This window comes from Pseudomonas sp. FA117, assembly GCF_057370475.1.
In genome coordinates this window covers 4,524,811-4,580,405 of sequence record NZ_CM170675.1, presented here as the reverse complement: position 1 = coordinate 4,580,405, position 55,595 = coordinate 4,524,811, and the positions used below count along the sequence as shown (strand labels likewise).

Annotated in this window: 54 protein-coding genes (2 of these 54 only partly in view); 29 read left to right on the top strand and 25 right to left on the bottom strand. The window is 65.5% G+C overall.

What is annotated here, in order from left to right; all coding sequences use genetic code 11:
• The 7 genes from ppc to AC1TXO_RS21145 form a co-directional block, all read left to right on the top strand.
• Positions 1–1,675, top strand: the 3' portion of a protein-coding gene (ppc, locus tag AC1TXO_RS21175; RefSeq protein ID WP_486403545.1) for a phosphoenolpyruvate carboxylase. The gene continues 953 nt to the left of window position 1, outside the view; only the last 1,675 of its 2,628 coding nucleotides appear in the window; the start codon falls outside the window, past its left edge; its stop codon occupies positions 1,673–1,675.
• Positions 1,676–1,934: 259 nt separating this feature from the next.
• Positions 1,935–2,585 (top strand): adenylate kinase, encoded by a 651-nt coding sequence (gene adk, locus AC1TXO_RS21170; RefSeq protein WP_486403544.1) that lies wholly within the window; start codon positions 1,935–1,937, stop codon positions 2,583–2,585.
• 88 nt (positions 2,586–2,673) lie between these two features.
• Entirely contained in the window at positions 2,674–3,342 is a 669-nt protein-coding gene (gene tsaB / locus AC1TXO_RS21165; protein WP_486403543.1) for a tRNA (adenosine(37)-N6)-threonylcarbamoyltransferase complex dimerization subunit type 1 TsaB, read from the top strand.
• A 130-nt stretch (positions 3,343–3,472) separates the two neighbouring features.
• Positions 3,473–3,769, top strand: a complete 297-nt coding sequence (locus tag AC1TXO_RS21160) for a hypothetical protein (RefSeq protein WP_486403542.1) — start codon at positions 3,473–3,475, stop codon at positions 3,767–3,769.
• A 3-nt stretch (positions 3,770–3,772) separates the two neighbouring features.
• On the top strand, positions 3,773–4,642 hold the full coding sequence (locus AC1TXO_RS21155; protein WP_486403541.1) for a DUF72 domain-containing protein: 870 nt from the start codon (positions 3,773–3,775) through the stop codon (positions 4,640–4,642).
• 30 nt (positions 4,643–4,672) lie between these two features.
• Entirely contained in the window at positions 4,673–5,503 is an 831-nt protein-coding gene (locus tag AC1TXO_RS21150; protein ID WP_486403540.1) for an isocitrate lyase/PEP mutase family protein, read from the top strand.
• 6 nt (positions 5,504–5,509) lie between these two features.
• Complete coding sequence (locus AC1TXO_RS21145) at positions 5,510–6,199, top strand: extensin-like domain-containing protein (protein ID WP_486403539.1); 690 nt, start codon at positions 5,510–5,512, stop codon at positions 6,197–6,199.
• 1 nt (position 6,200) lies between these two features.
• Here the strand turns inward: AC1TXO_RS21145 and AC1TXO_RS21140 are convergent, their stop codons facing one another.
• On the bottom strand, positions 6,201–6,824 hold the full coding sequence (locus AC1TXO_RS21140; RefSeq protein ID WP_486403538.1) for an energy transducer TonB: 624 nt from the start codon (positions 6,822–6,824) through the stop codon (positions 6,201–6,203).
• A 94-nt stretch (positions 6,825–6,918) separates the two neighbouring features.
• Here AC1TXO_RS21140 and AC1TXO_RS21135 point away from each other — a divergent pair, with 94 nt between their 5' ends.
• Complete coding sequence (locus AC1TXO_RS21135) at positions 6,919–7,701, top strand: class I SAM-dependent methyltransferase (RefSeq protein WP_486403537.1); 783 nt, start codon at positions 6,919–6,921, stop codon at positions 7,699–7,701.
• Between the two features lie 6 nt (positions 7,702–7,707).
• Here the strand turns inward: AC1TXO_RS21135 and AC1TXO_RS21130 are convergent, their stop codons facing one another.
• Positions 7,708–8,343 (bottom strand): TetR/AcrR family transcriptional regulator, encoded by a 636-nt coding sequence (locus AC1TXO_RS21130; RefSeq protein ID WP_486403536.1) that lies wholly within the window; start codon positions 8,341–8,343, stop codon positions 7,708–7,710.
• Between the two features lie 183 nt (positions 8,344–8,526).
• Between AC1TXO_RS21130 and AC1TXO_RS21125 the strand changes: the two genes are divergently transcribed.
• Complete coding sequence (locus AC1TXO_RS21125) at positions 8,527–9,627, top strand: efflux RND transporter periplasmic adaptor subunit (RefSeq protein WP_486403535.1); 1,101 nt, start codon at positions 8,527–8,529, stop codon at positions 9,625–9,627.
• Positions 9,628–9,633: 6 nt separating this feature from the next.
• Complete coding sequence (locus AC1TXO_RS21120) at positions 9,634–12,702, top strand: efflux RND transporter permease subunit (RefSeq protein ID WP_486403534.1); 3,069 nt, start codon at positions 9,634–9,636, stop codon at positions 12,700–12,702.
• Positions 12,703–12,711: 9 nt separating this feature from the next.
• Here AC1TXO_RS21120 and AC1TXO_RS21115 read toward each other — a convergent pair whose 3' ends face one another.
• Both AC1TXO_RS21115 and AC1TXO_RS21110 read right to left on the bottom strand, forming a co-directional pair.
• Complete coding sequence (locus tag AC1TXO_RS21115; RefSeq protein WP_486403533.1) at positions 12,712–13,404, bottom strand: pseudouridine synthase; 693 nt, start codon at positions 13,402–13,404, stop codon at positions 12,712–12,714.
• A gap of 10 nt (positions 13,405–13,414) precedes the next feature.
• Complete coding sequence (locus AC1TXO_RS21110; RefSeq protein ID WP_486403532.1) at positions 13,415–13,636, bottom strand: cysteine-rich CWC family protein; 222 nt, start codon at positions 13,634–13,636, stop codon at positions 13,415–13,417.
• Between the two features lie 225 nt (positions 13,637–13,861).
• On the opposite strand from AC1TXO_RS21110, the gene AC1TXO_RS21105 reads away from it, so the two are divergent.
• Positions 13,862–14,275, top strand: a complete 414-nt coding sequence (locus AC1TXO_RS21105) for a hypothetical protein (RefSeq protein ID WP_486403531.1) — start codon at positions 13,862–13,864, stop codon at positions 14,273–14,275.
• A gap of 80 nt (positions 14,276–14,355) precedes the next feature.
• Here the strand turns inward: AC1TXO_RS21105 and AC1TXO_RS21100 are convergent, their stop codons facing one another.
• Entirely contained in the window at positions 14,356–15,462 is a 1,107-nt protein-coding gene (locus AC1TXO_RS21100) for an enoyl-CoA hydratase/isomerase family protein (protein WP_486403530.1), read from the bottom strand.
• 129 nt (positions 15,463–15,591) lie between these two features.
• On the opposite strand from AC1TXO_RS21100, the gene ung reads away from it, so the two are divergent.
• Positions 15,592–16,284: a uracil-DNA glycosylase gene (gene ung / locus AC1TXO_RS21095; protein WP_486403529.1), complete on the top strand. Its 693-nt coding sequence runs from the start codon at positions 15,592–15,594 to the stop codon at positions 16,282–16,284.
• Between the two features lie 99 nt (positions 16,285–16,383).
• Here the strand turns inward: ung and AC1TXO_RS21090 are convergent, their stop codons facing one another.
• The 5 genes from AC1TXO_RS21090 to AC1TXO_RS21070 all read right to left on the bottom strand — a co-directional run bounded on the left by AC1TXO_RS21090 (position 16,384) and on the right by AC1TXO_RS21070 (position 21,809).
• On the bottom strand, positions 16,384–17,415 hold the full coding sequence (locus AC1TXO_RS21090; protein ID WP_486403528.1) for an AbrB family transcriptional regulator: 1,032 nt from the start codon (positions 17,413–17,415) through the stop codon (positions 16,384–16,386).
• On the bottom strand, positions 17,408–18,922 hold the full coding sequence (locus tag AC1TXO_RS21085; protein WP_486403527.1) for a tripartite tricarboxylate transporter permease: 1,515 nt from the start codon (positions 18,920–18,922) through the stop codon (positions 17,408–17,410). Before AC1TXO_RS21085 ends, AC1TXO_RS21090 begins: the two co-directional genes overlap by 8 nt.
• A 3-nt stretch (positions 18,923–18,925) precedes the next feature.
• Complete coding sequence (locus AC1TXO_RS21080) at positions 18,926–19,384, bottom strand: tripartite tricarboxylate transporter TctB family protein (RefSeq protein WP_486403526.1); 459 nt, start codon at positions 19,382–19,384, stop codon at positions 18,926–18,928.
• Between the two features lie 138 nt (positions 19,385–19,522).
• Positions 19,523–20,503 carry a Bug family tripartite tricarboxylate transporter substrate binding protein gene (locus AC1TXO_RS21075; protein ID WP_486403525.1) on the bottom strand — a complete coding sequence of 327 codons (981 nt, stop codon included), beginning with the start codon at positions 20,501–20,503 and terminating at the stop codon, positions 19,523–19,525.
• A 31-nt stretch (positions 20,504–20,534) separates the two neighbouring features.
• Positions 20,535–21,809, bottom strand: coding sequence for an OprD family porin (locus tag AC1TXO_RS21070; RefSeq protein ID WP_486403524.1), 1,275 nt, complete (start codon positions 21,807–21,809; stop codon positions 20,535–20,537).
• Positions 21,810–22,011: 202 nt separating this feature from the next.
• Here AC1TXO_RS21070 and AC1TXO_RS21065 point away from each other — a divergent pair, with 202 nt between their 5' ends.
• Together AC1TXO_RS21065 and AC1TXO_RS21060 are read left to right on the top strand one after the other, a co-directional pair.
• Entirely contained in the window at positions 22,012–22,683 is a 672-nt protein-coding gene (locus tag AC1TXO_RS21065) for a response regulator (RefSeq protein WP_486403523.1), read from the top strand.
• Positions 22,676–24,055 (top strand): sensor histidine kinase, encoded by a 1,380-nt coding sequence (locus AC1TXO_RS21060; RefSeq protein ID WP_486403522.1) that lies wholly within the window; start codon positions 22,676–22,678, stop codon positions 24,053–24,055. The genes AC1TXO_RS21065 and AC1TXO_RS21060 overlap by 8 nt, the downstream gene beginning before the upstream one ends.
• An 18-nt stretch (positions 24,056–24,073) precedes the next feature.
• Here the strand turns inward: AC1TXO_RS21060 and AC1TXO_RS21055 are convergent, their stop codons facing one another.
• Both AC1TXO_RS21055 and ygfZ read right to left on the bottom strand, forming a co-directional pair.
• Positions 24,074–24,880: an HDOD domain-containing protein gene (locus AC1TXO_RS21055; protein ID WP_486403521.1), complete on the bottom strand. Its 807-nt coding sequence runs from the start codon at positions 24,878–24,880 to the stop codon at positions 24,074–24,076.
• A gap of 57 nt (positions 24,881–24,937) precedes the next feature.
• Positions 24,938–25,879, bottom strand: a complete 942-nt coding sequence (ygfZ, locus tag AC1TXO_RS21050) for a CAF17-like 4Fe-4S cluster assembly/insertion protein YgfZ (RefSeq protein ID WP_486403520.1) — start codon at positions 25,877–25,879, stop codon at positions 24,938–24,940.
• A gap of 135 nt (positions 25,880–26,014) precedes the next feature.
• Here ygfZ and AC1TXO_RS21045 point away from each other — a divergent pair, with 135 nt between their 5' ends.
• Both AC1TXO_RS21045 and AC1TXO_RS21040 read left to right on the top strand, forming a co-directional pair.
• Positions 26,015–26,269, top strand: coding sequence for an FAD assembly factor SdhE (locus AC1TXO_RS21045; protein WP_414536045.1), 255 nt, complete (start codon positions 26,015–26,017; stop codon positions 26,267–26,269).
• Positions 26,253–26,708, top strand: a complete 456-nt coding sequence (locus AC1TXO_RS21040) for a protein YgfX (RefSeq protein WP_486403519.1) — start codon at positions 26,253–26,255, stop codon at positions 26,706–26,708. Before AC1TXO_RS21045 ends, AC1TXO_RS21040 begins: the two co-directional genes overlap by 17 nt.
• Positions 26,709–26,744: 36 nt before the next feature.
• On the opposite strand, the gene nadB is transcribed toward AC1TXO_RS21040, so the two are convergent.
• On the bottom strand, positions 26,745–28,349 hold the full coding sequence (nadB, locus tag AC1TXO_RS21035) for an L-aspartate oxidase (protein WP_486403518.1): 1,605 nt from the start codon (positions 28,347–28,349) through the stop codon (positions 26,745–26,747).
• A 434-nt stretch (positions 28,350–28,783) separates the two neighbouring features.
• On the opposite strand from nadB, the gene rpoE reads away from it, so the two are divergent.
• The 10 genes from rpoE (at position 28,784) to pdxJ (ending at position 38,800) form a co-directional block, all read left to right on the top strand.
• Positions 28,784–29,365 (top strand): RNA polymerase sigma factor RpoE/AlgU, encoded by a 582-nt coding sequence (gene rpoE, locus AC1TXO_RS21030; RefSeq protein ID WP_003252049.1) that lies wholly within the window; start codon positions 28,784–28,786, stop codon positions 29,363–29,365.
• 31 nt (positions 29,366–29,396) lie between these two features.
• Positions 29,397–29,987 (top strand): sigma-E factor negative regulatory protein, encoded by a 591-nt coding sequence (locus AC1TXO_RS21025; RefSeq protein WP_486403517.1) that lies wholly within the window; start codon positions 29,397–29,399, stop codon positions 29,985–29,987.
• 12 nt (positions 29,988–29,999) lie between these two features.
• Positions 30,000–30,965 (top strand): MucB/RseB C-terminal domain-containing protein, encoded by a 966-nt coding sequence (locus AC1TXO_RS21020; RefSeq protein WP_486403516.1) that lies wholly within the window; start codon positions 30,000–30,002, stop codon positions 30,963–30,965.
• A gap of 204 nt (positions 30,966–31,169) precedes the next feature.
• Entirely contained in the window at positions 31,170–32,570 is a 1,401-nt protein-coding gene (locus AC1TXO_RS21015; RefSeq protein ID WP_486406879.1) for a DegQ family serine endoprotease, read from the top strand.
• Positions 32,571–32,785: 215 nt separating this feature from the next.
• Positions 32,786–34,585: a translation elongation factor 4 gene (gene lepA / locus AC1TXO_RS21010; protein WP_486403515.1), complete on the top strand. Its 1,800-nt coding sequence runs from the start codon at positions 32,786–32,788 to the stop codon at positions 34,583–34,585.
• A gap of 5 nt (positions 34,586–34,590) precedes the next feature.
• Positions 34,591–35,445: a signal peptidase I gene (gene lepB / locus AC1TXO_RS21005; protein WP_486403514.1), complete on the top strand. Its 855-nt coding sequence runs from the start codon at positions 34,591–34,593 to the stop codon at positions 35,443–35,445.
• Between the two features lie 157 nt (positions 35,446–35,602).
• Positions 35,603–36,292 carry a ribonuclease III gene (gene rnc / locus AC1TXO_RS21000; RefSeq protein ID WP_486403513.1) on the top strand — a complete coding sequence of 230 codons (690 nt, stop codon included), beginning with the start codon at positions 35,603–35,605 and terminating at the stop codon, positions 36,290–36,292.
• On the top strand, positions 36,285–37,187 hold the full coding sequence (gene era / locus AC1TXO_RS20995; RefSeq protein ID WP_486403512.1) for a GTPase Era: 903 nt from the start codon (positions 36,285–36,287) through the stop codon (positions 37,185–37,187). Before rnc ends, era begins: the two co-directional genes overlap by 8 nt.
• A gap of 145 nt (positions 37,188–37,332) precedes the next feature.
• Positions 37,333–38,016, top strand: coding sequence for a DNA repair protein RecO (gene recO / locus AC1TXO_RS20990; RefSeq protein WP_486403511.1), 684 nt, complete (start codon positions 37,333–37,335; stop codon positions 38,014–38,016).
• 61 nt (positions 38,017–38,077) lie between these two features.
• Positions 38,078–38,800: a pyridoxine 5'-phosphate synthase gene (gene pdxJ / locus AC1TXO_RS20985; RefSeq protein ID WP_486406878.1), complete on the top strand. Its 723-nt coding sequence runs from the start codon at positions 38,078–38,080 to the stop codon at positions 38,798–38,800.
• 122 nt (positions 38,801–38,922) lie between these two features.
• Here the strand turns inward: pdxJ and AC1TXO_RS20980 are convergent, their stop codons facing one another.
• Both AC1TXO_RS20980 and AC1TXO_RS20975 read right to left on the bottom strand, forming a co-directional pair.
• Positions 38,923–40,260 (bottom strand): heavy metal sensor histidine kinase, encoded by a 1,338-nt coding sequence (locus tag AC1TXO_RS20980; RefSeq protein WP_486406877.1) that lies wholly within the window; start codon positions 40,258–40,260, stop codon positions 38,923–38,925.
• A gap of 44 nt (positions 40,261–40,304) precedes the next feature.
• Positions 40,305–40,979, bottom strand: a complete 675-nt coding sequence (locus AC1TXO_RS20975; RefSeq protein ID WP_486403510.1) for a heavy metal response regulator transcription factor — start codon at positions 40,977–40,979, stop codon at positions 40,305–40,307.
• Between the two features lie 243 nt (positions 40,980–41,222).
• On the opposite strand from AC1TXO_RS20975, the gene AC1TXO_RS20970 reads away from it, so the two are divergent.
• Positions 41,223–41,426, top strand: a complete 204-nt coding sequence (locus tag AC1TXO_RS20970; protein WP_486403509.1) for a hypothetical protein — start codon at positions 41,223–41,225, stop codon at positions 41,424–41,426.
• Between the two features lie 69 nt (positions 41,427–41,495).
• Here AC1TXO_RS20970 and cmoB read toward each other — a convergent pair whose 3' ends face one another.
• The 7 genes from cmoB to AC1TXO_RS20935 all read right to left on the bottom strand — a co-directional run bounded on the left by cmoB (position 41,496) and on the right by AC1TXO_RS20935 (position 52,614).
• The gene (cmoB, locus tag AC1TXO_RS20965) at positions 41,496–42,452 is read right to left on the bottom strand and encodes a tRNA 5-methoxyuridine(34)/uridine 5-oxyacetic acid(34) synthase CmoB (RefSeq protein WP_486403508.1); all 957 of its coding nucleotides are present in this window, start codon (positions 42,450–42,452) and stop codon (positions 41,496–41,498) included.
• A complete protein-coding gene (gene cmoA / locus AC1TXO_RS20960; protein ID WP_486403507.1) occupies positions 42,449–43,192 on the bottom strand; it encodes a carboxy-S-adenosyl-L-methionine synthase CmoA in 744 nt (247 codons plus the stop codon). The genes cmoB and cmoA overlap by 4 nt, the downstream gene beginning before the upstream one ends.
• 91 nt (positions 43,193–43,283) lie before the next feature.
• Positions 43,284–43,676 (bottom strand): protease inhibitor I42 family protein, encoded by a 393-nt coding sequence (locus tag AC1TXO_RS20955; protein ID WP_486403506.1) that lies wholly within the window; start codon positions 43,674–43,676, stop codon positions 43,284–43,286.
• Positions 43,677–43,844: 168 nt separating this feature from the next.
• Positions 43,845–46,271 (bottom strand): endopeptidase La, encoded by a 2,427-nt coding sequence (gene lon / locus AC1TXO_RS20950; RefSeq protein WP_486403505.1) that lies wholly within the window; start codon positions 46,269–46,271, stop codon positions 43,845–43,847.
• Positions 46,272–46,437: 166 nt separating this feature from the next.
• Positions 46,438–48,849 carry a glucose/quinate/shikimate family membrane-bound PQQ-dependent dehydrogenase gene (locus AC1TXO_RS20945; RefSeq protein WP_486403504.1) on the bottom strand — a complete coding sequence of 804 codons (2,412 nt, stop codon included), beginning with the start codon at positions 48,847–48,849 and terminating at the stop codon, positions 46,438–46,440.
• A 30-nt stretch (positions 48,850–48,879) separates the two neighbouring features.
• Positions 48,880–50,226 (bottom strand): carbohydrate porin, encoded by a 1,347-nt coding sequence (locus tag AC1TXO_RS20940; RefSeq protein WP_486403503.1) that lies wholly within the window; start codon positions 50,224–50,226, stop codon positions 48,880–48,882.
• A gap of 336 nt (positions 50,227–50,562) precedes the next feature.
• Entirely contained in the window at positions 50,563–52,614 is a 2,052-nt protein-coding gene (locus tag AC1TXO_RS20935) for a TonB-dependent receptor (RefSeq protein WP_486403502.1), read from the bottom strand.
• A 194-nt stretch (positions 52,615–52,808) separates the two neighbouring features.
• Between AC1TXO_RS20935 and AC1TXO_RS20930 the strand changes: the two genes are divergently transcribed.
• Complete coding sequence (locus AC1TXO_RS20930) at positions 52,809–53,030, top strand: VF530 family protein (protein WP_486403501.1); 222 nt, start codon at positions 52,809–52,811, stop codon at positions 53,028–53,030.
• Positions 53,031–53,032: 2 nt separating this feature from the next.
• Complete coding sequence (locus tag AC1TXO_RS20925; protein ID WP_486403500.1) at positions 53,033–53,668, top strand: Pr6Pr family membrane protein; 636 nt, start codon at positions 53,033–53,035, stop codon at positions 53,666–53,668.
• 23 nt (positions 53,669–53,691) lie between these two features.
• Here the strand turns inward: AC1TXO_RS20925 and AC1TXO_RS20920 are convergent, their stop codons facing one another.
• The 3 genes from AC1TXO_RS20920 to AC1TXO_RS20910 form a co-directional block, all read right to left on the bottom strand.
• Positions 53,692–54,453, bottom strand: a complete 762-nt coding sequence (locus AC1TXO_RS20920) for a siderophore-interacting protein (protein WP_486403499.1) — start codon at positions 54,451–54,453, stop codon at positions 53,692–53,694.
• The gene (locus AC1TXO_RS20915) at positions 54,450–54,992 is read right to left on the bottom strand and encodes a PadR family transcriptional regulator (RefSeq protein WP_486403498.1); all 543 of its coding nucleotides are present in this window, start codon (positions 54,990–54,992) and stop codon (positions 54,450–54,452) included. The genes AC1TXO_RS20920 and AC1TXO_RS20915 overlap by 4 nt, the downstream gene beginning before the upstream one ends.
• A gap of 115 nt (positions 54,993–55,107) precedes the next feature.
• On the bottom strand, positions 55,108–55,595 hold the 3' end of the coding sequence (locus AC1TXO_RS20910; RefSeq protein ID WP_486403497.1) for a transglycosylase domain-containing protein. It continues 2,629 nt past the right edge of the window; the window shows 488 of its 3,117 coding nt (coding positions 2,630–3,117); its start codon lies off the right edge, out of view; it ends in the stop codon at positions 55,108–55,110.

Below are 55,595 nucleotides of genomic sequence, written 5' to 3'. Positions count from 1 at the left end.
CCGCCTGCGTGCGACCCGCGCATGGGCCCATGCCTCGCTGGCCGGCCCGCAGCCTGCCGGTGCCGAGGTGCTGGTCGACAATCGCGCGCTGATCGAGCCGCTGCAACTGTGTTACCAGTCGCTGCATGACTGCGGCATGGGCGTGATCGCCGACGGCCCGTTGCTCGATTGCCTGCGCCGGGCGGTGACCTTCGGCCTGTTCCTGGTGCGCCTTGACGTGCGCCAGGATGCGGCCCGTCATCGCGACGCGCTGTCGGAAATCACCGAGTACCTAGGCCTGGGGCGTTACGCCGAGTGGGATGAAGAACAGCGCATCACCTTCCTTCAGGCCGAACTGAAGAATCGCCGGCCGCTGCTGCCGGCGCACTTCCAGCCCCAGGCCGAGACCGCCGAAGTGCTCGCCACCTGCCGCGAGATCGCCGCAGCGCCGGCGGCTTCCCTGGGATCCTACGTCATCTCGATGGCCGGTGCGGCTTCCGATGTGCTTGCCGTGCAACTGCTGCTCAAGGAGGCCGGGCTGACCCGGCCGATGCGCGTGGTGCCGCTGTTCGAGACCCTCGCCGACCTCGACAATGCCGGCCCGGTGATGGAGCGGCTGCTGGGCCTGCCGGGCTATCGCGCGGGTCTGCACGGGCCGCAGGAAGTGATGATCGGCTACTCGGATTCGGCCAAGGACGCCGGCACCACTGCGGCGGCCTGGGCGCAGTACCGGGCGCAGGAAAACCTGGTACGCATCTGCCGCGAGCACCAGGTCGAGCTGCTGCTGTTCCATGGTCGTGGCGGCACGGTGGGGCGTGGCGGTGGTCCGGCCCATGCGGCGATCCTCTCCCAGCCACCGGGCTCGGTGGCCGGGCGCTTCCGCACCACCGAGCAGGGCGAGATGATCCGCTTCAAGTTCGGCCTGCCGGGGATCGCCGAGCAGAACCTCAACCTCTACCTCGCCGCCGTGCTGGAGGCGACCTTGCTGCCGCCACCGCCACCGGAGCCCGCCTGGCGCGCCCTGATGGACCAGATGGCTGCCGACGGGGTCAAGGCCTACCGCGCCGTGGTACGCGAGAACCCGGACTTCGTCGAGTACTTCCGCCAGTCCACTCCGGAACAGGAACTCGGCCGCCTGCCGCTGGGCAGCCGGCCGGCCAAGCGCCGAGCCGGTGGCATCGAGAGCCTGCGGGCGATCCCGTGGATCTTCGGCTGGACCCAGACGCGCCTGATGCTGCCGGCCTGGCTCGGTTGGGAGACGGCCTTGAGCAACGCCCTGGCCCGCGGTCAGGGTGAACTGCTGGGGCAGATGCGCGAGCACTGGCCATTTTTCCGCACCCGCATCGACATGCTGGAGATGGTGCTGGCCAAGGCCGATGCCGAAATCGCCAAGGCCTACGACGAACGTCTGGTGCAACCGCAACTGCTGCCCTTGGGTGCACAACTGCGCGACCTATTGTCGCAGTCGTGCCAGGTGGTGCTGGGCCTGACCGGCCAGCCGGTGCTACTGGCGCACAGCCCCGAGACCCTGGAATTCATCAGCCTGCGCAACACCTACCTGGACCCGCTGCACCGTCTGCAGGCCGAGCTGCTGGCCCGCTCGCGGGTGCGCGAAGCCGCTCTGGACAGCCCGTTGGAGCAGGCCCTGCTGGTGACCGTGGCGGGCATCGCGGCCGGGTTGCGCAACACCGGTTGAGGGCTTCGGGGCACGTCACCAGCGCAGGTGCGCCGAGTGTTCAGGACGTTGGGCAGGGGCAGGTTGCAATGGGCGCAACCTGCCCCTGAAAAGGGCGCCGGATGCGGATTCGCGCATCTTTGGAACGCTTGTCTGGCTGCCGGGCGCTGTGTATCTTGATCAGCCTTTTGACCGATTTTCCGGTCTGATCCGATTTTCCGGACTTGGCCCTGATCGCCGAATCCACTGATTTGCAATAAAAAAATATGAGGAGCACGAGATGCGCGTAATTCTGCTGGGAGCTCCCGGGGCCGGTAAAGGTACTCAGGCAAAGTTCATCACCGAAAAGTTCGGTATTCCCCAGATCTCCACTGGCGACATGCTGCGTGCCGCGGTCAAGGCCGGCACCCCGCTGGGCCTGGAGCTGAAGAAAGTCATGGATGCCGGCCAGCTGGTTTCCGATGACCTGATCATCAGCCTGGTCAAGGAGCGCATCGCTCAACCAGACTGCGCCAAGGGCTGCCTGTTCGACGGCTTCCCGCGCACCATCCCGCAGGCCGAAGCCATGGTCGCCGCAGGTGTCGACATCGACGCCGTGGTGGAGATCGCGGTAGACGACGAAGAAATCGTCGGGCGCATGGCCGGTCGTCGTGTGCACCTGGCTTCGGGTCGCACCTACCACATCCAGTACAACCCACCGAAGGTACAGGGCAAGGACGACGTCACCGGCGAAGACCTGATCCAGCGCGACGACGACAAGGAAGAAACCGTGCGTCACCGCCTGTCGGTCTACCACAGCCAGACCAAACCCCTGGTGGACTTCTACCAGAAGCTGTCGGCTGCCAACGCCGGCAAGCCGAAGTACGCCCACATCGAAGGTGTCGGTTCGGTCGAGTCGATCACCGCCAAGGTGCTGGCAGCCCTGAGCTGATCGGTATCGATGTGTCACGACGGCCCGCTTGCGGGCCGTTGTCGTTTATACTGCGGCTCTTTTTCCCTTTCGCCTGGATACACGTTCGATGACCACCCTGCTGGCCCTGGATACCGCCACCGAAGCCTGTTCCGTCGCCCTGCTGCATGACGGCAAGGTGACCAGCCACTACGAGGTGATCCCGCGCCAGCACGCGCAGAAGCTGCTGCCGATGATCAAGCAATTGCTCGCCGACTCGGGCTTAGCCCTGAGCGCGGTGGATGCCATCGCCTTCGGCCGTGGCCCCGGCGCCTTCACCGGGGTGCGCATTGCCATCGGCGTGGTGCAGGGCCTGGCCTTCGCCCTCGAGCGCCCGGTGCTGCCGGTCTCGAACCTTGCCGCCCTGGCCCAGGGGGCGCTGCGCCAGCATGGCGCGCAACAGGTTGCCGCGGCCATCGATGCGCGCATGGACGAGGTGTACTGGGGTTGCTACCAGGCGCACGACGGTGAAATGCGCCTGCTTGGCCAGGAGCGGGTGATCGCCCCCGAGCGGGTGGCCTTGCCCGAGGGCGGCCAGTGGTTCGGCGCGGGCACCGGCTGGGGCTACGCCGAGCGTCTGGGGGTGAAGGTCGACAGCAGCGATGCCCAGGCCCTGCCGCACGCCCAGGACATCCTCAGCCTGGCCGCTCATGCCTGGGCGCGCGGCGAGGCAGTGGTCGCCGAACAGGCGCAACCGGTGTACCTGCGCGATAATGTGGCTACGCCCAAGGCGCGCTGAGTGCAGTTCGTCGGCTATTGCCGTTCGAGATAAAACCTTTTGCGCGATCTGTGGTCCAGTTATCACACGCGCATTGGTGATGGAAGCCTGATGCTGCTAGATTGCCATCATTGCTCCTGAGTGCACCACCATGCGCATCGACGGTTTCTCCTCACAGTCCTACCCGGTCAAGCGTGCCCCGCGCAAGGCATCGGTGCGCGACGAGAACATCGACGACGCCCAGGTGATCGAGGACGTCGAGGACGACGAAGCCGAGCAGATCGCCCGCGCCAGCCGCCGCAGCGCCGGCCTGCCTGCGCGCCAGCAGGACATGGTCTTCCCCCGCGCCCGGGACCGTCGTACCGCCACCGCGCTGGCCAGCTACCTGAGCACCGCCGGGTTCACCGACTGGGATATGGAAGTGCTGGGGTTGGACCTGTACATTTGATGGATGAATCCATCGCCTCTGCCTTACCACCTCGGTTGTCCGTCCTGGAGTGAAAACGCCTGGCGCGACTACCTCTACCCTGCCGATTCCCGCCCCACCGAGTTTCTTGGCCTGTACAGCCAGGTGTTCAACGCGGTCGAGGGCAACACCACGTTCTACGCCCGTCCTGCGCCTGCGACGGTGGAGCGCTGGGCCCAGGTCATGCCCCGGCATTTTCGCTTTACCGCGAAATTTCCCGGTGACGTCAGCCATGCCGGCGATCTGCGCGAGCAGCTCGAGTCGGCCCTGGACTTCACCCGGCTGATGGCGCCGCTGGGCGAGCGTGTCGCGCCGTACTGGCTGCAGTTGCCGGCCCTGTTCGGGCCTTCGCGTCTGGGAGAGCTGAGCCATTTTCTCGACGAAATCGGCGTACCGGTGGCGGTCGAGGTGCGCAACGATGCGTTCTTCGCCCGGGGTGACGAAGAGCGGCTGCTCAACCGATTGCTGAATGAGCGCGGGGTGGAGCGGATTTGCCTCGACCCCCGTGCGCTGTTCAGTTGCACTTCGCGCGAGCCAGCGGTGCTGCACGCCCAGGCCAAGAAACCCAAGGTGCCGCCGCGTCCGGCGGCCTTCAGCCAGTGCCCGCAGGTGCGCTTCATCGGTCATCCCGAGCTTGACGCCAATGAGCGCTTTCTCACGCCCTGGGTCGACAAGATCGCTGGCTGGATCGAGGAGGGGCGTTGCCCGTACATCTTCCTGCACACCTCCGACAACCGTCTGGCCGCCGCCCTGGCCCAGCGCTTTCACCAGCGCCTGATGCAGCGGTTGCCGGGCCTTGCGCCGTTGCCGGAATTGCCGCGCGCGCCTGAGGTCGAACAACTGGGGCTACTCTGACGACTCCCTGACCCTGCCGGAGATGTGACCATGGATGTGCAAACCCTGCGAGCCGAAGCCTTCAAGAAGCTGCACGAGCGCGATGGCGCCTTCGTCATCCCCAACCCTTGGGATGCCGGGTCCGCGCGCCTGCTTGCCGCGCTGGGCTTCGAGGCGCTGGCCACCACCAGCGCAGGGCTGGCGTTCAGCCTGGGGCGGCCCGACGCCGAAGGCGCCCTGGATCTCGACGACACCCTGGCCAATGCCCAGGCCATCGTCGATGCCACGGCGCTGCCAGTGGCGGCAGACCTGGAGAACGGATTTGGCGAACTGCCCGAGGACTGCGCAAAGACGATCCTGCGTGCAGCAGAAGTCGGCCTGGTGGGCGGTTCGATCGAGGATGCCACCGGCCGCAGCGATGCGCCCATCCACGACTTCGGCCTGGCCGTCGAGCGTGTCCGCGCGGCGGTGGAGGCGGCGCGCAGCCTGCCGTTCCCGTTCACCCTGTGCGCCCGTGCCGAGAACCTGCTGCATGGGCGCCTGGATCTGGACGACACCATCAAGCGCCTGCAGGCGTTCGCCGAGGCTGGCGCCGATGTGCTGTACGCCCCGGGCCTGCGCAGTGTCGACGAGATTCGGGCAGTGGTGCAGGCGCTGGCGCCCAAGCCGGTCAACGTGCTGATGGGCATGGCAGGCGTGCCGCTTGGGGTGAACCAACTACAGGACCTCGGCGTGCGCCGGATCAGCGTCGGTTCGTCATTGGCCAGGGCAGCGCTGGGGGCGCTGCAGCGCGCAGCCCTGGAGATCCGTGATCAGGGCACCTTCAGTTATGGCGATCAGGCGCTGCCGTTCGCCCAGCTCAACGACCTGTTCCGTCGCTGACCGGCCATGCGCTTGCTGGCGCTGGTGCTGGCCGGGCTACTGGTCGCAGGGGGTGCGGTCTGGTATCTCGGTTGGCGCCTGCCGGCGCCCTGGAATCCCTGGGCGCCGCTGGATGTGCGTGAGCCACCCAACCTGCTGACCTCCTACAAGCTGTCGCGTCTGCGCGACGACCCGCAATTGTGCCGACAGGCGCTGGAGAGCTCCGCCCTGCGCTACCGCGCGCAGGCCGACAGCCCGGCAACGGCGCGCTGCCCGTTGCGCAATGTATGGCGTATCGAAGGGGGCGAGGCGCGACTGGGCAGCAGTTTTCTCGCCAGCTGCCCGCTGGCGGTGGCCTATGCACTGTTCGAGACACATGGCCTGCAGCCTGCGGCGCAGCGTGTGTTCGGCCAGCCGGTGGCGCAGGTGGACCACCTGGGCAGCTTTGCCTGTCGCAATGTCTATCATCGCCAGCAGGGGCGGCTCAGCCAGCACGCCACGGCCAATGCCCTGGATATCAGTGGGTTTCGCCTCAAGGACGGTCAGCGCATCGTCCTGGCGCGTGACTGGCAGGCCGGTGGTGCCAAGGCGCAGTTCCTGCGCGAGGTGCGCGATGCGGCGTGCGAGAGCTTCAGCACGGTGCTGGGGCCGGACTACAACGCTGCCCACGGCAATCATTTTCACCTGGACATGGGGTTGTGGCAGGTCTGCCGCTGACTCAGGCGTGAGCGCGGACGTTGTTCAGCACCACCGGGCGCGCCCAGTGGGTGTCGAATTCCAGGTCGTTCTGCTGCTTGGCCAGGGTCATGTCGTCGAAAGGTTCCGGCGCCGGATCGAGCAGGTATTTCTCCAGCTCGGCGATCGGCAGGTGCAGCGGACGCGGCGACGGGGCCGGACCGGGCTCGGGGGATGGTTGGCCCTGGCTCATCACCAGCGGGCGCAGCCAGCTGCCGTTGAGGTCGAGTTGGCGCTGCTGCTCGATCAGTTCGCTGGCGCTGAACGGTTCCGGTGCTGGCGCAAGCAGGCTGGCCTCCAGTTCCGCCTTGGGCAGGAACAGCGGCTCGGGCGGACGCACCTCGGTATCCTGTACCGGCAGCGCACGCTGGGCGTCGATCAGCGCCAGCGCCCTGGCGCCGCCGAGCGGTTCGCCGCTGTCCTGGTCGTACTGACGGCTCAGGGCCTGGCTGAAACTGTCCTGCTCTTCCCCGGACTGCTCGGCCATCGCGCGGGCGAAGAAGTCCTGCCACAGGTGGCTGACGCCGCCCAGTGCCTGGGTATTCTGGCGACCGTAGTTGCCGACTGGCGACAGGTAGGTCAAACCGATGGGAAGAGTATCTGACATGGCAGTCGCGCGCGTTGTGCTCTGGCAGAATAGCGGATAGAGCATTTATCGGCCGTGGCCGGGGTTTCATTAATTTTTTCGAGTGCGGGATCGGATGGCAGAGCAAGAGCAGGGCACGGGTATCAGGGTCGAGGCGTTGTCGGCGCCGTTCCAGGCACAGGCGCAGGATTGGGCGCAGCGCCTGGGCCTGCCGCTGGTGGATGATACGGCGGAGTTCGCCTTGCAGGTCGGCGCTGATGGTCTGCAGATCCAGCAACTGGGGCCGCAGGCCCCCGGTCCGGTGCGGGTGGATTTCGTCGAAGGGCAGGCGGCGCATCGACGCCTGTTCGGCGGCGGCAATGGGCAGATGATCGCCAAGGCGGTCGGTATCGCCCAGGGCGTTCGGCCTCAGGTGCTGGATGCCACCGCGGGGTTGGGCAAGGATGCCTTCGTGCTGGCGAGTCTGGGTTGCCAGATGACCCTGATCGAACGCCAGCCGCTGATTGCTGCGTTGCTCGAGGATGGCCTGGCGCGTGGGCGTTTGGATGCCGAAGTGGCGCCGATCGTCGAGCGCATGCGCTTGCTGACCGGCAACGCCATCGAACGCATGCGCGATTGGCAGGGCGAGGCGCCGCAGGTGATCTACCTTGACCCGATGTTCCCGCACCGCGACAAGAGTGCGCTGGTGAAGAAGGAAATGCGCGTGTTCCGCCCGCTGGTGGGCGACGACCTGGATGCCCCGGCCTTGCTGGAGGCGGCGCTGGCGCTGGCGACGCACCGGGTGGTGGTCAAGCGCCCGCGCAAGGCGCCGATCATCGACGGGCCAAAGCCGAGCCACAGCCTGGAAGGCAAGTCCAGCCGCTACGACATCTACCCGAAGAAGGCGTTGAAGGCCTAGGCGCGCCTACAGGGGCGTGGCATACGCCCGCATGAACAGGCCGACCACCTCGCGCACATGTTGCTCGGCCTCGTCACCGGCCAGCGGCGGTGCGCAGCCCAGCAGCAGGCGGTAATCGGCGGCGCCCTTGATCAGGCAGAAGAAGTGTTCTGCCGCCCGCAACGGGTTCTCCATGCGCAACAGCCCGCGTGCGTCGACGCAACGCAGCAGCGCCTCCATCTCGGCCAGCACCCGCTTGGGCCCCGCCTCGTAGAAGAACTGCCCAAGCCCCGGGTCCTGGTTGCCCAGGGCCATGATCAGGCGCGTCAGCTTGACCGATTCGTCGCTGCTGATCAGCGCCTGGAAGCCGCGCGCGATGTTGAGCAGCACCTCTTCGATCGGCACGCCGTCGGGCAACTCGAAGATCAGGTCGGGCAACTGCGTCTGGCATGTGGCCATGACGGCAGAGCCGAACAGGGTCTGCTTGTCGGTGAAGTGGCTGTAGACCGTGAGTTTTGAAACACCTGCCGCCGCAGCGACCGCATCCATGCTGGTGTTGGCATAGCCAAGGCTGAGGAACAGCGACTTGGCGGCTTCGAGGATGGCCTCGCGCTTGGCGAGATCCTTGGGCCGGCCAGGGCCTGTGGGTGCGTCGATGGGCATTGGAGTCCGTGTCTGTCTGAAGGAGCGCTCATCTTACCGGGTCGTGCGGCTGGAGGCTGCTGCGCGCGTCGCGGCGTGGATACATTTTTCTCTATGGCAGCGGCTTCCCGCCGCCGGTTCCCTGACTTAATATACCGGCCAGTATAATTATTCGATGCGTACTCTGCGAAAAGGTCTTCCATCATGTTGCGTCGTGCGTCGCCCCTGCTCCTGCCGCTTGCCTGCGTCATGTTGCTCACCGCCTGTGGCCAGGAGGCCACGGCACCTGCAGCGCCGCGCCCGGCGCTGGTGATCCAGCCGCAACCCACCGGCGCTTCGGCCGATAGCTATCCAGGCGAGGTGCGCGCCCGGTACGAGCCGGACCTGGCGTTCCGTATCGGTGGCAAGGTCACCCGGCGTCTGGTCGAGGAAGGGCAGCGGGTCAAGGCCGAGCAGCCACTGGCCGAGCTCGATCCCCAGGATGTGCGCCTGCAACTGGAGGCCAACCGGGCGCAGATGGCTGCCGCCGAGGCCAACCTGTCGCTGGTGCGTGCCGAGCGTGATCGCTACCAGAAACTGCTCGACCGGCAAATGGTCAGCCATTCGCAATTCGACAACGCCGAGAACCTCTACCGCGCAGGTCTGGCGCGTTTGAAACAGGCCAAGGCCGAATTCGACGTGGCCGGCAACCAGGCTGAATACGCGGTATTGCGTGCGCCGCAGAACGGGGTGATCGCCAAGCGTCAGGTCGAGGTCGGTCAGGTGGTCGCAGCGGGCCAGACGGTGTTCACCCTGGCGGCTGACGGTGAGCGGGAGGTGGCCATCGGCTTGCCCGAGCAGCAGTTCGCCCGTTTCACCGTGGGGCAGGCGGTGAGTGTCGAGCTGTGGTCGCACCCCGAGCAACGCTTCGAAGGGCGTATCCGCGAGCTGTCGCCGGCAGCCGACCCACGCTCGCGGACCTTCGCCGCCCGCATCGCCTTCACCTCGACACAAGCCCCGGCCGAACTGGGCCAGAGCGCCAGGGTGCATATCGCCCACGCCGAGCACTCGCCGTTGTCGGTGCCGCTGTCGGCGATCAACGCCGAGGAGGGCCAGGCCTATGTCTGGCGGGTCGGCAAGGATAACCGGCTGGAGCGCGCCAGCGTGCGTCTGGGGCCCTATGGCGCCGACAGCGTACCGGTGCTCGAAGGGCTGGGCGCCAGCGACTGGGTGGTGGCCGCAGGTGGCCATGTGCTGCGTGAGGGCCAGGAGGTGCGTCCGGTCGATCGCAGCAATCGTGTGGTGAACCTGGCGGCCAAGGAGTAAGTCCCGATGGGTTTCAACCTTTCCGCCTGGGCGCTGCGCAATCGCCAGATCGTACTGTTCCTGATGATCCTGCTGGCCGCCATCGGCGCCATGTCCTACACCAAGCTGGGGCAGAGTGAAGATCCACCCTTTACCTTCAAGGCCATGGTCGTGCGTACGCTGTGGCCTGGTGCCACCGCTGAAGAGGTGTCCCGGCAGGTCACCGAGCGCATTGAAAAGAAGCTGATGGAGACCGGCGAGTACGACAAGATCGTCTCGTTCTCGCGTCCGGGCGAGTCGCAGGTCACCTTCATGGCCCGCGACTCGATGCATTCGAATGAAATTCCAGAGCTGTGGTACCAGATCCGCAAGAAGGTCGCGGACATCCGCCACACCTTGCCACCGGAGGTGCAGGGGCCGTTCTTCAACGATGAGTTCGGCACCACCTTCGGCAACATCTACGCCCTGAGCGGCGCAGGTTTCGACTACGCCGTGCTCAAGGACTACGCCGACCGCATCCAGATCCAGCTGCAGCGGGTCAAGGATGTGGGCAAGGTCGAGCTGATCGGCCTGCAGGACGAGAAGATCTGGATCGAGCTGTCCAACACCAAGCTGGCCACTCTGGGCGTGCCGTTGGCCGCCGTGCAGCAGGCGCTGCGCGAGCAGAATGCGGTGAGCACGGCGGGCTTTTTCGAAACCCCCAGCGAGCGCCTGCAACTACGCGTCAGCGGGCGCTTCGACAGCGTCGAGCAGATCCGCCAGTTTCCGATCCGGGTCGGCGACCGCACCTTGCGCATCGGCGATGTCGCCGAGGTCCATCGCGGCTTCAACGATCCACCCGCACCGCGCATGCGCTTCATGGGCGAGGATGCCATCGGCCTCGCGGTCTCGATGAAGGACGGCGGTGACATCCTGGTATTGGGCAAGGCCCTGGAGGCCGAGTTCGCCCGGCTGGCGCACAACCTGCCGGCGGGCATGGAGCTGCGCAAGGTGTCCGACCAGCCGGCAGCGGTCAAGGCCGGGGTCGGCGAGTTCATCCAGGTGCTGGTCGAGGCGCTGGTGATCGTGCTGCTGGTGAGCTTCTTCTCGCTGGGTGTGCGCACCGGGCTGGTGGTGGCGCTGGCAATCCCGCTGGTGCTGGCGATGACCTTCGCGGCCATGCATTACTTCGGCATCGGCCTGCACAAGATTTCCCTGGGCGCACTGGTGCTGGCGCTGGGGTTGCTGGTGGACGATGCGATCATTGCCGTCGAGATGATGGCAATCAAGATGGAGCAGGGGTACGACCGGCTCAAGGCCGCCAGCTACGCCTGGTCGAGCACCGCCTTTCCGATGCTGACCGGCACCCTCATCACTGCGGCAGGCTTCCTGCCGATCGCCACGGCGGCCTCGAGCACCGGCGAATACACCCGCTCGATCTTCCAGGTGGTGACCATCGCCCTGCTCACCTCATGGGTGGCTGCGGTGCTGTTCGTCCCCTACCTCGGCGACCGCCTGCTGCCCGATCTGGCCAAGCGCCATGCCGCGCGCCACGGCGCTGGCGAGCAGGCGCCCGACCCTTATGCCACGCCGTTCTACCAACGCGTGCGCAGGGTGGTCGAATGGTGCGTGCGCCGGCGCAAGACGGTGATACTGCTGACCCTCGCTGCCTTCGTCGGCAGCATCCTGCTGTTCCGCTTCGTGCCCCAGCAGTTCTTCCCGGCGTCGGCGCGCCCGGAGCTGATGATCGACCTGAAGCTGGCCGAAGGTGCTTCGCTGGCCAACACCGCCGAGCAGGTCAAGCGCCTGGAAGCCCTGCTCAAGCAGCAGGACGGCATCGACAACTACGTGGCCTACGTTGGTACCGGTTCGCCGCGCTATTACCTGCCATTGGACCAGCAACTGCCGGCGGCGAGCTTCGCCCAGTTCGTCGTCCTGGCCAAATCGCTCAAGGACCGCGAAGCCCTGCGCAGCTGGGCCATCGCCACCCTCGACCAGGAGTTCCCGCAGCTGCGCTCGCGGGTCACGCGCCTGGAGAACGGCCCGCCCGTGGGGTATCCGGTGCAGTTCCGGGTGACCGGCGAGCACATCGAGAAAGTGCGCGCCCTGGCCCGTGAAGTGGCGGCCAAGGTGCGCGAGAACCCGCACCTGGTCAATGTCCACCTGGACTGGGAAGAGCCGAGCAAGGCGGTGTTCCTGGAAATCGACCAGGACCGCGCCCGCGCGCTGGGGGTCAGTACCGCGCACCTGTCGAGTTTCCTGCAGAGTTCGCTGACGGGAACCACGGTCAGCCAGTACCGCGAGGACAACGAACTGATCGAGATCCTCCTGCGTGGCACCCGCGAGGAACGCAGCGACATGGGCGGCCTGGGCAGCCTGGCGTTGCCCACCGACAACGGCCAGAGCGTGGCCCTGTCGCAGGTGGCCACCCTGGAGTACGGCTTCGAGGAAGGGGTGATCTGGCACCGCAACCGCCTGCCGACCGTGACCGTGCGCGCCGATATCTACGACAAGGAGCAGCCCGACAGCCTGGTCAGGCAGATCCTGCCGACCCTGGAGCAGGTGCGCGAGCGATTGCCCGATGGCTATCTGCTGGAGGTCGGTGGCACGGTGGAAGATGCCCAGCGCGGCCAGCGTTCGGTCAACGCCGGCATGCCGCTGTTCATCGTGGTGGTGCTGAGCCTGTTGATGATCCAGCTGCGCAGTTTCTCGCGCACGGTGATGGTGTTCCTCACCGCGCCGCTGGGGCTGATCGGCGTCACCCTGTTCCTGTTGGTGTTCCGCCAGCCGTTCGGCTTCGTGGCGATGCTCGGCACCATTGCGCTGGCCGGGATGATCATGCGCAACTCGGTGATCCTGGTGGACCAGATCGAGCAGGACATCGCCGCCGGGCTGGACCGCTGGCAGGCGATCATCGAGGCCACGGTACGGCGTTTCCGGCCCATCGTGCTGACCGCGCTGGCCGCGGTACTGGCGATGATCCCGCTGTCGCGCAGCGTGTTCTACGGGCCGATGGCGGTGGCGATCATGGGAGGCCTGATCGTGGCCACGGCGTTGACGCTACTGTTCCTGCCGGCGCTGTATGCAGCGTGGTTCAGGGTGAGGAAGAACGGCTGAAGTCGACTTTCAGACCGCCGCGATTTCTTCGGCGGTCAGTGCCCGGTACGCGCCGGGCGCCAGGCTGGGGTCCAGCTGGATCGACCCCATGCTCTGGCGGTGCAGCCCGATTACCTTGTTGTCGAAGTGGCCGAACATGCGCTTGACCTGGTGATAGCGCCCTTCGACGATCGCCAGCCGCGCAGTGCGCGGGCCGAGGAGGTCGAGGCGGGCGGGCAGGGTGGTGAGGTCTTCGAAGGCGAAGTAGAACCCTTCGCGGAACTTGTCGATGTAATGCACACCGATCTCGTCTTCGGTCTGCACCAGGTAGACCTTCGCCTGCTTGGTGAGCGGCTGGGTCAGGCGGCGTGACCACTGGCCGTCGTTGGTCAGGATCATCAGGCCGGTGGTGTTGTAGTCCAGGCGCCCGGCAATGTGCAGGTCTTCGCGCATTGCCGGCGGCAGCAGGTCGAGCACGGTAGGGTGTTGCGGGTCGCAGGTGGCGCTGACGCAACCGGCAGGCTTGTGCAGCATCAGGTAGCGCGCCGGCCGACCGGCCTGCAGTACCTGGCCATCGACCTCGACCCGGCTGAACGCACGAACCTCGTGCCGGGAATCGGCCACCGCCTCACCGTCCACGTGCACACGGCGCTGCACCACCAGCAGGCGAACCTGCTGGCGATTGTACTGGGGGAAGTTGGCGAGGAATCGGTCGAGGCGCATCCCTGGGGTCTTAAACAGGCTGCCGTTGGTCGGCAGCTTTGAGCTGGTCGTCGACTGCTGCGCAACTGGGGCACAGGCAGGCCTTGTTGCGCAGCGCGTCGGGAAGTGCCTCGAGCACTGCCGCATCGATGCTCACACTGAAGCACCAGCAGGCCTCGGTGGCCGTGCGCGGGTCGGCCAGGCTGCACTGGTTGGCGGCGCCGCAGGCTGGGCAGCGCTGGCTGTCGTTCATCGTGGCTTCCACGGGTGTATGGCTTGAGGCGCGCCAGTATATCTGCTGGTAGCGCTTTTGGCGCTTGCGTCCAATGATACGTATGGATCGCCGTGTCTGTTTCAATTTGTTGCGTAAATGGCACCGGATCCCTGGCGTAGTGTCTGAGTCCATGTCGATCAACGCATTGCGATCGACGCCCGCCAGCGCCGCTGTGCCGGGCAATCAGCGGTCCAGGAGGCCGCCATGTACCCTCGAATCCAGTTGGTCGTTGTGCTTGCCCTGATGACCAGTGCCTGTGCCCCTTATTCGGGAGGCGCAGGCTATTACCGCAGCGAATACTACACCGCCGACCGCTACGCCTATCCCGGTTACTACTACCGTCAGGACCGCTACTATGTGGCGCCGCAGCCGCGCTACTACTACCAGACTGCCCCACGCTACTACCGCCCGGCGCCTGCACCCTATTACCGGCCTTATACACCACCGGTGGTGAACCAGTGGCACGGCAACCCGCGCTATGACTACGGCAACCGCCAGCGCTACGACTACGGGCGAGACCGTGATCGTCATGACTACCGCAGCGGTGGCCGGGATGATCGCTGGCATTCCAATGGGCAAGGAGACCGGGGGCGCGGGGATCGCCACTGGCAGCGGTAACGGGCGACTGCGCTGTGCTCCTTTCGCGGGCAAGCCGGAGCGCAGAACCGCCGCTCTCATCGGTGGGCCACGCGAGAGGATCAGTCCAGATCCGCCAACGGGTGTCGCCCCTCCCAGACCTTGGCGAAATGCGCCTCGACCACCGCCGCTGGCACCTTGTCGATATCCGGCCAGTGCCAGTGCGGCTGGTTGTCCTTGTCCAGCAGGCGGGCGCGCACGCCTTCGCTGAATTCCGGATGTCGGCAGCAGTTCAGGCTCATGGCGTATTCCATCTGCAGCACCTGCGCCAGTGACAGGTAGCGGGCGCGCCGGATCTGCTCCCAGACCAGATGGCCGGTGAGCGGGCAGCCCTCATGCAGGCGTTGACCGGCCTGCGCAAGCAATGGATCGGCGTGTGTTCTCAGCCCGCACACTGCGCGCCAGGCTGCCACCGGATCGGCGACATCGAGCAACTCGTCGATCAGTGCGCGACGCGGCAGCCACTGCGCCTCGGGCAGTTCGCCCCAGGCGCGGTGCTGTTCGGCCTTGAGCAGGCTGCCAAGCTGTAGCGCGGTCTGCTCCTGCCAGTTCAGTTGCAGCAGTTCTTCGATCAACGCTGGTTGCTGCTGCTCGCCGAGGAAACGGTCGGCCAACCCCAGGTCCAGGGCATCGCGCGCATTGAGCGGGGCACCGGTCAGCCCCAGGAACAGGCCCAGCTTGCCCGGCAGGCGGCTGAGGAACCAGCTGGCGCCGACATCGGGATACAGGCCGATGCTGACCTCGGGCATGGCCAGGCGGCTGCTGGGGGTGACGATGCGGATGTTGGCGCCCTGCAACAGGCCCATGCCGCCGCCCAGCACATGGCCGTGCCCCCAGCACAACAGCGGCTTGGGGTAGGTGTGCAGCAGGTGGTCGAGGCGGTACTCGGCGGCGAAGAAGGTCGCTGCCAGGGGCGGCACGCTACCGGGGTGCTCACGGCAGGCCTGGACCAGCGCACGCACATCGCCTCCTGCGCAGAACGCCTTCGGCCCCTCGCCGCGCAGCAGCACGCAGACGATGCCGGGATCGTGCGCCCATTCGCGCAGGCGCGCATCGAGCCGCTCGATCATCGGCAGGCTCAGGGCGTTGAGGGTCTGGGCGGCATTCAGGGTGGCGATGCCGATGCGGGCGCCATCGGCGCCGGTGAGTACCTCGCAATCAATGGACATGGACAACCTCGCGCAAGTCGTCGCACAAGTATGGCTTGCCTGGCCGATCGTGCCTGTCACCGGTCGGAGCGATTGACAAGCGGGGGCGGCTTTCCTAGTGTCGCCCCCATTCTGATTCAGGATTGCTCCATGACCGACGACGATCGCATCAAGCTCGAACCCAGCTGGAAGGCCGCGCTGCGCGCCGAGTTCGACCAGCCCTACATGCACCAGCTGCGCGAGTTCCTGCGCCAGGAGCATGCCGCCGGCAAGGAGATCTATCCGCCGGGGCCGTTGATCTTCAATGCGCTCAACACCACGCCGCTGGACAAGGTGAAGGTGGTCATCCTCGGCCAGGATCCCTACCACGGCCCGGGCCAGGCCCATGGCCTGTGCTTCTCGGTGCAGCCGGGGGTGCCGACGCCGCCGTCGCTGGTGAACATCTACAAGGAGCTGCAGCGCGACCTGAACCTGCCGATCCCCAATCACGGCTACCTGCAGAGCTGGGCCGAGCAGGGGGTGCTGCTGCTCAACACCACCATGACCGTGGAGCGCGCCAACGCCGCGTCACATGCCAAGAAGGGCTGGGAGTTCTTTACCGACCGCATTATCCAGCTGGTCAGCGAGCAGTGCGAGAACGTGGTGTTCCTGCTGTGGGGCGCGCATGCGCAGAGCAAGCAGAAACTGATCGACGGGACCAAGCACCTGGTGCTCAAGTCGGTGCACCCGTCGCCGTTGTCGGCGTATCGTGGTTTCCTGGGCTGCGGACATTTCAGCCGGGCCAACGGCTTCCTGCAGCAGCGCGGGCTGGAGCCCATCAATTGGGCCGTGCCGCCTTTGTAAGGGCTTGCGGTCGGGTTGGTCTCTTTGCAGGCAAGCCTGCTCTCAGCCAGTGGGAGCGGCGGTTCGCCGCTGCGACTTGCCCGCGAAGAGGCCGACCGGTCAATCGCCCTGGCGTACCCAATACCTGAACATCGGTTCTGCCAGAAACAGCACGAACAGCAGCCGCATCACCTGCAGCGCGGTCACCAGCGGCACCGACAGTTGCAGGGTCTCCGCCGTCAGGCTCATCTCGGCAATCCCACCCGGCATCATGCCCAGCGTCAGCGAACGCAGGTCCAGGTGGCTGAACAGGCTCAGCACCCAGGCTGCGCCGCCTGCGATCAGCATGCACAGTGCCGTCGCCACCAGGGTGCGCCCCAGGAATGCCGGCGCACGGCGGAAGAACGCACGGTTGAAGTGGCAGGCCAGGCCGCTGCCGATCAACCACTGGCCGATCTGGCTGGCACCGTTGGGCAAACCGATCTGCAGGTTGCCGGCCAGGCTGATGCTGGCAGCCACCAGCAGGGGGCCGAACAGCCACGGGTTGGGTTGGCGCAGGCGCTGCCAGAGCAGCGCCACGCCAATGCTCAACGGCGCGATCAGTGCCAGCCAACCCCAACTGACGCTGCCGGCATGGTTCAGTGCCACACCATCGCCAAGCAGCAACTTGAACAGCGCCGGCACGCACAGCACGACCGCCAGCACGCGCAGGCTTTGCGCCGCCGCGACCTGGCTGAGCACCGCGCCATTGCGCGCGCCGAGGTTGACCATCTCGCCCGAGCCGCCCGGCATGCTGGCAAAGAACGCCGTGGCGCGGTCTTCACCGGCGCGGCGCAGCAGCCACACGCCGACGCCGCTGGAGACCGTGGTCAGCAGCGCACCGAAGAAGATCAAGCCGAAATGGCTGGCCACCTGCTCGATCACCTCGGGGGTGAAGTGCAGGCCGATGCCGATACCGATGACCCATTGCCCGCACTTGCGGCCGTTGGGGATTTCCGACAACTGCCAGGGCGTGAGGCAGCGCACCGCGATGATCGCCAGCAGCGAGCCGACCATCCACGGCAAGGGCCAGCCGACCTTGCTGGCGATGAAACCGCCAGCAAGTCCGACCAGCCCGGTGGCCCAGAACAGCGGCAACGACCGGTCAGGCATCAGCCATGGCCCGGCGTTGCTGGCTGCGGCGACGCCAGATGCGCAGCAGTGGCAGGCCCAGCATGCAGAACACCAGGGCCCACACGCTCATGCTGATCGGGCTCGACCAGAGGATGCCCAGCTCGCCATTGGAGATCGACAGCGCGCGGCGCAGGTTCTGCTCCATCAGCCCGCCGAGGATGAAGCCCAGCAGGATCGGCGACAGCGGGAAGTCCAGCTTGCGCAGGATGTAGCCCATGATGCCGATACCGACCATCAGGAACAGGTCGAAGGTGGTGGCGTGCACGGCGTAGACGCCGATCGCGGTGATGATCGCGATCACCGGCACCAGCGCCCAGTTCGGCACGGCGAGGATGCGGGTGAAGATGCGGATCATCGGGATGTTCAGGATCACCAGCATGATGTTGGCGATGAACAGCGAGGCGATCAGGCCCCAGACGATGTCCGGCTGCTGTTCGAACAGCAGTGGGCCGGGGGTGATGTTGTACAGGGTCAGCGCGCCGATCATCACGGCGGTGGTGCCCGAACCCGGAACGCCCAGGGTCAGCATCGGCACCAGGGCGCCGCAGCAGGATGCACCGATGGCAGTTTCCGGGGCCGCCAGGCCACGGGCATCGCCCTTGCCGAACTTGCCGCTGGCACCGGCGAGGCGCTTCTCGGTCATGTAGGCCACGGCACTGGCCAGGGTGGCACCGGCACCGGGCAGTACGCCCATGAAGAAGCCGAGCAGGCCGCAACGGATGTTGACGACGAACACCGAGGCCGCTTCCTTGAGGTTGAACAGCATGCGCCCGGTGGCCTTGACCGCCTGGTGGCCGTGATGGGTCTTCTCCAGCAGCAGGAGGATTTCGCTGATCGAGAACAGGCCCAGTACCAGCACCACGAACTGGATGCCGTCGGCCAGGTGCACGCTGTCACCGGTGAAGCGGTATACGCCACTGTTGGCGTCGATGCCCACGGCCGAGAGGAACAGGCCGATCAAGGCGGCAATGAAGGTTTTCAGCGGCTTGTCGCCGGCCATGCCGCCGAGGGCGACGATGGCGAAGACCATCAGCACGAAGTATTCCGCAGGTCCGAAGGCGATCGCCCATTTCGCCAGCAACGGCGCGAACAGCACCATGCCGCAGGTGGCGATGAACGCACCGATGAACGAACTCCAGGCCGACAGCGACAGCGCCACGCCCGCCAGGCCCTGGCGCGCCATGGGGTAGCCATCGAGGGTGGTCATCACGGTCGAGGCTTCGCCGGGGATGTTCAGCAGGATCGAACTGATCCGTCCGCCATACTCGCAGCCCAGGTAGACCGCGGCCAGCAGGATCAGCGCCGACTCTGGCGGCAGGCCCAGGGCGAAGGCGATGGGGATCAGCAGGGCCACGCCGTTGATCGGGCCCAGGCCCGGCAGCAGGCCGACCACGGTGCCGATCAGCGTGCCGCTCAGGGCGGTGACCAGGTTGTAGGGGCTCAGGGCGACGCCGAAGCCCTGGCCGAGGTAGCTCAAGGTATCCATGTGTCAGTTCTCCAGTACGTCGAGCAGGCCGAGGGGCAGGGGGACGTCCATCACCCGGTCGAACAGCCAGTAGAGGAAGATGCTCATGCCCACCACCACGATGGCGCTGTGCAGCCAGCGGCCGCCGTACAGGCGGGCCATGGGCAGGCCGGTGAGCACGGCGCTGAGGATGAAGCCCAGCGGCTCGAAGGTGGCGGCGAAGACGATCAGCAGGCCGATGCAGGCGGCGATCTTGGTCAGGGTCTCGCGGTCCAGTGGCACCTCGTCGTCCTTGTGCACGATGGGTGTCGGACGGATCGCCAGGTACAGCAGGCCCAGGCTCATCAGGCCGAGCATCAGCAGCGGGTAGGCACGCGGGCCTACCGGCTCATAGGAAAACGCCGCCTGGTACGGCCAGGCCATCACCGCGAGGGCGGCGCACACGGCCAGCAGGACCAGGGCGAAGAGACGTTGCAGGATCATGAAGGAATCCTCGATGGAAGCGGCTTTCATGCTTCCCTGTGGGAGCGGGCTTGCCCGCGAATGCGACAGACCAGGCAACGATGCTGCTGCGACTGGCGAATTCGCGGGCAAGCCCGCTCCCACAGAGATCACAGGGGCTTACTGAATCAGGCCGAATTCCTTGGCCAGTGTCTTGTAGTCGGCGACCTGCTTCTTCACGTAGCCATCGAGCTCCTCGCCGGTCATGGCGAACGGAAACAGCTCGCGCTGGTCACGCAGCTTGGCGAAGTCCTCGGAGGCCAGCAGCTTGTCGAAGGACTCCTTCCACCAGGCGTAGTCTTCGTCGCTCACCTTCGGCCCGAGGTAGAAACCGCGCACCACTGGCCAGACGATGTCGTAGCCTTGTTCCTTGGCGGTCGGGATATCCTTCATTTCAGGCTCGTCCAGGCGCTTCTCGGAGAACACCGCGAGGATGCGCATGTTGCCGCTCTGGATGTGTGGCATGGAGTCGGAGATGTCGGTCGAGCCCACCTGGATGTGGCCGCCCAGCAGCGCGGTGGCGATTTCACCGCCGCCTTCCAGGGCCACGTAGCGCAGGTCGCGCGGGTTGATGCCGGCCGCCTTGGCGATCAGTGCAGTCTGCATCCAGTCCTGGCTGCCGACGGTGCCGCCGGAGCCGATCACCACCTTGCTCGGGTCCTTCTTCAGCGCGGCGACCAGGTCATCGAGGGTCTTGTAGGGCGAATCGCTCTTCACTGCGATGGCGCCGTAGCTGGTGCCGACGGCCGCCAGCCATTTCACCGCGTTCTCGTCGAAGCGGCCGAACTTGCCCTGGGCCAGGTTCAGCAGCGAACCGCTGGACCAGGCCACCAGCGTCCCGGCATCGGCCGGGCGCTGGGCGACCACGGCGTTGTAGGCCACCGCGCCGACACCGCCGGGCATGTAGGTGACGCGCATCGGCTTGCTGAGGATCTTCTCCTCGACCAGTGCGCTCTGCACCAGTTTGCAGGTCAGGTCGAAACCACCGCCCGGCGAGGCCGGGGCGATGCATTCGGGGCGTTTCGGTTCGGCTGCCAGGGCGTTGCCGGCCAGCAGCAGGCAGCCGGTGGCCAGGACGAGTCGGCGCAGTGAAAGGTTCATCGTCTATCTCCGTGAGCGTTGTTGTTATGGGTTACCACAGGGCCACGCTGTAGCTGACCAGCAGGCGGACTTCATCGGCATCGCGGGCGAAGTTGGAGCGGAAGGTGGCGTTGCGCAGGCGCACTGCCACGTTCTTCAGCGGCCCGCTCTGTACCACGTACTTGAACTCGGTGTTGCGTTCCCACTCCTTGCCCTCGCTGCCATCGGCGCGGCTGACGTTGTCGCCACTGAGGTAGCGGGTCATGAAGGTCAGGCCGGGGATGCCCAGGGAGGCGAAGTTGTAGTCGTAGCGCACCTGCCAGGAGCGTTCGTCGGCGCCGGCGAAGTCGTTGATCTGGACGAAGTTGACCAGGTACGGATCGGCGCCGTCGAGGTAGGGGAAGGCGCTGTCGCCGGACAGGTGCTGGTAGGCGGCGCTGACCTTGTGGCCGCTGAGCGCGTAGCTGAGCATGCCGTTGAAGGTGGTGTTGTCGATCTTGCCGGCCAGGGCCTTGCCCTGTTCGTCACTTTTCGACAGGCGCAGGTCGGCGCCGAAGGTGCCCGGCCCCCAGGGCTGCGTGGCGACCATGCCGACGAAGTGCTGGCGGTAGATGTCGTCGAGCTGGGCGAAGTGGTAGCTGCCGGTGATGCGGTCGGTGAACTTGTAGTCCAGGCCGCCGAGGTCGAAGTGGTCGGCGCGGAACGTGCCGCCGAAGCGGCCGTTCTTGTTGTTCAGCGCCAGGTCTTCCCAGTTGGTGTCGTCGCGGTCCTTGGCCTTCTCCAGGCGCCCGCCGGTGAAGGTCAGGTTCTTGATCTCGCGCGAGGTGAGCAGGCCACCTTCGAAGGTCTGCGGCAGGATGCGCCCGTCGTTGGGCTGCACGGTCGGCAGTTCCGGGATCAGCGTGCCGACCTTGAGCTCGGTCTGCGAGATCCTGACCTTGCCGGTCAGCCCGAGCTTGGAGTATTCGTTGGCGGCCTTGCCGTCGTCATGGGTCGGCAGCAGGCCGGTACCGGTGCGGTCCTTGCTGGAGTCGAGCTTGATGCCGAGCATGCCCAGGGCGTCGAGGCCAAAGCCCACGGTGCCGTCGGTGTAGCCGGATTCGAAATTGAGCATGAAACCCTGGGCCCACTCGTCGCGCTTGGACTGCTGCGAACTGGTGCCATCGCGGAAGTCGCGATTGAAGTACATGTTGCGGGTTTCGAAGGTGGCCGTACTGTCTTCGAAGAAGGCGGCCTGGCTCATCGGGGCAACGCCGGCAAGGGCGATGGCGCTGGCGAGCGTGGAAGGGCGGGCGGAAAGGGACCGGCTGGGCTGCATTGACAGCATCGTCGTCTGACTCCGTTTTATTGTTCTTATTCGTTGCACCTTGCTGGTGCTTTTTTCGGCGCGTAGGGCGACCGTGGTGCGATGCTAGGTAACGAACCTTTCGCTAACCTTTCAGCGTGAAAGGTTTGTTACAAGGGGCTTCACAGCGTCGGCGACGGCGGTACACTCCGCGCCACCGCCCAACCCGAGCAGGGAGAATCCAATGCGTGTGCTGCTGGTCGAAGACCACCTGCCGCTGGCTGAAAGCGTGGCCCAGGCCCTCAAGAGCCATGGCCTGACCGTGGATGTACTGCACGACGGCGTCGCTGCCGACCTGGCCCTGGCCAGTGAGGACTACGCCGTTGCCGTGCTCGATGTCGGCCTGCCGCGCATGGACGGCTTCGAGGTGCTGGCACGCTTGCGCGCGCGCGGCAAGACCGTACCGGTGCTGATGCTCACCGCGCGCAGCGACGTCAAGGACCGCGTCCATGGCCTGAACCTGGGCGCCGACGACTACCTGGCCAAGCCCTTCGAGCTCACCGAACTGGAGGCGCGGGTCAAGGCCCTGCTGCGCCGCAGCGTGCTCGGTGGCGAGCGTCAGCAGCGCTGCGGGCCGCTGGTCTACGACCTCGATACCCGGCGCTTCTCGCTCGGCGAAGATCCCCTGACACTGACCTCGCGCGAGCAGAGCGTGCTCGAGGCACTGATCGCCCGTCCCGGACGGGTGATGAGCAAGGAGCAGCTGGCCGCCCAGGTGTTCGGCCTGGACGAAGAGGCCAGCCCCGACGCCATCGAGATCTACATCCATCGCCTGCGCAAGAAGCTCGACGGCCACCCGGTGGCCATCGTCACCTTCCGCGGCCTGGGCTACCTGCTCGAGCACCGCGATGCGTGACAACGGCAGCCTGCGCGGGCGCCTGCTCGGCAACCTGGCGCTGCTGCTGGTGGTGCTGATGCTGGCCAGCGGCCTGAGCGCCTACTGGAACGGTCGCGAAGCCGCCGACACCGCCTACGACCGTACCCTGCTGGCCTCGGCGCGAACCATCGCCGCCGGCCTCTCCCAGCGCGACGGCACGCTCAGCGCCGATGTGCCCTACGTGGCCCTGGACACCTTCGCCTACGACAGCGCCGGGCGTATCTACTACCAGGTGCTGGACATCCACCAGAAGCTGATTTCCGGCTACGAGAAGCTGCCGCCACCGCCGCCGGATACGCCACGCACCGATGACTATCCGGCGCTGGCCCGTTTCTACAACGCCACCTACCTGGGTCAGGACGTGCGCGTGGTCAGCCTGCTCAAGGCGGTGAGCGAACCGAACATGAACGGTATGGCCGAGATTCGCGTGGCCGAGACCGAAGAGGCGCGGGTCAGCATGGCGCGAGGGTTGATGGCCGACACCCTGCTGCGCCTGGGCATGCTCGCGCTGGGTGCATTGGTGATGGTGTGGTTTGCCGTCAGTGCCGCCCTGCGCCCCCTGGAGCGCCTGCGCACGGCGGTGGAGGAGCGCCAGCCCGACGATCTGCGCGCCTTGCCGGTGGTGCAGGTGCAGCATGAACTGGGGCCGCTGGTGCGCGCCCTGAACCACTTCACCGAGCGCCTGCGCGGGCAGTTCGAGCGCCAGGCGCAGTTCATCGCCGACGCCGCCCACGAGCTGCGTACCCCACTGGCGGCGCTCAAGGCGCGGGTCGAGCTGGGGCTGCGCTCGCATGAGCCGCAGGAGTGGCGCAAGACCCTGGAGTCCGCCGCCCAGGGCACCGACCGCCTGACCCACCTGGCCAACCAGCTGTTGTCGCTGGCACGCGTGGAAAACGGTGCGCGGGCGATTGCCGAGGGCGGCGCCCAGCGCCTGGACCTCAGCCAGCTGGCCCGCGAGCTGGGGCTGGCCATGGCGCCGCTGGCCCACGCCCGCGGGGTCGCCCTGGCGCTGGAGGCCGAGGCCCCCGTGTGGCTCAAGGGCGAGCCGACCTTGCTCAACGAGTTGCTCAGCAACCTGGTGGACAACGCCCTGGCACATACCCCGCAGGGCGGCAACGTGATCCTGCGCGTGCTGGCGCCCGCCGTGCTGGAAGTCGAGGACGACGGCCCGGGCATTCCCGAAGATGACCGCGAGCGCGTGTTCGAGCGCTTCTACCGACGCAGCGTGCAGGGCAGCGGGCTGGGGTTGGCGATCGTCGGGGAGATCTGCCGGGCGCACCTGGCGCAGATCAGCCTGCACGACGGTGACAACGGCGGCTTGAAGGTACGGGTCAGTTTCATCGCCGACTGAGCGGCGCCGCCGCGGCTGTCAGCGCAGCATGCTCCGTGCCTCGACCAGTTCGATCAGGTCCAGCTCCTTGCCTTCCGGCAGGCGCAGCAGCTGGTAGGCGGGCAGGGTGGTCAAGGGCTGGTCGCGCCCGCGCAGGCTCAGGGCTCGGGCGATCTGGACGATGCCGATGTAGTCGATCTTGTCGGTCTCGCGCTCCAGGTCCTGGACCTGGCTGGGCAGGTTGGCCAGTTGCTCGGGGAAGTCCCAGGCGCCGAGGATCTTGTCGCCCAGCACCGGCTGGATCTGCTCGATCACGTAGTTCAGGCAAATCGGGTCCGACAGCAGCTCGTTGTGCTCTTCGGCGTAGATCAGCACCGGCAGGGCGCCGATCTGGTGCACCAGGCCGCCAAGGGTGGCCTGGTCGGGTTTGAGATGGGTGTAGCGTCGGCAGATTTCGTAGCTGATGCCCGCTACTTCAAGGCTGTTTTCCCAGATATCGCGCAACTTCCTTTCCACCGCCGGCGAGCGGGCATGGAAGATCTGCTCGATCACCAGGCCGATGGCCAGGTTGCAGCTGTAGTTGACGCCCAGGCGGGTGATGGCGGTGTGCAGGTCGGTGACTTCCACCAGCGCCCGTAGCAACGGGCTGTTGACCACCTTGATCAGGCGCGCCGAGAGGGCGGCATCGCGACCGATCACGCGGCTCAAGGCGGCCACGCTGATCTCGCTGTCTTCGGCGGCTTCGCGGATGCTCAGGGCAACCTCGGGCAGCGTGGGCAGGACCAGGTCGTCGTTGTCGATGGCAGCGAGCAATTGCGCTTGAACCATCTCGGCCAGCTTGTTCATGGACTTCTCTACCGCAGTGGTGGGGCGGCCCCGCGCAGTAGCGGCGGGGCAGGCTGGTCAGCGCTGGATTTCTCGGTCGCGGTCCAGTTCGTAAGGCAGGTCGAGCAGGGTCAGGCGTGGACCTTCGAGACTACCCAGGTGCAGGTTGTCGTCTTCCACCGAGTCTGCGCTAAGCACTGCCAGCAGTTCGACACCCTGCTCGGCGGGTGCCGCGATGACCACCTCGCCGACCGACGAGCCGTGGGTGGGCGAGAAGATCTCTGCACCCGGTGCGGGCACTTCGTCCAGGGGCAGCGAGAGGCGATACTGGCGACGCTTCAGCTTGCCCAGGTACTGCATGCGCGCAACGATTTCCTGGCCGGTATAGCAGCCCTTCTTGAAGCTCACGCCATCGACCGCCTGCAGGTTGATCATCTGTGGGATGAACAGTTCACGGGTCGGCCCCATGACCTGGCCGATACCGGCACGGATCTGGCCCAGCAGCCAGGCGTCCAGGGGCGCTTGCGCCAGTGTTGCGGCAAGTTTCTCGCCGATGGCCGCAGCCTGTTCGGCCGGCACCCACAGCTCCACGCGCGCGGGCGAGACGGCGATGGCAATCAGCCCCTCATGGCGCTCGGTGGCGCCGGCAGCCTGTGGCACTGCAAGGCCCAGCGCCTGCAGTGCGGCATCGCCCTGCTGCAGGCCGAAACGCGCCCAGGCGGCGCTTTCGTCGGTCAGCGTGGCCTTGGAGAACACCGCGTATTTCTTCAGGTCCGCCAATTGCGCATCGAGCAGCTCGCTGGCCATGGCCAGTAGATAGCCATTGCCTTCGGGGAGGATGCGGAAGCTCGATTGCATGCGCCCCTTGACCATGCAGCGGGCGCCAAGGCTGGCATGCTCCAGGCTCAGATAGTCGAGGTTGCAGGTCAGCTGGCCTTGCAGGAACTTGCCGGCATCGGAGCCGCGGACGGCGAGGATGCCCTCGTGGGACAGGGGACAGAAGAAAGCGGAGTCGGCCATGGGTCATCGCGGTAGCTATAAAGACTGGCGGCCATCATAGAACGCCGGTAACAAAATAGGTAGGTGACTAGACCAATGCCTCGTGCCGCTGCGTTTGCGTCGCGGTATACTGCGCGACCATTCGAGGAGGGCCCCATGGTCGAACAAACTGAACTCAACCGGCTTTTCTGGCACAGCCGCCGCGGCATGCTGGAGCTGGACGTGCTGCTCGTCCCCTTCACCCAGGAGGTCTACCCGAGCCTGAGCGAAGCCGATCGCGAGCTGTACCGGCGCCTGTTGACCTGCGAAGACCAGGACATGTTCGGCTGGTTCATGGAGCGCAACGAATCCGAAGACCCTGAGCTGCAGCGCATGGTCCGCATCATCCTGGACCGTGTCCAGCCCAAGTGAGTGCTTCGAGTGCCGTTGGCAAGGCTCGCGCCTGCTGCTGACGGCCTACCTTGTCGGGCAGGTGCTGGTATTCGTCACCCTGTGGTCCGCCGCCGCGCCCTGGTGGCTGGCGACCTGCCTGCAGATGGCCTGCCTTGCCCACGCCCGTTGGCTGATCCCCCGCCGTATCCTGCTTACCCATCCCGATGCCGTGACCGGCCTGCGTCGCGATGCGCGCGGCTGGCAGGTGTTCAGCCGTGCCTGTGGCTGGGAGCGGGTGAGGCTGTGTCGCGACAGCGTGGCATTGCCGGCGATGGTGGTGTTGCGCTTCGTCCGTGAGGGCCGGCGTGTTGCCTGCAGCCAATGCATCCCCAGGGACGCGCTGGGGGTGGACGAGCATCGGCGGCTTCGCGTGCGCTTGAAGTTCAGCCGCCGGCGATGGGTGATGGCCGGCGGCTGAAGCCCCCGGCCTGCGTATGACCGATCGGTGCGCAGTTCAGCTCGGGCTCAGCACCGTATCCCTGGCCTCATCCAGCATCCCCGGATAATCCAGTGTGTAGTGCAGCCCGCGGCTCTCCTTGCGCTGCATGGCCGAGCGGATCATCAATTGCGCCACTTGCGCCAGGTTGCGCAGCTCGATCAGGTCGCGGCTGACCTTGTAGTTGCTGTAGAACTCGTCGATCTCGTCGAGCAGCAGGCGCACCCGGTGTTCGGCTCGCTGCAGGCGTTTGCTGGTGCGCACGATGCCGACGTAGTCCCACATGAAGCGCCGCAACTCGTCCCAGTTGTGCGCGATGATGACGTCCTCGTCCGAGTCGGTCACCTGGCTGGCGTCCCAGCAGGGCAGGGCCTGGGGCCGTTGCACCTGGTCCAGGTGCGCCTCGATGTCGGCTGCGGCGGCGCGTCCATAGACGAAGCATTCGAGCAGCGAGTTGCTGGCCATGCGGTTGGCACCGTGCAGGCCGGTGAAACTGGTTTCGCCAATGGCGTAGAGGCCAGGCACGTCGGTGTGGCCGCGGTCGTCGACCACCACGCCGCCACAAGTGTAGTGCGCCGCCGGTACCACCGGGATGGCCTGGCGGGTGATGTCGATGCCGAAGGTCAGGCAGCGCTCGTAGACGGTGGGGAAGTGGCTCTTGATGAACTCCACGGGCTTGTGGGTGATGTCCAGGTACACGCAGTCCACGCCCAGGCGCTTCATTTCATGGTCGATGGCACGGGCGACGATGTCCCGTGGCGCCAGTTCCTCGCGCGGGTCGAAACGCGGCATGAAGCGCTCGCCGTTGGGCAGGCGCAGCAGCGCACCTTCGCCGCGCAGGGCCTCGGTGATCAGGAAACTCTTGGCCTGGGGGTGGTACAGGCAGGTCGGGTGGAACTGGTTGAACTCCAGGTTGGCGACCCGGCAGCCGGCACGCCAGGCCATGGCGATGCCATCGCCGCAGGCGCCGTCGGGGTTGCTGGTGTACAGGTAGACCTTGGCCGCGCCGCCTGTGGCCAGTACCGTGAAGCGAGCGCCGAAGGTGTCCACCTCGCCGCTGTTGCGGTCCAGCACGTAGGCGCCCAGGCAGCGATCACCGGGCAGGCCCAGGCGCCGTTCGGTGATCAGGTCCACGGCCACGCGCTGTTCGAGCAGTTCGATGTTCGGGCGCTGGCGCGCCTGCTCCAGCAGGGTGGTGAAGATCGCCGCGCCCGTTGCGTCGGCGGCATGGATGATGCGCCGATGGCTGTGCCCGCCCTCGCGGGTGAGGTGGAACTCGAATCCGCCGTCGTCGACGCCGTGGTGGTCGTCACGGGTGAAGGGCACGCCTTGCTCGATCAACCATTCGATGGCCTCGCGGCTGTGCTCGACGGTGAAACGCACGGCGTCTTCATGGCACAGGCCGCCACCGGCGTTGAGGGTGTCCTCGACGTGCGACTGGACCGTATCGGTATCGTCCAGCACTGCCGCGACCCCACCCTGGGCCCAGAAGGTCGAACCATTGGCCAGGTCGCCCTTGCTCAGCACGGCGATGCGCAGATGGCCGGGGAGGTTGAGTGCCAGGCTGAGACCGGCGGCACCACTGCCGATCACCAGGACATCATGTTGGAATTGTTGGCTCATGTCGGGACACTGGTAACTAGTGAAGGGGGGCGGCACAATAGCCCTGCGCATATGGCATTGTGAAACTATCGTGAAACCTGCCGGGATGCCTTTATAGCAGCCCCGGGGCGATGATTTCCAATGGCGGTTGCACGGGCCGATCGCTTTGCGGGAACTTTCCGGCACCCCCGGAAATCCTAAGAAGGCTGCCCGTCTGCCGCGATTGCCAAGGCGACGCAGGGCGGCAGCTCTATCCGGGCTGACACCTGTGTATTCGAAACACCGATTATCGACGCAGCCGGCTGCGACCGCGCTGTGTCTTTTTCGTGCGAGCCGACCAGAGGCCGCAGGAAACTTGCTTGGAGGGGAGAACTTTTGCGCAAAGCCCGAGTCTATGGTTGCAAGCCTGAACGATGGCTGTCGCAACGCTCCTTTGAGTTCACTGAGGAGTGTTCATGCTAACCCAGGAAGAGGATCAGCAGCTTGTCGAGCGCGTGCAGCGTGGTGACAGGCGAGCGTTCGATCTGTTGGTGCTGAAGTATCAGCACAAGATTCTCGGGTTGATCGTGCGTTTTGTACACGACACCCATGAAGCGCAGGACGTGGCGCAGGAAGCCTTCATCAAGGCCTACCGTGCGCTTGGCAACTTTCGCGGCGACAGTGCGTTCTACACGTGGCTGTACCGCATCGCCATCAACACGGCGAAGAACTACCTGGTGTCCCGTGGAAGACGGCCACCAGACAGCGATGTGAGCTCCGAGGATGCGGAGTTCTACGACGGCGATCATGGTCTCAAGGATCTCGAGTCCCCAGAGCGCTCGTTGTTGCGGGATGAAATCGAAGGCACTGTCCATCGCACCATCCAGCAACTGCCCGAAGACCTGCGTACGGCACTGACCCTGCGCGAGTTCGACGGACTGAGTTACGAAGACATTGCCAGTGTCATGCAATGTCCGGTGGGTACCGTGCGCTCTCGAATCTTCCGCGCTCGGGAGGCCATAGACAAAGCCCTGCAGCCTCTGTTGCAGGAAACCTGAGACAGCGGCGACAGCCAAGAGAGGAACCGCCATGAGTCGTGAAGCTTTGCAGGAATCGCTGTCCGCGGTAATGGATAACGAAGCGGACGAACTGGAATTACGTCGCGTGCTGAACGCGGTCGATGATGCCGAAACCCGTGCCACCTGGTCGCGTTACCAGGTAGCCCGCGCAGCCATGCACAAGGAACTGCTGCTGCCCAACCTCGACATCGCTTCGGCCGTTTCCGCCGCCCTGGCTGACGAAGCCGTGCCGGTCAAGGCCAAGCGTGGCCCGTGGCGCAGCATCGGGCGCCTGGCGGTTGCCGCTTCGGTGACCGTCGCCGTGCTGGCAGGCGTACGCCTGTACAACCAGGACGAAATCACCGGTGCGCAGCTCGCTTCGCAGCAACCGGTCCAGCAGGGCATCACTGTGCCTCAGGCCCAGGGCCCGGCCGTGCTGGCAGGCTACAGCGAGAGCAGCGAGCAGGCGACCGGGCCGATGGCCAACGGTGTGCTGCAGAACCAGGCCGGCTGGGACCAGCGTCTGCCGGGCTACCTGCGCCAGCATGCCCAGGAGTCTGCGCTCAAGGGCAGCGAAACCGCCCTGCCTTACGCTCGCGCTGCCAGCCTGGAAAACCGCTAAGTAAGGAGGATCATGCGCGCGCTACCTCTCCTGCCGCTGCTTCTGTGCAGCTGCATGGCGGTGCCGGCATTGGCAGCCAACTCCTCGCCCGAGGCGAGCGAGTGGCTGAACAGGCTGGCACGGGCCGAGCAAGAGCAGAGTTACCAGGGTTCCTTCGTCTACGAACGTAACGGCAGTTTCTCTTCCCACGACATCTGGCATCGCGTCCAGGGCGCAAGTATCAGCGAGCGGCTGCTGCAGCTCGATGGCGCCGCCCAGGAAATCGTGCGGGTCGATGGCAAGGTGCAGTGCGTCAGTGGATCCCTGGTCAGCGGCGTCGGTGCTCCGCCCGATTCCGCCCCGCGTGTGCTCGATCCCCTCAAGCTGATGAGCTGGTACGACCTGAGCGTGGCCGGCAAATCGCGCGTCGCCGGGCGCGATGCAGTGATCGTCAGCCTCACCCCTCGTGACCCGCACCGCTATGCGTTCGAATTGCACCTGGACCGCCGCACCGGCCTGCCGCTGCGGTCGTTGATGCTCAACGACAAGGGCCAGTTGCTCGAGCGTTTCCAGATGACGCGGCTGGACACCGATGACACCCCCACCGATCGCGACCTGCAGCCCAGCGCTGCGTGCAAGCCGGTGCAGCCTGTGGCCGCGGCGAAATCCGAAACGGTTGCCGGCTGGCGCTCCGACTGGCTGCCGCCGGGTTTCGAACTGGTCAACAGTGCGGTGCGTCGGGACCCCGAGCGCAACAGCACGGTCAGCAGCCTGATGTATGACGATGGCCTGGCACGCTTTTCGGTGTTCCTCGAGCCGCTCAAGGACGATGGCGGTACCGACACCCGTGTGCAGCTCGGGCCGACCGTTGCCGTCTCGCGGCACCTGAACACGCCGAAGGGCAAGGTCATGGTCACGGTGGTGGGGGAAATCCCGCTGGGTACGGCCGAACGCGTGGCATTGTCGATGCGCGCCCAGGATGTCCAGGCACGGCAATGACCGTCCGAGACCTTTCCTACAGGTCGCCGGGCTCGCGGCTGACATGAAATTAAAGCATTGTCATTTGCAATCAACTGGTAAATTTTCTATAGGTCAGACTCCCTGGAGTCTGGCCTTTCCTGCATCTGCAGGGGCCCTTCTGCTAACTACGCTCGTTGTGACGGGAGCCGTATGTCAATACCACGCTTGAAATCCTACCTCTCGATGTTCGCCGCCGTGCTGATGCTCGGCCAGGTGCTCACCGCCCAGGCCGAGGAAGCCCTGCCGGACTTCACCACCCTGGTCGAGCAGGCCTCGCCGGCGGTGGTCAACATCAGTACCAAGCAGAAACTGCCGGATCGTCGCGTCGCCGCCGGCCAGATGCCCGACCTCGAGGGCCTGCCGCCGATGTTCCGCGAGTTCTTCGAGCGCAACATGCCGCAGCAGCCGCGCTCCCCACGTGGTGATCGCCAGCGCGAGGCGCAGTCGCTGGGTTCGGGCTTCATCATCTCAAGCGACGGTTATGTGCTGACCAACAACCACGTGGTTGCCGATGCCGACGAGATCATCGTCCGCCTGTCCGACCGCAGCGAGCTGCAGGCCAAGCTGGTCGGCACCGACCCGCGCACCGACGTGGCCCTGCTGAAGGTCGACGGCAAGAACCTGCCGACCGTCAAGCTGGGCGATTCGGAGAAGCTCAAGGTTGGTGAGTGGGTACTGGCCATTGGTTCGCCGTTCGGCTTCGACCACTCGGTGACCAAGGGCATCGTCAGCGCCAAGGGCCGTACGCTGCCCAACGACACCTACGTGCCGTTCATCCAGACCGACGTTGCGATCAACCCCGGCAACTCCGGTGGCCCGCTGTTCAACATGAAAGGTGAGGTCGTGGGCATCAACTCGCAGATCTTCACCCGTTCCGGCGGCTTCATGGGCCTGTCGTTCGCCATTCCGATCGACGTCGCGATCGATGTCTCCAACCAGTTGAAGAAAGACGGCAAGGTCAGCCGTGGCTGGCTCGGCGTGGTGATCCAGGAGGTCAACAAGGACCTGGCTGAATCCTTCGGCCTGGACAAACCAGCCGGTGCGCTGGTGGCCCAGGTGCTGGAAAACGGTCCGGCGGCCAAGGGCGGCCTGCAGGTAGGTGACGTGATCCTGAGCATGAACGGCCAGCCGATCGTCATGTCCGCCGACCTTCCGCACCTGGTCGGCGGCCTGAAGGATGGCCAGAAAGCCAAGCTCGAGATCATCCGCGAAGGCAAGCGCCAGACCCTCGACGTCACCATCGGCGCGCTGCCTGAAGACGACGCCGACATCGGCACCGGTGGCCAGGCGGGCGCTGAACGCAACAGCAACCGCCTGGGCGTGTCGGTCGCCGACCTCAGCGACGAGCAGAAGAAGTCGCTCGAACTCAAGGGCGGCGTGGTCATCAAGGAAGTCCAGGATGGTCCGGCGGCGCTGATCGGCCTGCGTCCGGGCGATGTCATCAGCCACCTGAACAACCAGGCGATCGGCTCGGCCAAGCAGTTCACCGAGATCGCCAAGGACCTGCCGAAGAACCGCTCGGTGTCCATGCGCGTGCTGCGCCAGGGCCGTGCCAGCTTCATCACCTTCAAGTTGGCTGAATAAGCTGAGTGAAATGTAGGAAAGGGCAGCTTCGGCTGCCCTTTTTCATGAGCATGTCATGGTTTTCTATGGGAATATCAGGGCATGACGCGAAGCCAGCGCGCATTTGCGGGGGCGGGTGGCGACAGAGGAATCTCCCATATCCCTTCGGGTTCAGGTACAATTCCCGGCTATTTTTCCGCGGGCGTCCGGCTCGCAGCCTTTTCGAGTGTTGACCCGTGAGTGATTTGAGTCATATCCGCAATTTCTCCATCATCGCCCACATCGACCATGGCAAGTCGACGCTGGCCGACCGTTTCATCCAGATGTGCGGTGGCCTGTCGGCGCGCGAGATGGAAGCCCAGGTCCTCGATTCCATGGACCTCGAGCGTGAACGCGGTATCACCATCAAGGCCCACAGCGTCACCCTGCATTACAAGGCGCAGGACGGCAAAACCTACCAGCTGAACTTCATTGATACCCCCGGCCACGTCGACTTCACCTATGAAGTCTCGCGTTCGCTGGCGGCGTGCGAGGGCGCGTTGCTGGTGGTCGATGCCGGCCAGGGCGTCGAGGCGCAATCGGTCGCCAACTGCTACACCGCCATCGAGCAGGGACTGGAAGTCATGCCGGTGCTGAACAAGATGGACCTGCCCCAGGCCGACCCGGACCGTGTCAAGGACGAGATCGAGAAGATCATCGGCATCGACGCCACCGACGCCGTGGCCTGCAGTGCCAAGAGCGGCATGGGCGTGGACGAGGTGCTCGAGCGCCTGGTGCAGACCATCCCCGCGCCGACCGGTGAGATCGATGCCCCGCTGCAGGCCCTGATCATCGACTCCTGGTTCGACAACTACCTGGGCGTCGTGTCGCTGGTGCGTGTGCGCCAGGGCCGCGTGAAGAAGGGCGACAAGATCCTGGTCAAGTCCACCGGCAAGGTGCACCTGGTCGACAGCGTCGGCGTATTCACCCCGAAACACACTGCCACTGCCGACCTCAAGGCCGGTGAAGTGGGCTTCATCATCGCCAGCATCAAGGACATCCACGGTGCGCCGGTCGGTGACACCCTGACCCTGTCCTCGACCCCCGAGGTCGAAGTGCTGCCGGGCTTCAAGAAGATCCAGCCGCAGGTCTACGCCGGCCTGTTCCCGGTCAGTTCCGACGATTTCGAGGACTTCCGCGACGCCCTGCAGAAACTGACGCTCAACGACTCGTCGCTGCAGTACATGCCGGAAAGCTCCGATGCCCTGGGCTTCGGCTTCCGTTGCGGCTTCCTCGGCATGCTGCACATGGAGATCATCCAGGAGCGCCTGGAGCGCGAATACGACCTGGACCTGATCACCACCGCGCCGAGCGTGATCTACGAGCTCGAACTCAAGACCGGCGAAACCATCGTCGTCGACAACCCCTCGAAACTGCCTGACGTTTCGGCGGTTGCAGACTTCCGCGAGCCGATCGTCACCGCGACGATTCTTGTGCCGCAGGAGCACCTGGGCAACGTCATCACCCTGTGCATCGAGAAACGTGGCGTGCAGCGCGACATGCAGTTCCTCGGCAGCCAGGTGCAGGTGCGCTACGACATGCCGATGAACGAAGTGGTGCTGGACTTCTTCGACCGTCTCAAATCCACCAGCCGCGGCTACGCTTCGCTGGACTATCATTTCGATCGCTACCAGTCGGCCAACCTGGTCAAGCTGGACGTGCTGATCAACGGCGACAAGGTCGATGCCCTGGCATTGATCGTGCACCGCGACAACGCGGCCTACAAAGGCCGTGCGTTGACCGAGAAGATGAAGGAACTGATTCCTCGGCAGATGTTCGACGTGGCGATCCAGGCAGCTATCGGCGGCCAGATCATCGCGCGGACCACTGTCAAGGCGCTCAGAAAGAACGTACTGGCTAAATGCTATGGCGGTGACGTCAGCCGTAAGAAGAAACTGCTGGAGAAGCAGAAGGCCGGTAAGAAACGCATGAAGCAGGTGGGTAACGTGGAGATTCCACAGGAAGCCTTCCTCGCTGTGCTCAGGTTGGATAGCTAGGTCCTATGTCGCTAAATTTCCCGCTGTTGCTAGTCATCGCCGTAGCCGTCTGCGGCCTGTTGGGTCTGATCGATCTGCTGTTCCTGGCCCCGCGCCGGCGGGCGGCTATCGCCAACTACCAGGGCAGCGTCAGCCAGCCCGAGGTCGCGGTGGTCGAGCGCCTGAACAAGGAGCCGTTGCTGGTCGAGTACGGCAAGTCGTTCTTCCCGGTGCTGTTCATCGTGCTGGTGCTGCGCTCGTTCCTGGTCGAACCCTTCCAGATCCCGTCGGGTTCGATGAAGCCGACCCTGGAAGTGGGCGACTTCATCCTGGTGAACAAGTTCTCCTACGGCATCCGCCTGCCGGTGATCGACAAGAAGGTCATCGAAGTCGGTGATCCGCAGCGCGGGGACGTCATGGTGTTCCGCTACCCGAGCGACCCGAACGTCAACTACATCAAGCGTGTGGTCGGCTTGCCGGGCGACCGGATCCGCTACACCAACGAGAAGCACCTGTACGTCAACGACCAGCTGGTCGCCGAGCAGCTGGTCGGCACCGAAGCCGGATCGCTGGGCAGTGCCGAGCTGTACAAGGAAAAACTGGGCGAAGCCGAGCACCTGATCCGCAAGGAGATGAGCCGCTATCGCATGCCGCCTGACCAGCAATGGACAGTGCCGGCCGGTTACTACTTCATGATGGGCGACAACCGCGACAACTCCAACGACAGCCGTTACTGGGACGATCCGAGCATCCCGCGCGAGCTGCAGGGCATGGTCCCGGACCGCAACATCGTCGGCAAGGCCTTCGCGGTCTGGATGAGCTGGCCGGAGCCCAAGCTCAGCCACTTCCCCAACCTGTCGCGGGTCGGCTTGATCCATTGATACCCCTCGGCGCTGTCCCACACAGCGCCGAATGCATTTCTGACATAGGCTGTGTTCTCAGGGATGGGTAAATTCGCCGCCACACGACGGCGTGACACAGCCAAACAGTCTTTCAGGATGTTGATTTGAACGCGTTTAACAACGAAGGGGTGGCCGCATGAGCGCTTCCCTCGAACGCCTGGAGCGCAAGCTCGGCTATACCTTCAAGAACCAGGACCAGATGCTCCTGGCGCTCACGCACCGCAGTTATGCCGGGCGCAACAACGAGCGCCTGGAGTTTCTCGGCGATGCCATCCTCAATTTCGTGGCGGGCGAGGCGCTGTTCGAGCGTTTCCCCCAGGCCCGCGAAGGCCAGCTGTCGCGCCTGCGCGCACGCCTGGTCAAGGGTGAGACCCTGGCCCGCCTGGCCCGTGGCTTCGACCTGGGCGACTACCTGCGCCTGGGTTCGGGCGAGCTCAAGAGCGGCGGCTTCCGCCGTGAGTCGATCCTGGCCGATGCGCTCGAGGCGCTGATCGGCGCGATCTACCTGGATGCCGACATGCAGACCGCCCGCGAGCGTATCCTCGCCTGGCTGGCCGGCGAGTTCGGCGGGCTGACGCTGGTCGACACCAACAAGGACCCCAAGACCCGTCTGCAGGAATACCTGCAGTCGCGTGCCTGCGAGCTGCCACGTTACGAAGTGGTGGACATCCAGGGCGAACCTCATTGCCGTACCTTCTTCGTCGAATGCGAAGTGGTGCTGCTGAACAACAAGAGCCGCGGCCAGGGCGTGAGCCGGCGTATCGCCGAGCAGGTCGCCGCCGCCGCTGCATTGATCGCCCTGGGCGTGGAGAATGGCAATGACTGAGAACAATCCGACCCGCTGCGGTTACGTGGCCATCGTCGGTCGCCCGAACGTGGGCAAGTCCACGCTGCTCAACCACATCCTCGGGCAGAAGCTGGCGATCACTTCGCGCAAGCCCCAGACCACCCGCCACAACATGCTCGGCATCAAGACCGAGGGTGACGTGCAGGCGATCTATGTCGACACCCCCGGCATGCACAAGGCCAACGACAAGGCCCTGAACCGCTACATGAACCGCAACGCCTCGGCAGCGCTCAAGGATGTCGACGTGGTGATCTTCGTGGTCGACCGCACCCGCTGGACCGACGAGGACCAACTGGTGCTCGAGCGTGTGCAGTACGTGACCGGCCCGCTGATCATCGCGGTCAACAAGACCGATCGCATGGAAGAAAAGGCCGAGTTGATCCCGCACCTGCAGTGGCTGCAAGAACAGCTGCCGAACGCCGAAGTGATGCCGATTTCGGCGCAGCAGGGGCACAACCTCGACGCGCTGGAAGCCCAGATTGCCAGGCACCTGCCGGAAAACGAGCATTTCTTCCCGGAAGACCAGATCACCGACCGCAGCAGCCGCTTCCTGGCCGCCGAACTGGTACGCGAGAAGATCATGCGCCAGCTCGGCGCCGAGCTGCCGTACCAGATCACCGTCGAGATCGAGGAATTCAAGCAGCAGGGCCATGTGCTGCACATCCACGCGTTGATCCTGGTCGAGCGTGATGGCCAGAAGAAGATCATCATCGGCGACAAGGGCGAGCGCATCAAGCGCATCGGCTCCGAGGCGCGCAAGGACATGGAAGTGCTGTTCGACTCCAAGGTCATGCTCAACCTGTGGGTGAAGGTCAAGGGTGGCTGGTCCGACGACGAACGGGCACTGCGTTCGCTGGGTTACGGCGACCTCTAAGCCTCGCCGCGCACCTTGTAGGAGCGGGCTTGCCCGCGAACACGGGCAACGCCCGTGCCATGCATCCACGGTGCTTGGGCTGGCTTCTTCGCGGGCAAGCCCGCTCCTACAGATGTGCGCTTTGCCTGAGACCGAGTGACCGCTCATGGACCAACCCTCCCCGCAACCCGCCTACGTCCTGCACAGCCGCGCCTACAAGGAAACCAGTGCGCTGGTGGACTTCTTCACCGCCCAGGGCCGGGTGCGGGCGGTGCTCAGGCGTGCGCGGGGCAAGGGCGGCAGCCCGGTGCGCCCCTTCGTGCCGCTGGAGGTCGAGCTGCGCGGGCGGGGCGAGTTGAAGAACGTCGGTCGGTTGGATACGGTCGGCCTTGCCGGGTGGCTGCACGGCGACGCGCTGTTCAGCGGTCTGTATCTCAACGAGTTGCTGATGCGCCTGCTCCCTGCCGAAGCGCCGTTTCCTGCCCTGTTCGAGCATTACACCCTGACCCTCGAGGCGCTGGCCGCCGGTCGCCCGCTGGAGCCGCTGCTGCGCGCCTTCGAATGGCGCCTGCTGGACGAACTGGGCTACGCCTTCTCGCTGACCCACGACGTGAACGATGACCCCGTGGTTGCCGAGGGGCGCTATCGGCTGCAGGTCGACGCCGGGCTTGAGCGGGTCGAGCTGCTCCAGCCCGGGTTGTTCAGCGGCACCGAGCTGCTGGCCCTGGCCGAGGCCGAGTGGGAGGCGCCCGGGGCGCTGCTCGCCGCCAAGCGCCTGATGCGCCAGGCGCTGGCCGTTCATCTGGGGCCCAGGCCACTGGTCAGCCGGGAACTGTTTCGCAAGCGCTGAGCACGTCGTATGCTGTGGGGCTAAACCTTCAGGAGAGCCTTTCGTGACTCACAGCAACCGCATGCTTCTCGGCGTCAACATCGACCACGTGGCGACCCTGCGCCAGGCCCGGGGCACGCGCTATCCAGATCCGGTCAAGGCCGCCCTGGACGCCGAGGAAGCGGGTGCCGATGGCATCACCGTGCACCTGCGCGAAGACCGCCGGCACATCCAGGAGCGCGATGTGCTGTTGCTCAAGGACGTGCTGCAGACGCGCATGAACTTCGAGATGGGCGTCACCGAAGAAATGATGGCCTTCGCCGAGAAGATCCGCCCGGCGCATATCTGCCTGGTGCCGGAGACCCGCCAGGAGCTGACCACCGAGGGCGGCCTGGATGTGGCCGGGCAGGAGGCGCGGATCAAGGCCGCCGTCGAGCGCCTGGCCCGTACCGGTGCCGAGGTGTCGCTGTTCATCGATGCCGACGAGCGGCAGATCGAGGCCTCCCGTCGCGTCGGGGCGCCGGCCGTCGAACTGCATACCGGCCGTTACGCCGATGCGCAGACGCCCACCGAGGTGGCCGAGGAGCTCAAGCGCATCGTCGATGGCGTGGCCTTCGGCGTGGGGCAGGGGCTGATCGTCAATGCCGGCCATGGCCTGCATTACCACAACGTCGAGGCCGTGGCGGCGATCAAGGGCATCAATGAGCTGAACATCGGTCACGCGCTGGTGGCGCATGCGCTGTTCGTCGGCTTCAAGGCGGCGGTGGCCGAGATGAAGGCCTTGATCGTGGCGGCTTCGCGCTGATATCGCGGCGCTCTCTTCGCGGGCAAGCCCGCTCCCACAGGTCCAGGTTGCTCAAAATCCAAAAGCCAACTCAATCCCTGCAGGAGCGGGCTTGCCCGCGAAGAGGGCAGTCCAGCCAACCGTCATTCGGCCTGGAACACCAGGCTGAAGCGGGTGGGGCCGGTTGCACTGCTGCTCACCTCGACCCGGCCGCCATGCAACTGCATGATCGACTTCACGATCGCCAGGCCCAGCCCCGTTCCGCCCTCCAGCCGCGAGCGGCCACAGCCGACACGGTAGAAACGCTCGAACAGCTGCGTCAGATGCGCCTGGTCGATCCCGGGCCCCTGATTCTGCACCCATAACCACACCTGGTCCTGGCGCCGCTCGATGCCCAGTTCGATCACCTGGTCATGCGGGCTGTGGCGAATGGCGTTGCTCAGCAGATTCGACAGTGCACGCTGGAACATCAAGCGGTCGGCCAATGCCGTGCCCCAGCCGTGTGCACGCAGTTCGATCCCCTTGAGTTCGGCGCTGAAGTCGAACAGTTCCATCACCCGCGCGGTTTCATCGGCCAGGGCCAGCGGCTTGAGCATGGTCTGGGCCTGAGGCTGGCTGACCTGGGCCAGAAACAGCATGTCGTTGATGATGCGATTGAGGCGGGTGAGCTCCTCGACGCTGTCTTCCAGCGCCTCGCGGTAGTGCTCGCCGTCGCGCTCGCGGGACAGCGTGACCTGGGCCTTGCCCATCAGGTTGCTGATCGGTGTGCGCAGCTCGTGGGCCAGGTCGTCGGAAAACTGCGACAGCTGGCGCACGCCCTGATCGAGGCGCTCGAGCATGATGTTGATGCTGGCCGCCAGTTCCGCCAGCTCCTGGGGCAGCCCTGTGCTCGGCAGGCGGTGGGTGAGCTGGTGGGCGCAGATCTGCCCGGCGATGCGGCGAAACCGGCGCAGTGGGTCGAGCCCGCGCTGCACCAGCTTCCAGGCGCCTATGCCGATCAGCAGCAGCAGCACCGGCAGTGCCAGTAGGGTCGAGTTCAGGTAGGCGTGGAGCAGAGCGTTGTCGTCGGCGCGGTCCAGCGACATCATCACCCGCACCGGCTGGTTGTCGCGCAGGCGCATCAACTGGGTGACGGTCAGAAGTTGACGCCCGTCGCTGTCGCGCCACGCCATGAAGGCCGGCTGTTGTCCTGCGGGCAACTGGCGCAGCGCTTGCGCTTCCAGGGCCGGTCCCAGGCTCAGTAGCGCGGGGTGGCGGCCGTTGAGGGCGAGGATGCTCAGGCTGAGGTTGTCGTGCCCCATCACCAGGTCGAGCAGCGGATGGGCGCGGCTACCGAGGTCGTCGCTGCGCAGGTCGACGCGCAGGTTGTGCTCGACCTGCAGCATCTTGCGCGCCAGGTCGCGACGGGCGCGGCTGTCCAGTTCGTGGTCGAGGGCGAACACGGCCAGGCAGGCCAGCAGCAGGACCAGCGCGGCGCCCATCAGGGTCACCGAAAGCCCCAGGCGCAGCGACAGGGTGCGGCCCCTCACGTGCGCGCTTCCAGCACATAACCGACGCCGCGCAGGGTGTGGATCAGCTTGTCGTCGAAAGGGTCGTCGATCTTGGCCCGCAGGCGGCGGATCGACACCTCGACCACATTGGTGTCGCAGTCGAAGTTCATGTCCCACACCAGCGAGATGATCTGCGTGCGCGACAGCACCTCGCCGCTCTGGCGCATCAGCAGGTGCAGCAGGGTGAACTCCTTGGCGGTCAGGTCGATGCGCTGTCCGGCGCGCCAGGCGCGGTGACGGCCGGGGTCGAGTTCGAGGTCGGCGACTTTCAGCGTGTCCGGTTGCAGGTGCTGGTCGTTGCGGCGCAGCAGGCTGCGGATGCGCGCCAGCAGCTCGGGAAACTCGAAGGGCTTGAGCAGGTAGTCGTCGGCCCCCAGGTCCAGCCCCTTGACCCTGTCGGCCAGGCGCCCGTGGGCGGTGAGCATCATGATCCGCGTCGAGGATTCGGCCCGCAGGCGCTGCAGCACGCCCCAGCCGTCGAGCTCGGGCAGGTTGACGTCGAGGATCACCAGGTCGTACGGCTGCTGCCGCGCCAGGTGCAGGCCATCGGTACCGGTATGGGCGCAATCGACCACATAGCCGTTCTCGCGCAGTCCTTGCTGGAGGTAGTCGGCGGTCCGGGGTTCGTCCTCGATGATCAGTAGGCGCATGGCAGGGCTCGGGTCGATGAAAGGGGGCGATTCTCGACCCTGTAGCGACATCAGGGTCAAGCGGCGGGGATGTTACGGCATGTGAGTGGCTTGGCGCGTCAGATAACGGATTTGTAATCCCGGTGTTATCTGGCTGTTCGCGGTTCCAGGGACATTGCAGGACTGTAATCCCCACCTCACCTTCGCGTTAGCTGCCCCTCGCTAGGATGGCCATGACTGGACGGTTATCACGAGGCAAATACGATGAACCTGAGCAAATACCTGCTGCTGGCGATGCTCGCCCTGGGCAGCACCAGCGTTTTTGCAGAAGGCGGCGCGGAACGTTCCAAGGCGTTCTGGCAAGCATTCCGCGAGGATCAGGCCCGCCTGCATGGCGACAAGCAGCAGGCCGTGGCAGAACGTGAGCGCAAGGCGGCAGAGAAGGCCCGAGAGTTGGCCAAGGATTGAGGAGTACCACCCCTGCGCCGCGACAGCTCCTCGGCGCAGGTGGATTCGGGCGCCCGTCGGCGCCCTTTTTTATTTGCGCGCCAGCAGCGTGGCGCGGCGTGGGGCGGGCAGGCCTTCGATGGTCTTGCCGTGGTCGAGCGGGTCGAGGAAGTCAGCCAGCGACTGGTAGCGCATCCACTCGGTGCTGCGTTGTTCCTCGACGCTGGTGACGCTGACATCCACGCAGCGCACATCGCTGAAGCCTGCGCGGCGCAGCCAGCGCTCCAGCGCCGGCACCGACGGCAGGAACCAGACGTTGCGCATCTGCGCATAGCGGTCCTCGGGCACCAGCACCTGCTGCTCGTCGCCTTCGACCACCAGGGTCTCCAGCACCAGCTCACCGCCCTTGACCAGGCAGTCCTTGAGCGCCAGCAGGTGTTCGATGGGCGAGCGGCGATGGTAGAACACGCCCATCGAGAACACCGTATCGAAGCCTTCGAGGTTGGCCGACAACTCTTCCAGGGCGAAGGGCAGGTGCCAGGCCGGCAGCTCGGGCAGGTACTTGTGCACGGCCTGGAACTGGCAGAAGAACAGCCAGTTCGGATCGACCCCGACGACCATCTCGGCGCCGGCGCCAAGCATGCGCCATTGGTAGTAGCCATTGCCGCAGCCGACATCGAGCACGCGCTTGCCCTTGAGGTCCAGGTGCGGGCCGACCCGCGACCATTTCCAGTCCGAGCGCCACTCGGTGTCGACGTGCACGCCGAACAGGTCGAACGGCCCCTTGCGCCAAGGGGACAGCCCCATCAGTGCCTGACGCACCTGGGCGCGGGTCGCTTCGTCGCAGTCGCTGTCCAGGCGCAGCCCGTCGACCAGGTCGATTACCGCCGGTTTCAGGTCCGGCAGGGCATCCAGGGCGCCGCGCCAGCGCTCGAGGTCGCCGTGGCCCTTTTCCAGCTTGGCGTCCAGTTGCGCTTGCAGGCCCTGGGACCAGCAAGCCAGCGGCGTGCCCGCCAGGCGGCGGACGAGGGGAGACAGATCGATCATGGCAGGGCTATCAGCGAGGCGAAGTTGAGGCATTGGAACCAGGGCACGACTTTCGAGAAGCCGGCAGCGCGCAGGCGCTCCTGGTGGGCTTGCAGGGTGTCGGGCTTCATCACGTGCTCGATGGCGCTGCGTTTCTGGGCGATTTCCAGGTCGCTGTAGCCATTGGCGCGCTTGAAGTCCAGGTGCAGTTCGTTGAGCAGTTCCTGCTCCTGCGCATCGTCGAAGCGCAGTTTCTCCGACAGGATCAGCGCACCGCCTGGCAGCAGCGCCTGGCGAATGCGTGCGAGCAGGTCCAGGCGTTGCTCGGGAGCGATGAACTGCAGGGTGAAGTTCATCGCCACCACCGAGGCAGGCTCGAAGGGCAGCGCGAGGATGTCGGCTTCGAGCACCTGTACCGGCAGCAGTTCCTGGAACATCGAGTCCTGGGCGGTGAGGTACTGGCGGCAGCGTTCGACCATGGCCGCGGAGTTGTCCACGGCGATCACCCGGCAGCCGTCGTGGCGCACGTGGCGGCGCAGCGACTGGGTCACAGCGCCCAGCGAGGCACCGAGGTCATACAGGGCGGTGTGTGGCTGGGCGAAGCGCGCGGCAAGCACGCCGAGGTTCTCGACGATGGTCGGGTAGCCGGGCACCGAGCGCTTGATCATGTCCGGGAACACGCGCACCACGTCCTCGTTGAACACGAAGTCGGGCACTTGCTCCAGGGGCTGGGCGAATAGGCGGTCGGGGTCTTTGCTCACGGCGGATCCAGATTCAGCGGGTGATGTCGAGGGGCGGCATTCTAGCCAAACCGGGCCGAGGATGCATGGCCGGCTGACCAGTGTGGCGCGTTCATTTCACCCGGATGGCGCAATCGAAGGTTTCCACGGGCTGGACCTCCGGGGCCCAGGGCTGCTGGTAGACCAGCACCAGGTGCCCTTCGCCGGCACTGACCGCCTGGAAGCGCCAGGTGGCGACACCGGCACTGCCCACGATGCCGGCTTCCTCGGGCGAGTTGTAGACTTCCGGGCCGAGGCTGCGCAGCAGGCCCGAGGCCGGATCCTTGATGCTCCAGCGATAGCCGGTGGACGGGTTGCTGGACAGCGACAGCGACAGGGTCTGGCCGACGTGCAGGCGCTGGGGGCATTCGCTGTCGGCATCGAGCTCGACGGTCTGCCGGGGTTGCTGGGCGCAGGCGGCGAGCAGGCTGAGGCTCAGGGGGAGCAGCAGGCGAGGAAGGGTCATGGTGACTCCTGAGACGGGCGATGGCCTGAGGATAACCGATGAACTGGGGGGTGTGGGGCTGTGAGGGCCCATCGCGGGGCAAGCCCGCTTCCACAGGTTTCGAAATCTACAGGGTGCCTGTGGGAGCGGACTTGCCCCGCGATGGGCCGCACAGCGGCCCTGGGTTTATCAGAACAATACTTTCGCCACGTCGGCAAAGCGCTTGGCGAAATGCACCGTCAGCCCTTCGCGCAGGTAGTCCGGCAGTTCCTCGAAGTCCCCACGGTTCGCCTCCGGCAGGATCAGCTCGTGGATCTTCTGGCGCCGCGCGGCGATGACCTTCTCGCGCACACCGCCGATCGGCAGCACCTGGCCGGTGAGGGTCAGCTCGCCGGTCATCGCCACGCCTTTCTTCGGCGCCTGGTCGCGTGCCAGCGACAGCAGGGCGCTGGCCATCGTCACGCCGGCGCTGGGGCCGTCCTTGGGTGTCGCTCCTTCAGGTACGTGCAGGTGAATGAAGGCTTCGTTGAAGAAGCCCGGGTCACCACCGTACTGCTTTAGGTTCGAGCTGACGTAGCTATAGGCGATTTCCGCAGATTCCTTCATCACGTCACCCAGCTTGCCGGTGAGCTTGAAGCCGCGGTTGAGGGTGTGGATGCGCGTGGCCTCGATCGGCAAGGTAGCGCCGCCCATGCTGGTCCAGGCAAGGCCGGTGATCACGCCCTTGCCCGCTAGCACCTGTTCGCTGCGAAACACCGGCATGCCCAGTGCCGCTTCCAGGTCCCTGGTGCCGATCTTGAGCTTGGCGTCGGGATTTTCCAGCAGCTTGACCACCGCCTTGCGCACCAGCTTGCCGAGCTGTTTCTCCAACTGGCGGACCCCGGCTTCACGGGCATAGCCCTCGATCACCAGGCGCAGGGCGCTGTCGCTGATGCTCAGGCTGGTCTTGGACACGCCGGCCTTGTCCAGTTGCTTGGGCCACAGGTGGCGCTTGGCGATGGCCAGTTTCTCCTCGGTGATGTAGCCGGACAGGCGGATCACTTCCATACGGTCGAGCAGCGGACCGGGGATCGAGTCGAGGGTGTTGGCGGTGCAGACGAACAGCACCTTGGACAGGTCCAGGCGCAGGTCGAGGTAGTGGTCGAGGAAGTCGACGTTCTGCTCCGGATCGAGCGTTTCCAGCAGCGCCGAGGCCGGATCGCCCTGGTAGCTCTGGCCCATCTTGTCGATCTCGTCGAGCATGATCACCGGGTTCATCACCTCGACGTCCTTCAGCGCCTGCACCAGCTTGCCCGGTTGGGCGCCGATGTAGGTGCGGCGATGGCCCTTGATTTCGGCCTCGTCGCGCATGCCGCCGACGCTGAAACGGTAGAACGGCCGGCCGAGGGATTCGGCGATGGACTTGCCGATGCTGGTCTTGCCGACCCCCGGTGGACCGACCAGCAGCACGATCGAGCCGCTGATCTCGCCTTTCCAGGCGCCGACGGCGAGGAATTCGAGGATGCGTTCCTTGATGTCGTCCAGCCCGGCATGGTGCTGGTCGAGCACCCTGCGCGCGTGCTTGAGGTCGAGCTTGTCCTGGCCGTACAGCCCCCAGGGCAGTGCGGTGGCCCACTCCAGGTAGTTGCGCGTCACGGCGTACTCTGGCGAGCCGGTCTCGAGGATCGCCAGCTTGCCCATTTCCTCGTCGATGCGTTTTTGCGCCTGGTCGGGCAGGGTCTTGCCCTGCAGGCGCTGCTCGAACTGTTCCAGGTCGGCGCTGCGGTCGTCCTTGGTCAGGCCCAGCTCCTGCTGGATGACCTTGAGCTGCTCCTTGAGGAAGAACTCGCGCTGGTGTTCGCCGATCTGTCGGTTCACCTCGGCGGAGATCTCGTTCTGCAGCCGCGCGACTTCAACCTCCTTGCGCAGCATCGGCAGGACTTTCTCCATGCGCTTGAGCATGGGCACGCAGTCGAGCACCTCCTGCAGCTGGTTGCCAGTGGCGGACGTCAGGGCGGCGGCGAAGTCGGTAAGGGGCGAGGGGTCGTTGGGGCTGAAGCGGTTGAGGTAGTTCTTCAGCTCTTCGCTGTACAGCGGGTTGAGCGGCAGCAGCTCCTTGATCGCGTTGATCAGCGCCATGCCGTAGGCCTTGACCTCGTCGGTGGGCTGCGCCGGCTGGCGGGGATACTCGACTTCGACCAGGTACGGTGGGCGGTGGTGCTTGAGCCAGGTGCGGATACGCACGCGGGTCAGGCCCTGGGCGACGAACTGCAGCTTGCCGCCCTCACGGCTGGCATGGTGCACCTTGACCAGGGTGCCGTACTCGGGCAGCGCCTTGGTGTCGAAGTGACGGTGGTCTTCGGGCGGGGTGTCCATGAAGAACAGCGCCAGGGAGTGGTGCTCGGTCTTGGCGACCAGATCGAGGGTTTCGGCCCAGGGTTCTTCATTGACGATCACCGGCAGGACCTGCGCGGGGAAGAACGGGCGGTTGTGGATCGGGATCACATAGACCTTGTCCGGCAGTTGCTGGCCGGGCAGGGCGAGGGCGTTGCCATGGCCGGTGTGGGCCTTGGCATCGAGGTGTTCGACTTCGCTGTGTTGGTCGGCGTGTTCCGGGAAATCCTGCTGGTCGCTCATGGGGCACCTGCGTGAATGACTATGGTGCTTAGATGGGGCGAGGGGACATGGGTTTCAATGGTAGACGAAGGCAGTGGGGGGAGGGTTTCATCTTTGCCGGCCTGTGCCGACCCGTGCGCAGGCTTGCCCGCAAAGGCGGCGGCGTGGAAACCGCCGCCTTCGAAGGTTACTCAGCCAGTTTGTAAGCGATGATGTAGTCGCCCATCCTGGTGCCCAGCGAGCCATGTCCACCGGCCACGATCAGCACGTACTGCTTGCCGTCCTTGCCGGTATAGGTCATTGGCGTGGCCTGGCCACCCGCTGGCAGGCGGGCGCTCCACAGTTCCTTGCCGTTGTGCACGTCGTAGGCGCGCAGGTACTGGTCCAGGGTGCCGCTGAGGAAGCCCACGCCACCGGCGGTGACGATCGAGCCACCCATGCTCGGCACGCCCACCGGCAAGCCGATCGGCACCGGGGTGCTGTCACGGGTGGTGCCGTTCTTGCGCTTCCACACCACCTTGTTGGTGAACAGGTCGATGGCTGCCACATAGCCCCAGGCAGGCGCCTGGCACGGCACGCCCAAGGGCGACATGAACGGGTGCATGGTCACGGCATACGGCGCTCCGGCGTTTGGCTGCACGCCGCTGGTCTCGCTCTCGCGCTTGCTGCCTTCGGCCACCTGCTCGCGCGGGATCATCTTCGACACGAAGGCCATGTAGTTCGGCGAGGTGAACAGCAACTGACGCACCGGATCGACCGAAACGCTGCCCCAGTTGAACACACCGACGTTGCCCGGATACACCAGCGTGCCCTGCTCGGACGGTGGCGTGTACTGGCCTTCGTAGCGCAGTTCGCGGAACTGGATGCGGCACAGCATCTGGTCGAACGGCGTGGCGCCCCACATGGCCTGTTCGGTCAGCTCGGGGCCTAGCAGGTTGAGGTCCGAGCGGGCCTGGGTCGGCGCGGTGCGGTCACCCTTGACGGCGCCTTGCGGCACGGGAATCTCGCGGATCGGCACGATCGGCGTGCCGTCACGACGGTCGAGCACGTACAGGCTGCCCTGCTTGGTCGGTACGATGACTGCAGGTTTCACCCCGTCGTCGGTCTTCAGGTGCACCAGGGTCGGCTGGCTGCCCACGTCCATGTCCCACAGGTCGTGGTGGGTGAACTGGTAGTTCCAGCGTGCCTTGCCGGTGGCCAGGTCCAGGGCGACCACGCCGGCGCTGTACTTCTCGGCGCCCGGGGTGCGGTCGGCGCCCCACTGGTCAGGGGTCTGGTTGCCCAGCGGCAGGTAGATCATGCCCAGCTCTTCGTCGACGCTGGCCAGCGACCACATGTTCGCCGAGTTGCGGCTGTAGGTCTTGCCCGGCGCCAGCGGCTTGGTGTCGTCGGGGTTGTTGCTGTCCCAGTTCCACACCAGGCGGCCGTCGTGCACGTCGTAGGCGCGGATCACGCCGGACGGCTCGTTGGTCGACTCGTTGTCGGTGACATGCCCGCCGATGATCACCAGGTCACGGGTGATCGCGGCCGGTGAGGTGGAGTAATAGCCGCCGGCCGTGAACGGGCCGATGCCGGTGGTCAGATCGATCGCGCCCTGGTTGGCGAAGCCTTCGCAGACCTTGCCGTTGTCGGCGTTGATCGCGATCAGGCGAGCATCGGCGGTGGGCAGGTAGAGGCGGCGCGGGCAGGCCTGGGCAACCGCCTGGCCGGCGTCGGAGATCTTCGGCGCAGGGCTGCCGTCACGGCTGACGTAGCGGTTTTCGTCGTAGTACGAGACGCCGCGGCAGGTCATGTGGGCGAAGCCCTTGAAGGTCTTGACCGGGCTCTTGACCTGCGGATCGAAACGCCAGATCTCGGCGCCGGTGTCCGGGTCCAGGGCCAGCACCTTGCTGTGCGCGGTGCAGGCATAGAGCATGCCGTTGGCCTTGAGCGGCGTGTTCTCGTTGGTCAGCTCGACCGGGTCTTCATCGGTCGGCAGGTCGCCGGTGCGAATGCGCCAGGCTTCTTCCAGGCGATAGGCGTTCTGCGGGGTGATCTGGCGCAGCGGCGAGTAGCGGTCACCGTGTTCGGTGCGCCCGTAGGCCTGCCATTCGCCGTCCGGCATGGACGGGGCTGCACTGGCCATTTCGCTGCTGTCGCGTCCCAGTTCGCCGAAGATCTCTCCGGGATGGGTGAACTGGCTGCCGACGGCGGTAGCGCCGGAGGCGACCACGGCAGCGGCCAGCAGGGCGCCATTGACCTTCGAGGACGGCCCGAGCAGCGGGCGGCGAGCCCAGGGCAGCAGCAGGACCACGCCCAGGGCGAACCAGATGGCCAGGCGCGGCACCAGTTGCCACCAGTCCAGGCCCACTTCCCACAGGGCCCAGGCCGTGCTGGCCAGCAGCACCACGCCATACAGGCCCAGGCCGATACGGCGCAGGGCGATCAGCAGGGCGCCCGAGACGGCAAAGCCGATCCCGCCGATCAGGTAGTACAGGGATCCGCCCAGCTGGCTCAGCTTGATGCCGCCTGCGATCAGGGCCAGGCCCATCAGCAACAGCAGCACGCCTACGAGGCGCGGTAGCCAGCGGGTTCCATTCTTGGCACCGTCAGTGCTCATCGCATGTTCTCCGTTCGTTCAAGGTTGGGTTCAGAAACTGCTCTGGATCTTCAGGCCGCCGACCAGCGCGTCATCGACCTGCGACACCCCGCCCGGATGGCGGATGTACTGCAGGTTCGGGCGCACGGTGAGCCAGTCGGCCAGGTGGATGCCGTAATAGAGCTCGGCGCTGTATTCGGTGTCCTGCACGGGCAGGAAGCCTGGATTGTCGTAGTCGAAGACGGCGTTGGCCTGGTTGGCCAGGCGGGCGTTCTTGCGGTAGGCGGGGTTGACGTGCACGCGGGCGAGGGCGAAACCGATGTCGTCCTTGGCGCGGGCATCGAAGGGCCCCTTGTACACCACACCTGCCTGAACATAGTTGTCGATGGCATTGGTCTTCTTGTCGTGCATCGTGGCATTGGCGAACAGGCCCAGCCCACGCGAGGCGTCCGAGGCGAGCGAGGTCACCTGTTGCTGCGCGCCGAGCCAGAAACCGTGCTTGCTGGCGCCGCTGCGGTAAGCCTGGCCGCTCAGGGCTGCCGGTTGGCCGTTGCCGTCCTTGTAGACATCCTGTGCCTTGGCATTACTGTAGTAGTAGCCGGCGCGATATTCCCCTTTCAGGCCATTGACCTGCGGGCTCCACACCAGTTCGATCGGCATCAGTGCGCCTTGCGTGCCACTGCCGCTGAGCTTGAAGCCATTGCCGGACTCGAGGTTCGAGGGGTTCTGTTCGAAGACGCCGACCTGGGCGTAGAGATCGTCGGCGAGGTTGTAGCGCACGCGCAGTGCCCACTGGCTGACCGGCCAGTTGTACCAGATGCCACCGACCCAGTTGCCCACCTGCGAGCCGCAGAACGCCAGGTTCTGGAAGTCGCAGGGGAAGCTGTTGAAGTCCTCGCCTTCGCCGAAGCGGCCAAGCTTCACGTCCAGCGCGCCGTCGAAGAATTTCTGCTTGATCCACATCTGCGTCAGGCGCCAGGTTTCGCCGCGCCCCCAGACTTCCTGGGCGGAGGTGAAACCGCCCACGCGCGGGTCGTTGATGCGGTCGTTGCTGATGTTCTGGCCGTGGCGTTCGGTGAGCGTCAGCTGGAATTCGCTGTCGTGCCAGCCGAGGATCTTCTGCAGGTCCAGGTGCGCGCCGAGGGTGAACTGGTCGCTGTAGCGTGCAGTGCGGTCGTGATCGAAGCCACCGTGCAGGTTGCTGCCCATTTCGCCGGTGTAGCCGAGGGTGAAGTCGTAGCCCTGTTCCCTGAGTGCGCGACGGGTCCCACCCCAATCACCCAACATCCAGGGGGATTCGGTGGCGAAGTCGGCGTCGGCACTGACGCTTGGCGAAAAGCCGCCGAGCAGGGCGGTGAGGGCGAGGCCCGGGTATCGATTCTTCGGCAGTTGGAGCATGAGATAGCGCTGTCTTTTGATTATTGAAAAAAACGCAAGCGCACCGAGGAGTGGGCTCATCGATGGAAATGGCTACGGGAAGTCATGAGTGAAGCGTTTCAGCTTGCGATGGGGAGGATATAGCGGAAGTTGTAAGAAAAAAAGACAAAATGTCGCAGGGGATTGTTGTCGCAGGCGTAATAGTTGGTGCAGTTCCTGTAGGAGCGGGCTTGCCCGCGAAAAAGACACCGCGCTGCCTGGCACGGGCTACGCCCGTGTTCGCGGGCAAGCCCGCTCCTACACGGATTGGGCTGGCCTTTAGATTTTGAACAAGACAGTTGTGCCTCTGCACGCAGGTCAGAAGCTGGTGCGCAACCCGACTTCGACGCTACGTCCCGGTGCCGGCGCGATGTCGCGCAGGATGGAGCTGGCATAACGCACCGTCTGGTCGGTCAGGTTCTCGCCGCGAACGAAGGCCAGCCACTGGCTGTGGCCGATGTCGAAGCGGTAGCCGACGCTGGCACCGAGGGTGGTGTAGCCATCGGTGCTGTGCTCGTTGTCCGGCTTGCGGTGCTGCGAGGCGGCGTGCTGCACGTCGACGCGCGCCTGCCAGCGGTCCAGCTCCCACAGCAGGCCAGTGTTCAGGCGCAGCGGGGCGATGCGTGGCAGCGGCTCGCCAGTGTCGAGGTTCTTGGCGCGGGTGTAGTCGCCGGACAGTTCCAGGGCAAAGCTGCCGTAGCGGTTTTCCACCAGCTTCCAGCGGTCCTGGGCCTCGATGCCGTAGAAGCGTGCCCGTACGCCCTGGTACAGGTACTCGGGAATGCCGCCGTCGTCGTGGTCATGATCGTGATCGTGGTCATCATCGCCATGATCATGGTCATGCCCTTCGCGCAGGTTGCCGCTGCCGATCAGGCCGATGTAGTTGCGAAAGTGGCTGTAGAACACGCCGACACTGCCCTTGTGCGTGCCGTTGTCGAAGCGCAGCGCCAGGTCGCCGGAAATCGCCTTTTCCTTGTTCAGGTCCGGGTCGCCCACCTCATAGGCGCCGGTGGCGACGTGGGCGCCGTTGGCATACAGCTCGTAGAAGGTCGGCGCGCGCTCGGTGTAGGCCAGGCTCGCAGCCAGCGCCCAGACCGGATCGAGCTGGTACACCGCGCCGGACGACAGGCTGGCGGCGTTGAAGCTGGTGGAACTGTCGGCACCGACGAAGTTCTCGTTGCCCTTGGCGTCTGGGTCGATACGGGTGTGTTCCAGGCGTGCGCCCAGGCTCAGGTTCAGGCGCTCGGTGGCCTGCCATTGCTCTAGCATGAACAGCGCCAGGCTGTCGGTATCGGTGTGCGGCACGAAGGCTTCTTCACCCAGTGCCGAGAATTCGTTGCGGCTGACCTGCGCGCCGATCACCCCTTCGACCGGGCCGATGGGCTGGTGACGCGCCTCGATGCGCGCCTCGTAGCCCTTGTTCTTGAAGGTGGTGTGGACTTCGCCCTCTTCGATCTCGCGGTGCTGGTAGTCGGTGTAGCCGGCATCGACCTTGATCGAGCTGAACGGCCCCTCCAGGTCGCGCAGTTCAGAGGCGAAGGCGTAGTGGTCCTGCTCCATGTCCAGGCGCACGCCGGGTTCTGCCACCGAACCGTAATTGCTGTCGTAGCGGCTGTAGGACAGGCCTGCGTAGCCATGATCCCAGTGGTAGGCACCACCGATGGCGCCGCCGTCCTGGCGGCCGTCGCTGTTCTCCAGGCGGTGCTTGCTGCCGGGCTCGTCAGCATCGCGGACCTTCGAGCTGCGGGCGTAGCCTGGGATGCGCAGGTCATTGAACTGGCGGCTGTTGGCGTCCAGGTGCAGGGCGAAGTTGCCGTCGCCGGCCTCGAGCTTGCCGGCGCTGCTGCGGGTGGTGTCGGCGCCGCCGTAACGCAATTCGCCTGCGCCATGGATGCCATCGATGGGCGAGTCGGGGATGCGGTTGTCGAAGGTGTTGACCACGCCACCGATGGCGTTGCCCCCGTAGAGCAGGGCCGCAGGGCCGCGCACGATCTCGACCCGCTCGACGGTGACCGGGTCCAGCGGCACGGCATGGTCATAGGACAGCGACGAGGCGTCCAGCGCACCGACGCCGTTGCGCAGGATGCGGATGCGGTCGCCATCCAGGCCGCGGATCACCGGGCGACTGGCGCCGGGGCCGAACCAGGTGGAGGCGACGCCGGGCTGCTTGTTCAGGGTTTCACCGAGGCTGCCGTGCTGCTGTTGCAGCAGGCCGTCGCCTTCGAGCACGGTGCTGGGCGCTGCGAGCTGGCGGTTGCCCAGAGGGTTGGCGGTGATCACCTGGGGCTCGAGCTCCACCGCCTGGCTGGGCGATGACGCCAGCCACAAGGCGACGGCGAGGGGGGATAGGCGCAGGGGCATGGACAACATGAGCGTGTGACGTTCCTTGGCAGATAGTTTTATAAAGTCTTTGATAGATACAATATAACATTGCCATTTCATCATGGAGGGCTTGCGTCTGGCCAGCGGTTTGTGGCGCCGCTCTGGCGCGCGGTGCCTGCATCCGTCTCCATCAGCCCACTACACTGGTGTAAGGTGCGCATCTTTGAACGCAGGAGCACTGCATGAGCACGGCCCAACACAACGCACTGCACGGCAAGACGCTGGAGCAGATCCTTACCGAGCTGGTGGCCCACTACCAATGGCAGGGCCTGGCGGAACGTATCGACATCCGCTGCTTCAAGAGCGACCCGAGCATCAAGTCGAGCCTGAGTTTCCTGCGCAAGACGCCTTGGGCGCGTGAAAAGGTCGAGCAGCTGTACGTCAAGCTGTCGCGCAAGGCTTGAGGGTGCCGCGTCCCTGGCTCACTCTCGTTGCGCTGCTTGGCTGGGCGGGGTTGGCCGTGCAGCTTTACCTGGTGCTGCTGGCGCGCTGGCAGGAGCAGGCCAGCCTGATCGGCGGCATGGTCAATCTGTTCGGTTATTTCACCGTGCTGAGCAACACCCTGGTGGCGACCGTGCTGAGCCATGCCGCGTTCGGCCGTGAGTCGGCGGCGCGGCGCTGGTTCCTGAAGCCGGCGGTGAGTGCCGGGGTGCTGGTCAGCATCGTGCTGGTGGCGCTGGCCTACAGCCTGTTGCTGCGTCACCTGTGGCGACCCGAAGGTTGGCAGTGGCTGGCCGACGAACTGCTGCACGACGTGATGCCGCTGGTGTTCGTCGTGTACTGGTGCCTGGCGGTACCCAAGGGGTGCTTGCGGCTATGGCACCTGGGCGTCTGGAGCCTGTATCCGCTGGTGTATTTCCTGTTCACCCTGTGGCGGGGGCACGAGATCGGGGTTTACCCGTACCCCTTCGTCGATGTCGCGAGCCTGGGGTATGGGCAGGTGATGCTCAATGCGCTGGGGGTGTTGGCAGGGTTCTGGGTGATCGGCTTGCTGGTGATCGGGGTGGATCGGTGGTGGGGGCGGGCGATGCACAGGCCGTAGCGGTCCTGTGCCGCGAAAGGCCGCTACGCATCATCCGCTGTGCCGTCTGCACGCCAGTAGGCGGCGGCCTTGAGCGCATCCTCGGCCACGCCCTTTTCCAGCAGCAGTGCCTTGGCCTGTCGGGTCAGGCCTTTTTCAAGAGCGACCCAGCCATACAGCCGACCCTGCGGCAGCGCCAGGCGCTCCACCAGTCCGAGCAAGTCCTCGGTATGCCGGCGCACCCAGATCACTTCCACTTGCGCCTTGCTCGGCAGTGGCTGGCGTTCCTGTTCATCCTCGATCTGGATCACCGCCAGCACCTGGCGGCCGGCCGGCAGTTCCTCGAGGCGCCGGGCGATGGCGGGAATGGCGGTTTCGTCGCCGATCAGCAGGTAGCTGTCGAAGATGTCCGGCACCACCATCGAAGCCCGTGGGCCGGCGATGTCCAGGTGCTGACCTGGCGCGGCCTGGGCAGCCCAGGTCGAGGCAGGGCCGTCGCCATGCAGGACGAAGTCGATGTCCAGCTCCAGGGCGTCGAGGTCGATGCGCCGCGGTGTGTATTCGCGCATGGTCGGTCGTGCGCCACCGTCGCGGCCCAGGTTGCGAGCGTCGATTGCCTGTTGTTCCTCGGGGGTACATGCGAACAGCACCTTGACGTGGTCGTCCGTGCCCAGGCTGGTGAAGCCTGCCAGTTCGGGGCCACCGAGGGTGATGCGGCGCATGCGCGGGGTCAGGTCGCGGACCTGCAGTACCTGCAGGCGACGCTGGCGGATCTCGTGGTTGACGCGATGAATGGTGTCGCTCATGGGGTTTTCTCCTGAACGGAATCGGTCGGCCCGCCTGCGATGGCCCTGGCCGTGTCGTTGAGCAGCCCGCGCACCCGGGCGATTTCCTCGGGTGTCCAGCGGCCGCTGTGCATGTGCAGAGCGTGACGCAGGTTGCCGACCGCTTCGTTGATTTCCGGCGGTCGGTCATGCCCGCGCAGGGCACGCTTGCTCAACTCGATGCGCATGCGCACGCCGTCGAGGGCGATGGCCTGTTCGGCGAGTGAGTGGCGGCCGGCGGCGGTAATGGCATACAGGCGCTTGCTGCCCTGGATCTGGCCGCTGATCAGCTCGGCTTCTTCGAGAAAATTGAGTGTCGGGTAGATCACCCCGGGGCTTGGGCTGTAGCTGCCGTCGAACAGCCCTTCGATCTGGCGGATCAGGTCGTAGCCATGGCCGGGTTGCTCGGCCAGCATCGACAGCATCAGCAGTTTCAGATCGCCCGGAGCGAAGACTCGCGGGCCGCGCTCGCCGCGACCGGGGCGGCGTTCGAAGGGATCATGGGGTGCGTGGTCACGCATGGCGTGGAGGCTCCATGTGTTTAGATATATCGCAAGATATTACTCAAGATATATCTAAACACAAGCCTCTAAATGCGGATGGTTATCATCTAATATTTCGATGGGTCATCCGCGCTCAGTGCATCGCCAGCTGTGGAGCCTTGCATTCATTGGGGTTGCCCGGCTCCAGATACGGCATCAGGATCGGTGCCATGCCCTTGAGCACCTGCACCGGCAATGCCGAGGTGAACTTGAAGGATTCCGCCGTGCGTCCCGGGACGAAGGCTGTGAGCGTGCCGAAGTGGTTGTCGCCGAGGAAGAACACGAAGGTCGCGGTGCGGTTCAGCGACCGTGAGCCGATCAGTCGCCCGCCGGCCCCGTAGCTCTGCAGGCGATTGTCGCCTGTGCCGGTCTTGCCGCCCATCACCAGCGAGGTGCCGTCGTGCAGCTTGAAACTGCCGGAAATGCGCCGCGCGGTACCGGCATCGACCACCTGCGACATGGCGCCTTTCAGCGCACGGGCCACTTCCACCTTGAGAATGCGCTGGCCACGGTCAGGGTCGCTGATCAGCTTGGTTTCATAGGGGGTGCCGGCGGCGAAGTGCAGCGTGTCGATGCGCAGGG

Coding starts and splice junctions, on each gene's coding strand:
- adk (WP_486403544.1), top strand. CDS start 1,935: ATGCGCGTAATTCTGCTGGGAGCTCCCGGGGCCGGTAAAGGTACTCAG.
- tsaB (WP_486403543.1), top strand. CDS start 2,674: ATGACCACCCTGCTGGCCCTGGATACCGCCACCGAAGCCTGTTCCGTC.
- AC1TXO_RS21160 (WP_486403542.1), top strand. CDS start 3,473: ATGCGCATCGACGGTTTCTCCTCACAGTCCTACCCGGTCAAGCGTGCC.
- AC1TXO_RS21155 (WP_486403541.1), top strand. CDS start 3,773: ATGAATCCATCGCCTCTGCCTTACCACCTCGGTTGTCCGTCCTGGAGT.
- AC1TXO_RS21150 (WP_486403540.1), top strand. CDS start 4,673: ATGGATGTGCAAACCCTGCGAGCCGAAGCCTTCAAGAAGCTGCACGAG.
- AC1TXO_RS21145 (WP_486403539.1), top strand. CDS start 5,510: ATGCGCTTGCTGGCGCTGGTGCTGGCCGGGCTACTGGTCGCAGGGGGT.
- AC1TXO_RS21140 (WP_486403538.1), bottom strand. CDS start 6,824: ATGTCAGATACTCTTCCCATCGGTTTGACCTACCTGTCGCCAGTCGGC.
- AC1TXO_RS21135 (WP_486403537.1), top strand. CDS start 6,919: ATGGCAGAGCAAGAGCAGGGCACGGGTATCAGGGTCGAGGCGTTGTCG.
- AC1TXO_RS21130 (WP_486403536.1), bottom strand. CDS start 8,343: ATGCCCATCGACGCACCCACAGGCCCTGGCCGGCCCAAGGATCTCGCC.
- AC1TXO_RS21125 (WP_486403535.1), top strand. CDS start 8,527: ATGTTGCGTCGTGCGTCGCCCCTGCTCCTGCCGCTTGCCTGCGTCATG.
- AC1TXO_RS21120 (WP_486403534.1), top strand. CDS start 9,634: ATGGGTTTCAACCTTTCCGCCTGGGCGCTGCGCAATCGCCAGATCGTA.
- AC1TXO_RS21115 (WP_486403533.1), bottom strand. CDS start 13,404: ATGCGCCTCGACCGATTCCTCGCCAACTTCCCCCAGTACAATCGCCAG.
- AC1TXO_RS21110 (WP_486403532.1), bottom strand. CDS start 13,636: ATGAACGACAGCCAGCGCTGCCCAGCCTGCGGCGCCGCCAACCAGTGC.
- AC1TXO_RS21105 (WP_486403531.1), top strand. CDS start 13,862: ATGTACCCTCGAATCCAGTTGGTCGTTGTGCTTGCCCTGATGACCAGT.
- AC1TXO_RS21100 (WP_486403530.1), bottom strand. CDS start 15,462: ATGTCCATTGATTGCGAGGTACTCACCGGCGCCGATGGCGCCCGCATC.
- ung (WP_486403529.1), top strand. CDS start 15,592: ATGACCGACGACGATCGCATCAAGCTCGAACCCAGCTGGAAGGCCGCG.
- AC1TXO_RS21090 (WP_486403528.1), bottom strand. CDS start 17,415: ATGCCTGACCGGTCGTTGCCGCTGTTCTGGGCCACCGGGCTGGTCGGA.
- AC1TXO_RS21085 (WP_486403527.1), bottom strand. CDS start 18,922: ATGGATACCTTGAGCTACCTCGGCCAGGGCTTCGGCGTCGCCCTGAGC.
- AC1TXO_RS21080 (WP_486403526.1), bottom strand. CDS start 19,384: ATGATCCTGCAACGTCTCTTCGCCCTGGTCCTGCTGGCCGTGTGCGCC.
- AC1TXO_RS21075 (WP_486403525.1), bottom strand. CDS start 20,503: ATGAACCTTTCACTGCGCCGACTCGTCCTGGCCACCGGCTGCCTGCTG.
- AC1TXO_RS21070 (WP_486403524.1), bottom strand. CDS start 21,809: ATGCTGTCAATGCAGCCCAGCCGGTCCCTTTCCGCCCGCCCTTCCACG.
- AC1TXO_RS21065 (WP_486403523.1), top strand. CDS start 22,012: ATGCGTGTGCTGCTGGTCGAAGACCACCTGCCGCTGGCTGAAAGCGTG.
- AC1TXO_RS21060 (WP_486403522.1), top strand. CDS start 22,676: ATGCGTGACAACGGCAGCCTGCGCGGGCGCCTGCTCGGCAACCTGGCG.
- AC1TXO_RS21055 (WP_486403521.1), bottom strand. CDS start 24,880: ATGAACAAGCTGGCCGAGATGGTTCAAGCGCAATTGCTCGCTGCCATC.
- ygfZ (WP_486403520.1), bottom strand. CDS start 25,879: ATGGCCGACTCCGCTTTCTTCTGTCCCCTGTCCCACGAGGGCATCCTC.
- AC1TXO_RS21045 (WP_414536045.1), top strand. CDS start 26,015: ATGGTCGAACAAACTGAACTCAACCGGCTTTTCTGGCACAGCCGCCGC.
- nadB (WP_486403518.1), bottom strand. CDS start 28,349: ATGAGCCAACAATTCCAACATGATGTCCTGGTGATCGGCAGTGGTGCC.
- rpoE (WP_003252049.1), top strand. CDS start 28,784: ATGCTAACCCAGGAAGAGGATCAGCAGCTTGTCGAGCGCGTGCAGCGT.
- AC1TXO_RS21025 (WP_486403517.1), top strand. CDS start 29,397: ATGAGTCGTGAAGCTTTGCAGGAATCGCTGTCCGCGGTAATGGATAAC.
- AC1TXO_RS21020 (WP_486403516.1), top strand. CDS start 30,000: ATGCGCGCGCTACCTCTCCTGCCGCTGCTTCTGTGCAGCTGCATGGCG.
- AC1TXO_RS21015 (WP_486406879.1), top strand. CDS start 31,170: ATGTTCGCCGCCGTGCTGATGCTCGGCCAGGTGCTCACCGCCCAGGCC.
- lepB (WP_486403514.1), top strand. CDS start 34,591: ATGTCGCTAAATTTCCCGCTGTTGCTAGTCATCGCCGTAGCCGTCTGC.
- rnc (WP_486403513.1), top strand. CDS start 35,603: ATGAGCGCTTCCCTCGAACGCCTGGAGCGCAAGCTCGGCTATACCTTC.
- era (WP_486403512.1), top strand. CDS start 36,285: ATGACTGAGAACAATCCGACCCGCTGCGGTTACGTGGCCATCGTCGGT.
- recO (WP_486403511.1), top strand. CDS start 37,333: ATGGACCAACCCTCCCCGCAACCCGCCTACGTCCTGCACAGCCGCGCC.
- pdxJ (WP_486406878.1), top strand. CDS start 38,078: ATGCTTCTCGGCGTCAACATCGACCACGTGGCGACCCTGCGCCAGGCC.
- AC1TXO_RS20980 (WP_486406877.1), bottom strand. CDS start 40,260: ATGGGCGCCGCGCTGGTCCTGCTGCTGGCCTGCCTGGCCGTGTTCGCC.
- AC1TXO_RS20975 (WP_486403510.1), bottom strand. CDS start 40,979: ATGCGCCTACTGATCATCGAGGACGAACCCCGGACCGCCGACTACCTC.
- AC1TXO_RS20970 (WP_486403509.1), top strand. CDS start 41,223: ATGAACCTGAGCAAATACCTGCTGCTGGCGATGCTCGCCCTGGGCAGC.
- cmoB (WP_486403508.1), bottom strand. CDS start 42,452: ATGATCGATCTGTCTCCCCTCGTCCGCCGCCTGGCGGGCACGCCGCTG.
- AC1TXO_RS20955 (WP_486403506.1), bottom strand. CDS start 43,676: ATGACCCTTCCTCGCCTGCTGCTCCCCCTGAGCCTCAGCCTGCTCGCC.
- lon (WP_486403505.1), bottom strand. CDS start 46,271: ATGAGCGACCAGCAGGATTTCCCGGAACACGCCGACCAACACAGCGAA.
- AC1TXO_RS20945 (WP_486403504.1), bottom strand. CDS start 48,849: ATGAGCACTGACGGTGCCAAGAATGGAACCCGCTGGCTACCGCGCCTC.
- AC1TXO_RS20940 (WP_486403503.1), bottom strand. CDS start 50,226: ATGCTCCAACTGCCGAAGAATCGATACCCGGGCCTCGCCCTCACCGCC.
- AC1TXO_RS20935 (WP_486403502.1), bottom strand. CDS start 52,614: ATGTTGTCCATGCCCCTGCGCCTATCCCCCCTCGCCGTCGCCTTGTGG.
- AC1TXO_RS20930 (WP_486403501.1), top strand. CDS start 52,809: ATGAGCACGGCCCAACACAACGCACTGCACGGCAAGACGCTGGAGCAG.
- AC1TXO_RS20920 (WP_486403499.1), bottom strand. CDS start 54,453: ATGAGCGACACCATTCATCGCGTCAACCACGAGATCCGCCAGCGTCGC.
- AC1TXO_RS20915 (WP_486403498.1), bottom strand. CDS start 54,992: ATGCGTGACCACGCACCCCATGATCCCTTCGAACGCCGCCCCGGTCGC.